The organism is Candidatus Saccharibacteria bacterium (assembly GCA_016789455.1).
Classification (GTDB): domain Bacteria; phylum Patescibacteriota; class Saccharimonadia; order Saccharimonadales; family Saccharimonadaceae; genus CAIJKY01.
Genome location: JAEUQU010000002.1, coordinates 1119798 through 1177468, shown reverse-complemented (window position 1 = coordinate 1177468; position 57671 = coordinate 1119798). Strand labels below are relative to the sequence as shown.

The 57671-nt window shown below is 54.0% G+C and carries 52 protein-coding genes and 1 tRNA gene (2 of these 53 cut by a window edge); 15 read left to right on the top strand and 38 right to left on the bottom strand.

Features of this window, described 5'->3' with window-relative positions; genetic code table 11:
• The 5 genes in view from JNJ66_07270 to JNJ66_07250 are tightly spaced (at most 29 nt apart) and all read right to left on the bottom strand, a layout consistent with a single transcriptional unit that may run on beyond the window.
• Positions 1-868, bottom strand: the 5' portion of a protein-coding gene (locus JNJ66_07270; GenBank protein MBL8160224.1) for a DNA cytosine methyltransferase. Its footprint begins 812 nt before the window's first position; the window shows 868 of its 1680 coding nt (coding positions 1-868); it begins with the start codon at positions 866-868; the stop codon falls past the left edge of the window.
• Positions 855-2921 (bottom strand): AIPR family protein, encoded by a 2067-nt coding sequence (locus tag JNJ66_07265; protein MBL8160223.1) that lies wholly within the window; start codon positions 2919-2921, stop codon positions 855-857. Before JNJ66_07265 ends, JNJ66_07270 begins: the two co-directional genes overlap by 14 nt.
• Complete coding sequence (locus tag JNJ66_07260) at positions 2914-3927, bottom strand: PD-(D/E)XK motif protein (protein ID MBL8160222.1); 1014 nt, start codon at positions 3925-3927, stop codon at positions 2914-2916. The genes JNJ66_07265 and JNJ66_07260 overlap by 8 nt, the downstream gene beginning before the upstream one ends.
• Entirely contained in the window at positions 3920-6655 is a 2736-nt protein-coding gene (locus tag JNJ66_07255) for a Z1 domain-containing protein (protein ID MBL8160221.1), read from the bottom strand. The genes JNJ66_07260 and JNJ66_07255 overlap by 8 nt, the downstream gene beginning before the upstream one ends.
• Positions 6656-6684: 29 nt before the next feature.
• Entirely contained in the window at positions 6685-8190 is a 1506-nt protein-coding gene (locus JNJ66_07250) for an ATP-binding protein (GenBank protein ID MBL8160220.1), read from the bottom strand.
• 370 nt (positions 8191-8560) lie between these two features.
• On the opposite strand from JNJ66_07250, the gene JNJ66_07245 reads away from it, so the two are divergent.
• The 5 genes from JNJ66_07245 to JNJ66_07225 all read left to right on the top strand — a co-directional run bounded on the left by JNJ66_07245 (position 8561) and on the right by JNJ66_07225 (position 14483).
• Complete coding sequence (locus JNJ66_07245; GenBank protein ID MBL8160219.1) at positions 8561-9895, top strand: DNA modification methylase; 1335 nt, start codon at positions 8561-8563, stop codon at positions 9893-9895.
• Entirely contained in the window at positions 9892-10305 is a 414-nt protein-coding gene (locus JNJ66_07240; GenBank protein MBL8160218.1) for a hypothetical protein, read from the top strand. The genes JNJ66_07245 and JNJ66_07240 overlap by 4 nt, the downstream gene beginning before the upstream one ends.
• Positions 10295-11833 (top strand): phage terminase large subunit, encoded by a 1539-nt coding sequence (gene terL / locus JNJ66_07235; GenBank protein ID MBL8160217.1) that lies wholly within the window; start codon positions 10295-10297, stop codon positions 11831-11833. The genes JNJ66_07240 and terL overlap by 11 nt, the downstream gene beginning before the upstream one ends.
• Positions 11834-12053: 220 nt before the next feature.
• The gene (locus JNJ66_07230; protein MBL8160216.1) at positions 12054-13136 is read left to right on the top strand and encodes a hypothetical protein; all 1083 of its coding nucleotides are present in this window, start codon (positions 12054-12056) and stop codon (positions 13134-13136) included.
• 27 nt (positions 13137-13163) lie between these two features.
• Complete coding sequence (locus JNJ66_07225) at positions 13164-14483, top strand: recombinase family protein (GenBank protein ID MBL8160215.1); 1320 nt, start codon at positions 13164-13166, stop codon at positions 14481-14483.
• Here JNJ66_07225 and JNJ66_07220 read toward each other — a convergent pair.
• The 12 genes from JNJ66_07220 to JNJ66_07165 form a co-directional block, all read right to left on the bottom strand.
• On the bottom strand, positions 14433-16466 hold the full coding sequence (locus JNJ66_07220; protein ID MBL8160214.1) for a heavy metal translocating P-type ATPase: 2034 nt from the start codon (positions 16464-16466) through the stop codon (positions 14433-14435). The genes JNJ66_07225 and JNJ66_07220 overlap by 51 nt on opposite strands.
• A gap of 3 nt (positions 16467-16469) precedes the next feature.
• Positions 16470-17339, bottom strand: a complete 870-nt coding sequence (locus tag JNJ66_07215; GenBank protein ID MBL8160213.1) for a hypothetical protein — start codon at positions 17337-17339, stop codon at positions 16470-16472.
• Positions 17323-17526: a hypothetical protein gene (locus JNJ66_07210; GenBank protein ID MBL8160212.1), complete on the bottom strand. Its 204-nt coding sequence runs from the start codon at positions 17524-17526 to the stop codon at positions 17323-17325. The genes JNJ66_07215 and JNJ66_07210 overlap by 17 nt, the downstream gene beginning before the upstream one ends.
• Positions 17527-17635: 109 nt before the next feature.
• Positions 17636-18058 carry a DUF305 domain-containing protein gene (locus tag JNJ66_07205; GenBank protein ID MBL8160211.1) on the bottom strand — a complete coding sequence of 141 codons (423 nt, stop codon included), beginning with the start codon at positions 18056-18058 and terminating at the stop codon, positions 17636-17638.
• A gap of 27 nt (positions 18059-18085) precedes the next feature.
• Positions 18086-19231 (bottom strand): YncE family protein, encoded by a 1146-nt coding sequence (locus JNJ66_07200; GenBank protein ID MBL8160210.1) that lies wholly within the window; start codon positions 19229-19231, stop codon positions 18086-18088.
• A gap of 51 nt (positions 19232-19282) precedes the next feature.
• Positions 19283-19651 carry a hypothetical protein gene (locus tag JNJ66_07195; protein ID MBL8160209.1) on the bottom strand — a complete coding sequence of 123 codons (369 nt, stop codon included), beginning with the start codon at positions 19649-19651 and terminating at the stop codon, positions 19283-19285.
• 2 nt (positions 19652-19653) lie between these two features.
• Positions 19654-19938 (bottom strand): metal-sensitive transcriptional regulator, encoded by a 285-nt coding sequence (locus JNJ66_07190; GenBank protein ID MBL8160208.1) that lies wholly within the window; start codon positions 19936-19938, stop codon positions 19654-19656.
• Positions 19939-20194: 256 nt separating this feature from the next.
• Positions 20195-20269, bottom strand: a tRNA-Asn gene (locus JNJ66_07185).
• Positions 20270-20363: 94 nt separating this feature from the next.
• Positions 20364-20972 (bottom strand): hypothetical protein, encoded by a 609-nt coding sequence (locus JNJ66_07180; GenBank protein MBL8160207.1) that lies wholly within the window; start codon positions 20970-20972, stop codon positions 20364-20366.
• On the bottom strand, positions 20969-21157 hold the full coding sequence (locus JNJ66_07175; protein ID MBL8160206.1) for a hypothetical protein: 189 nt from the start codon (positions 21155-21157) through the stop codon (positions 20969-20971). Before JNJ66_07175 ends, JNJ66_07180 begins: the two co-directional genes overlap by 4 nt.
• 86 nt (positions 21158-21243) lie before the next feature.
• Positions 21244-21672 carry a hypothetical protein gene (locus JNJ66_07170; GenBank protein ID MBL8160205.1) on the bottom strand — a complete coding sequence of 143 codons (429 nt, stop codon included), beginning with the start codon at positions 21670-21672 and terminating at the stop codon, positions 21244-21246.
• Positions 21605-23014 (bottom strand): O-antigen ligase family protein, encoded by a 1410-nt coding sequence (locus tag JNJ66_07165; GenBank protein MBL8160204.1) that lies wholly within the window; start codon positions 23012-23014, stop codon positions 21605-21607. The genes JNJ66_07170 and JNJ66_07165 overlap by 68 nt, the downstream gene beginning before the upstream one ends.
• Positions 23015-23056: 42 nt before the next feature.
• Between JNJ66_07165 and JNJ66_07160 the strand changes: the two genes are divergently transcribed.
• Positions 23057-24493, top strand: coding sequence for a sugar transferase (locus JNJ66_07160; protein ID MBL8160203.1), 1437 nt, complete (start codon positions 23057-23059; stop codon positions 24491-24493).
• Positions 24490-25722: a glycosyltransferase gene (locus JNJ66_07155; protein ID MBL8160202.1), complete on the top strand. Its 1233-nt coding sequence runs from the start codon at positions 24490-24492 to the stop codon at positions 25720-25722. Before JNJ66_07160 ends, JNJ66_07155 begins: the two co-directional genes overlap by 4 nt.
• Here JNJ66_07155 and JNJ66_07150 read toward each other — a convergent pair.
• Both JNJ66_07150 and JNJ66_07145 read right to left on the bottom strand, forming a co-directional pair.
• Positions 25613-26104 (bottom strand): GtrA family protein, encoded by a 492-nt coding sequence (locus JNJ66_07150; protein ID MBL8160201.1) that lies wholly within the window; start codon positions 26102-26104, stop codon positions 25613-25615. The genes JNJ66_07155 and JNJ66_07150 overlap by 110 nt on opposite strands.
• A 26-nt stretch (positions 26105-26130) precedes the next feature.
• Positions 26131-27180, bottom strand: coding sequence for a mannose-1-phosphate guanylyltransferase (locus tag JNJ66_07145; GenBank protein MBL8160200.1), 1050 nt, complete (start codon positions 27178-27180; stop codon positions 26131-26133).
• Positions 27181-27243: 63 nt separating this feature from the next.
• On the opposite strand from JNJ66_07145, the gene JNJ66_07140 reads away from it, so the two are divergent.
• From JNJ66_07140 to JNJ66_07130, 3 genes are all read left to right on the top strand, one after another.
• A complete protein-coding gene (locus tag JNJ66_07140; protein ID MBL8160199.1) occupies positions 27244-28461 on the top strand; it encodes a hypothetical protein in 1218 nt (405 codons plus the stop codon).
• A 68-nt stretch (positions 28462-28529) separates the two neighbouring features.
• Complete coding sequence (locus tag JNJ66_07135) at positions 28530-29096, top strand: hypothetical protein (GenBank protein ID MBL8160198.1); 567 nt, start codon at positions 28530-28532, stop codon at positions 29094-29096.
• A 1321-nt stretch (positions 29097-30417) separates the two neighbouring features.
• Entirely contained in the window at positions 30418-30750 is a 333-nt protein-coding gene (locus JNJ66_07130) for a lectin (protein ID MBL8160197.1), read from the top strand.
• A gap of 69 nt (positions 30751-30819) precedes the next feature.
• Here JNJ66_07130 and JNJ66_07125 read toward each other — a convergent pair whose 3' ends face one another.
• The 7 genes from JNJ66_07125 to JNJ66_07095 are packed head-to-tail and all read right to left on the bottom strand — an operon-like array spanning position 30820 to position 39625.
• Complete coding sequence (locus tag JNJ66_07125) at positions 30820-32793, bottom strand: hypothetical protein (protein MBL8160196.1); 1974 nt, start codon at positions 32791-32793, stop codon at positions 30820-30822.
• A complete protein-coding gene (locus JNJ66_07120; GenBank protein ID MBL8160195.1) occupies positions 32794-33816 on the bottom strand; it encodes a glycosyltransferase family 2 protein in 1023 nt (340 codons plus the stop codon). It lies immediately after the preceding gene.
• On the bottom strand, positions 33803-35182 hold the full coding sequence (locus tag JNJ66_07115; protein ID MBL8160194.1) for a hypothetical protein: 1380 nt from the start codon (positions 35180-35182) through the stop codon (positions 33803-33805). Before JNJ66_07115 ends, JNJ66_07120 begins: the two co-directional genes overlap by 14 nt.
• A 3-nt stretch (positions 35183-35185) precedes the next feature.
• On the bottom strand, positions 35186-36412 hold the full coding sequence (locus JNJ66_07110) for a glycosyltransferase family 4 protein (protein ID MBL8160193.1): 1227 nt from the start codon (positions 36410-36412) through the stop codon (positions 35186-35188).
• The gene (locus tag JNJ66_07105) at positions 36413-37600 is read right to left on the bottom strand and encodes a glycosyltransferase family 4 protein (GenBank protein ID MBL8160192.1); all 1188 of its coding nucleotides are present in this window, start codon (positions 37598-37600) and stop codon (positions 36413-36415) included. It lies immediately after the preceding gene.
• A 5-nt stretch (positions 37601-37605) separates the two neighbouring features.
• The gene (locus tag JNJ66_07100; protein MBL8160191.1) at positions 37606-38808 is read right to left on the bottom strand and encodes an ABC transporter ATP-binding protein; all 1203 of its coding nucleotides are present in this window, start codon (positions 38806-38808) and stop codon (positions 37606-37608) included.
• Position 38809: 1 nt separating this feature from the next.
• Entirely contained in the window at positions 38810-39625 is an 816-nt protein-coding gene (locus JNJ66_07095; protein MBL8160190.1) for an ABC transporter permease, read from the bottom strand.
• A gap of 123 nt (positions 39626-39748) precedes the next feature.
• On the opposite strand from JNJ66_07095, the gene JNJ66_07090 reads away from it, so the two are divergent.
• A complete protein-coding gene (locus tag JNJ66_07090; GenBank protein MBL8160189.1) occupies positions 39749-40873 on the top strand; it encodes a glycosyltransferase family 4 protein in 1125 nt (374 codons plus the stop codon).
• Between the two features lie 85 nt (positions 40874-40958).
• Here the strand turns inward: JNJ66_07090 and JNJ66_07085 are convergent, their stop codons facing one another.
• Genes JNJ66_07085 through rnpA form a run of 3 tightly spaced genes read right to left on the bottom strand, consistent with a single transcriptional unit; the run spans position 40959 to position 42831 of the window.
• A complete protein-coding gene (locus JNJ66_07085; protein ID MBL8160188.1) occupies positions 40959-41423 on the bottom strand; it encodes a KH domain-containing protein in 465 nt (154 codons plus the stop codon).
• A gap of 33 nt (positions 41424-41456) precedes the next feature.
• Complete coding sequence (locus JNJ66_07080) at positions 41457-42425, bottom strand: YidC/Oxa1 family membrane protein insertase (GenBank protein MBL8160187.1); 969 nt, start codon at positions 42423-42425, stop codon at positions 41457-41459.
• A 43-nt stretch (positions 42426-42468) separates the two neighbouring features.
• Complete coding sequence (rnpA, locus tag JNJ66_07075) at positions 42469-42831, bottom strand: ribonuclease P protein component (protein ID MBL8160186.1); 363 nt, start codon at positions 42829-42831, stop codon at positions 42469-42471.
• A gap of 97 nt (positions 42832-42928) precedes the next feature.
• Here rnpA and JNJ66_07070 point away from each other — a divergent pair, with 97 nt between their 5' ends.
• A complete protein-coding gene (locus JNJ66_07070) occupies positions 42929-43564 on the top strand; it encodes a type II secretion system protein (protein MBL8160185.1) in 636 nt (211 codons plus the stop codon).
• 84 nt (positions 43565-43648) lie between these two features.
• Here the strand turns inward: JNJ66_07070 and rpmH are convergent, their stop codons facing one another.
• Positions 43649-43786 (bottom strand): 50S ribosomal protein L34, encoded by a 138-nt coding sequence (rpmH, locus tag JNJ66_07065; GenBank protein ID MBL8160184.1) that lies wholly within the window; start codon positions 43784-43786, stop codon positions 43649-43651.
• Between the two features lie 259 nt (positions 43787-44045).
• On the opposite strand from rpmH, the gene dnaA reads away from it, so the two are divergent.
• The 3 genes from dnaA (at position 44046) to JNJ66_07050 (ending at position 48023) form a co-directional block, all read left to right on the top strand.
• Positions 44046-45464 carry a chromosomal replication initiator protein DnaA gene (gene dnaA / locus JNJ66_07060; GenBank protein ID MBL8160183.1) on the top strand — a complete coding sequence of 473 codons (1419 nt, stop codon included), beginning with the start codon at positions 44046-44048 and terminating at the stop codon, positions 45462-45464.
• A gap of 378 nt (positions 45465-45842) precedes the next feature.
• On the top strand, positions 45843-46937 hold the full coding sequence (gene dnaN, locus JNJ66_07055; protein ID MBL8160182.1) for a DNA polymerase III subunit beta: 1095 nt from the start codon (positions 45843-45845) through the stop codon (positions 46935-46937).
• Between the two features lie 18 nt (positions 46938-46955).
• Positions 46956-48023, top strand: a complete 1068-nt coding sequence (locus tag JNJ66_07050) for a DNA replication/repair protein RecF (GenBank protein MBL8160181.1) — start codon at positions 46956-46958, stop codon at positions 48021-48023.
• 12 nt (positions 48024-48035) lie between these two features.
• Here JNJ66_07050 and JNJ66_07045 read toward each other — a convergent pair whose 3' ends face one another.
• The 8 genes from JNJ66_07045 to JNJ66_07010 form a co-directional block, all read right to left on the bottom strand.
• Positions 48036-48539 (bottom strand): hypothetical protein, encoded by a 504-nt coding sequence (locus JNJ66_07045; protein ID MBL8160180.1) that lies wholly within the window; start codon positions 48537-48539, stop codon positions 48036-48038.
• 15 nt (positions 48540-48554) lie between these two features.
• Entirely contained in the window at positions 48555-49178 is a 624-nt protein-coding gene (locus JNJ66_07040) for a PEGA domain-containing protein (GenBank protein MBL8160179.1), read from the bottom strand.
• Positions 49175-50536: a hypothetical protein gene (locus JNJ66_07035; protein MBL8160178.1), complete on the bottom strand. Its 1362-nt coding sequence runs from the start codon at positions 50534-50536 to the stop codon at positions 49175-49177. The genes JNJ66_07040 and JNJ66_07035 overlap by 4 nt, the downstream gene beginning before the upstream one ends.
• An 8-nt stretch (positions 50537-50544) precedes the next feature.
• Positions 50545-53256, bottom strand: coding sequence for a hypothetical protein (locus JNJ66_07030; protein MBL8160177.1), 2712 nt, complete (start codon positions 53254-53256; stop codon positions 50545-50547).
• A 68-nt stretch (positions 53257-53324) separates the two neighbouring features.
• Complete coding sequence (locus JNJ66_07025; protein ID MBL8160176.1) at positions 53325-55238, bottom strand: DUF87 domain-containing protein; 1914 nt, start codon at positions 55236-55238, stop codon at positions 53325-53327.
• Positions 55238-55672, bottom strand: a complete 435-nt coding sequence (locus JNJ66_07020) for a hypothetical protein (GenBank protein MBL8160175.1) — start codon at positions 55670-55672, stop codon at positions 55238-55240. Before JNJ66_07020 ends, JNJ66_07025 begins: the two co-directional genes overlap by 1 nt.
• Before the next feature lie 625 nt (positions 55673-56297).
• A complete protein-coding gene (locus JNJ66_07015; protein MBL8160174.1) occupies positions 56298-57383 on the bottom strand; it encodes a PrgI family protein in 1086 nt (361 codons plus the stop codon).
• A 15-nt stretch (positions 57384-57398) separates the two neighbouring features.
• A protein-coding gene (locus JNJ66_07010; GenBank protein ID MBL8160173.1) for a hypothetical protein crosses the window boundary here: on the bottom strand, positions 57399-57671 show its 3' portion. 2334 nt of this gene lie beyond the right edge of the window; 273 of the gene's 2607 nt are visible here — the last part of the coding sequence; the start codon falls outside the window, past its right edge — the gene reads right to left on this strand; its stop codon occupies positions 57399-57401.

The following is a 57671-nucleotide window of genomic DNA, read 5'->3' as shown; positions in this document are numbered from 1 at the left end:
CTACAGTAACTTTATCTTCTCGTGGCGTGAGGGTTCGTGGTTTAACATCAATATCACTGCGAATTCCGAGGAGTATTACACGGTGACGCATCTGGCCCACGCCATAGTTTTCAGATTGAATGATGTAATCGGTCGGTTTGAGCTCTGAGCCATCGTCTTTTGATACAACCAGAGAATAAATCTTATATTCCAGCCCGTTATGCTTATAGCCCGGAACATTGGAATCTTCCAGTGCATCTTTGGGGTGGCGAAGATCTTTCAGTATCTCATGAAAAATCTGTTTACCGTTAACTCTCGCAGACAGCATGCCTTTTACGTTTTCCATCACGAAAACAGCAGGTTTATAGTTGGCAATGATCTTCAGGTATTCCAGATACAGGAAGTTTCGATTATCCTCCTCCTGTTTCTGCAGGCCCGCACCGTTTGCTTGGCGGCGGGACCGGCCAATGACCGAATAAGCCTGGCAAGGTGGTCCACCGATCAGCACCCACGGTTTATCCGGATTATCTTCGAAGACCTGGTTCAGTCGCTGGGTAATAAGGACGTCGTGTTCTTTATTGCCGAGCTCTGCCAGTATTGCGCGCTTTTTAGCAGCCGCTGCCTGTATCGGGTAGAGATCGAATAGCTCATCTTTTGTGATCTCCTGTCGCAGATACTGATAGTACTCGTCCGGAGCGTTACCATGAAACTCGTGAAAGAAGCTCCGAAGTTCAAGGGTCTGATGCGCCCATGCATCCATTTCAACAGAGGCGGTTATATTGAAGGGATTGCCGGTCGTGCCTGAGGGGGTGAAGGAAGCGAAGCCTTCACTCAACCCACCGGGGCCGGCGAACAAATCTATAACAGGGATATCATCAGTAACTCTTATTTGCATCTTGTGTATTAAAGCCTAAGCGCTTTGCTTCCTCAAGTATTTTAACACTATGTTGGGTTTGTTTGCGTGATGGCTTCCGTCCTCGGGCGAGTAATTGGCCCACTGAGTAGGCAATACCGCGCTGCCAAGGCTGTAGGTTGTCTGTTTCCTTCGCCCATGACGATAACTGGAACCAGACATCAGCGCCTACGCCCGTAACTGCAGCGGTGTCAACGCCATCAGCCTCGGTTTCTTCCCATTCGCCCTTGCCTGACGCAACATCCTCAACTTTGTGGTTGGCAGTCAGAAGCTCAGCGCTCAGCGCCGACGGTAGCACAATCCCCTTATTTTTTAACTGCTTCCAGCACTCTTCTTTTTTACACCATTCTGTAACGTTAGCATTACCAGGAGCATTTACGATATGATCAAAAACAACTTCTGAAATACTGTCAATGGCATCACGAAGCGCCGGCGAAAGCATCTGGTTCTTCCAAATACTATCAAGGTCGAGACGCTGAGCAGAAAGATGTGAAATGAGCGCCAATGTGTACGTAACAATATTGGCACGATAGCCACCGTATTTACGCGCCTGAACTATCTTTTCAGCTGCCCTGAACATCAGTGCTTTCGCAGCAAGGCGCTGGAAATAAGTCTGATTAGGCGAACGACCATGCCGATCTTTGAGTCGTATAGTGAATTCCCGGAAGTTTTTCTGCGCACCTCGGCTTACGAGATATGGCAACTGATCCCAGGTGTTCTCAAACTTTGCAAGGTCAGTTTTGGTAAATTTCTGAGAATTGGGGTTGACCAGCTCGAATGCTTTTTTACGAGCAGGCGTACCTTCGCGGTTTTTATCGTCAGTGTACTGACCACGTGCGCGCTCATAATACCAGCGAGTCTGACGTTGTGTGCCCTGTTGCGCCGGAGCCCAGATGGTGCGTGAAAGCTCCTCAATCTCACGGTGAAACGGATCGTTAGCTGAAAAATCAGCTGTCTGAACTTTGTTCTGGCTGTTTGAATATTGAGAGATAAGTGGCACAAAGTCATCCATTTTGCCCAGATCGTCAATAACAGTCAGTTTTACCTGTACGAATACTTCAGAGACATCTGCTTTGTCCTTTTTGGTTGCATGGTAGAGCGAGGCTGTAGTCTGAGCACCGTTTACAATCTGGAAGTCACGCAAGCTCTTTATCGCCAGCCCGCCATCGGACTGCTCTAAAATCTGAATCATTTCAGATGTACCGGCTATTCCATTGTTATAAGCAAGAAACATGTACGGTTCTTCTAAAATAGTTCGTCGAATACCCGAATTGACCTGGCCTCTTGCCTGTAGAAACGAACGGACATTTCTTTCCAATAAGCGTGTGCCATATTCCCCGTACAGATCAACCAGAACACTTGCCGGAAATATTGCCAGGTAGGTGGTGTAATCAGGGTTGCCTTTAGGCATTTTCAAACACGGAATTGCGTGGCCGAAGCGCTGCTCAAAGTCAATCTCTATCGTCTCCCGCTTTTTACCCGAAGTCCAGACTTTATAGAGACGCTCAATATCCCATAGATGGTAAGAAACTATGACGCCATTCAACTCAGTGTCTTTGTGCTTAACATCTTTGACAAGTCCATCGGTCAGATACATCAGCCGCACTTTTGTGACGGACTTCCTGACATCGTAAATCCGTTGTGCCAAGTCAAAAACCGGTGAAGCTTCCTCAAGTGATTCGTAAAGTCCTGTCAGTGCTTTATCAACAAAGTTAAGGCCGCGCTTGAAGCCGGCAACCACATCTGCTGATGCGACTGTTTCGGGTGGTGTAACAGAGGTATACTTACTGATGAATATATCAAATACCTCTTCGTCCTCACTTAGGCTGTATCCGTTTACCTGTAGGCCCTTGGCCCGGTAAGAACAGACGATACCATCATCAACCTCGCCGGCATCAGTGAGATATTCTATCATCAGCTCAGTGAACTTATCTTCCCGGAATGCCTCCTCACCTTCGATATCTGCAGTGGCAATTACCTGCTGGTGAATATCCTGGCTGAAATCTTCCAGACTTTTAACACTATTCATCGCCCGGCTCCAGTGTTGCAAATTCGGATAATCCAACTACGTGATGCTTGCACTCGGCCACATTGATAGAGTAAGTTACATCCCCAACTCCAGACCGGAGCTCTTTCTCAAGTATTCGTGGAAATTTATCAGTAACTAGAAAAAGGTTTTCTTCACGGATTTCATAACCAGCCATTTCATAAAGCCCGCTTTGTGCATCTAGGTAACCTGCCTGGAAAAGAGCGTCTTCGAAATAATTCAAAGCCCTGCCGTCCTCTCGGGCTTTTTTACGTATAAATTCCACAACCTTCGGCAGCGTATTCTCATTGCCTGGCAGTTCGGCAACCGACAGATGATAAAGAAACAGGCGGTTAAAGGTGCCTTCATCCAGTTGTCGCTCGCTGGCAATAGTTAATTTCTGATGCTGCTTGGCTTTAGTTGTTTTTACTTCTATAGCATCGCGACCAAAGTAGTAATCCTGCTGCTCGGCGCTAAATCCTTTCCAGCCGAATACTGCCCTTGTTCCCTGTGTCGGCAGTAAATGGGTGGCTAAAATATAGAGTTCACCGTAGAGGCCGCGTGCAGCATCTTCTGACAGACCTTCGTGACCACCAGATTCTATCAGCTGCTGCCATTTAATAAGCCGAGTAATCATTATTTCCAATGCATCGTTTTCGTCCTTGATAGGATGAAGTTCAGCTGCCAGATCCTCAATGAGAATAGCGAAGACATCAGCGAATCTGGTAGCCTTTAGGGTGATCAGTAAGGCGGCTTTATCTTTTTGGTTTGCGACTGATTCACGCTTACTGATCTCTAGTCCTTTGAATGCAGGCAGATCTTCCAGTTTATCCATAGCCTGCAGACTGACCTCCAGCGCAAATACTCTGCGACCTCCCGGAAACTCAGTTCCAATAAACGCGTCCAAGCTGCTTTCCGGGATTACTCGCCTTACCAGAAAATGCGGCTTACGGCTGTTCGCAGCTTCCTGCTCTATCTCTGTCCATATATCCGCGAAGCTCCTATTCATCCTCGTCTTTACCCATCGCTACTTCGTTTAACATGTAGTTCGTTTTTACGGCCGTCGGGCTTTGCGGGAAACTGATCGCGTAACCTACAACAGGTGTTCTGAGCTCTTCGCCGATCAGCTTTGGGTTCAGAGTGTACAGGATCAGCATTCCATTACGCGGGTTGCGCACTCGTCTTGCAAACCTGCCGGTTGGTTTTTCCGGTGGCGCCGCGCTGCGCCGACGACGGTTCGGATCAGCCCAATCTTCACGAGTCAGACTTAAGGCACGACCACGCTCCTCTGAGTCCAGATCCTCATACTCATCGCCAGGACTGATAATATGACTTCTATTTATTATGTATACATTTGGATTTGAATTCTTGTCATCATTCCGACGATCTGTCAGGCCGATATCAAGACCACCCAGAACTGTCCGGTTTTCTGGCTTGGCATTTGAGACAAGCAGTACCGTCCAGTCTGTGAGCTCGCCTTTTCTGGTCATGTCACTGATGTATTTCGAGGCGCCGGCTGCTTTCACGGCGAGAGGATGTGTTACCAGACCGTTCAGAAAACCGATGACTTTCTTGCCGGTTACGTCCCGCCACATGAAGCTGCTTTTGCCACGTTTTTCATATTCGCCAAGTCCTTTTATAAACTCATCCGTGAAAGTGAAGTTTGCTTGGTGCACTCTTTCTTCTCTGGCATAGTAAACAAGCTCTACCAGCTCCTCGCTGTAGGAGATAGGTACTTCTACACCGGAGCGCATCTTGTTCAATGCTGTCACGATCAGTTTCTTTCCCGGATCGGTGCGGACCTTGAGACCATAGTCACTTGGTGTTCCACCGGTCTCTGCCATACGATCAAAGTCAGCCAGAAGTTCATCGCTCGCCAGAGTTATGTGTTCATACCATGACAGCAGTTCACTCGTTGTATAAAGCCGGCACAAATGCAAGTAGCCGGGGCGGTATCCGAACCATCTACCCATCTGCATAAGGGTGTCATACATTTTTGTAGAGCGCAGATAATAACTTACCGACAACCCTTCCAGGGTCAGTCCACGCGAAAGCTTGTCGCCACCAATGGCTATCACGCTGAGTCCCTGATCGCGGTGATCAGCATAATCTAAGGCGTCTTTTGCCTGGCCGTTCATGATTTTAATAGTGATCTTTGAGCTCGCTTCAAACAACGCATCTCTGACTTCAGGCCACCCAATATCCGCATGTTCGTAATCGTTCATTTTTGCAGTTGTGTGCTCGAAATCGTCATTCCACAACTCTTCAAGCTCATCAAGTACTGAAGTAGAAGCACCGCCATCTCCCATTTCCAGCCGCCGGCGGATGTACCGCAGCTCATCTTCGACCAGCTCGGCTACCTTGGCCTGCACATTATTGAATCTTGTGACGTGAACAAGCATTGAGTTATGGTCGGTTGCCTGGCCACCTGCCCGACGGGCAGCGCAGACAAGTATGAATGCACGGATCGCGTGCTTGAGTGTTTCTGGCAACTCTTCAGGATCATGATCCTTCTTATGACCCAGTGGGAATGCAGCCTCCCAATCATCCACTTCTCTGTAAAGCGGAAGACGGGGTGATGCGCTGATCCCCAGGTCCGGGTTACCATCAGTTCCAAATATCTGAGAAGGGCCTATATAGCTGGATGGCGGTGCCAGATTAACGATGAAATTTTCAGGAAAGAGATCCTTCCCGTGTGTGTCAGTTTTGTTGTCACCGGATATAAAAATGTTGGCGAAAGGAGTTGCGGTGTAGGCAACGTACGCACTTTTAGTGAATGTGCTCAGAATTTCCCTAATCTTGCCGTTGATAGCAGTAACATCATAATCTTCCATAGGCTTGCCGTCTTCATCAACAGGGATTTTCTTAGTATTTACAGATGCATTATCTGCTTCATCGTCAATCAGCAGTAACGGAATGTTAGGAATGATTTTTCTGCCATTGGATGGGTCTTCAATGCCACGAACACTGACTGCCCACTGCAGTAGATTGCTGAGTACGCTTTTGTTCTTCTTCACAACAAGTATTACCGGTTCACCGCCAAACATGGCTGAGGCCTGCATCGCGAAGCTTTTTTTGAAGTCGCCTTTATTCTCGCTACTTGTCAGTGAATGTACGGTCAGAAGTGGCTCATCCGGCAGTTTACCAACTCCAATACGCTCATTATTGTTTTGGAAACTCCGGCTTTTCTGAGTGTCAAAACCGAGTATTCCCTCGTCAACGCGGAGTTGAGTTTGGGCGCGAAGGCTATCGTGCATACCTGTAAGGATAACGATAACTTTGTATCCGGAGTCAATGGCTTTCGAGATGAGACCTATGTAATTACCAGTTTTCCCTGACTGGACACGTCCAACCACCATACCGCGAGTATCCCATGATCCGTCTCTTTCAGGAACCTCCAGTCTCTCTAAAACCCTGTCAGTCATTTTGTCCAGCCCGTTAGTTACTGCCGGGGGCAGACCTACCGATCTTTCAAGGTACTTTCGATAACGGTTCCAGAACCTCCAGTTTATTTTGGCACGCTGTTCCGGTAACCATTCCTGATGTCCTTCATTTTTGACCAGGGAAGTTGCGTCATCGACATAGATTGAGATTTTTGACTCAATTTCCCTAGCCAGCTGGCTAACATCAATTTGGGTAGCTTCAGTTTCAGGAAAAATCTTTATTACATCCTCAATCTTACGACGTATTAATTCGACGGTAGGATTTTTCTCGGCTTCAAGAAGCGTAAAAACCATGCCTGAAACTTTATTCTTGTAATCGGTATTCACACTGCGCTCCTTTCAAGTCCCTTCAAATATGGCACCAGGTCATCCGTGTACTGGTTAAACGGCTCCATTGTCTGAATCGCTTCAATGGCTTCGCTTTCGGTACGTTCAATCAGGAGAATCCGGTATATGTCCGTGGCCAGCCGTTTTACTTCACCTTCGGCTGCCTGCTCAAAGGGCTGGGCCTGCTTGCCCGGGCTCTCGGCGTTATCAACCATAATGGTTGGTACGGGCACAGTTTCCTCAATCAACTTGAGGAGGTTGCTAACTTCTTTACTGACATCCTGCCGATCGAGTAACGATTTGATAAAGGGATGTTCACGATTGATTTTATAGGATATCTTGCCGTGCGTGATTTTCCTATCCCAGGTATAAGAAAATTTACCAGCATGCTGACGGGCAATGATTTTTCCTCTATGTCTATATACGTCAGCAGCTCTTTGTCTGGTAACCTCAGCCAGACGTTTCAGTTCGCGACGTAACGCAACGGGCGGGTATGCTCTTGATTTCTTGACATCAATTTCCCAGTGCTCATCCATTGAATTCGGTATATCTAGTAATATCCTTGCCAACTTATAGTGTTCTTCTTTTTGAAAACCGAGACCCAGCCATTCTCCTGCCACCAGCAGGCGGGAATTCCGATAAACGTAAAATCCCTGCTGCGCATTCCAGCCTTTTGGGCCAGCGGCCCGGGAGTGTACCTCTTGGCTGATTTTTGATACATGGGGCAGAACATACGGTTTAACTACAAGCTTACCGCCTAAGATATGGTGTGCTTCTTCTGTCAGGTTTTGTGTAGCGGGTTCGGATGTCAAAAAAGGATCCCATGGTTTCACCGGACGTGAGTTGACTGTAAATTTAGGTCCATTGATGCGCTCTAGATAACGGTGAAATACCATAGCCAGATGATTTTTCACTTTCTCTGCATCCTCCAAGAATTTATCATGATCGTGCCGGCTATCCACCTTTGTATCTTTAGTAAGCCTGTCCAGATTTTCCAGTAAAACAATTGTGCCGGATGGAGTGTCTGGAGCTTTATCTATAAGATGCTGCATAGTAGTAGAAGCACTCCTCAGCAACCTCCATTCGCCATGTTCGGTAACATAGTCCAGATCCCAGCAGCGTACTGCAAAATTGCCATCATTAGTTTTTGAGGCTACGGTCAGTTTTTTGCATTGCGAGAATGACGCGGTCTTTAAGCCCAGCCCGAATCTACCTAGGTCTTTCGGGCTGCGTTCTTCAAGCGGGCTTCGGCTGCCGGGACGCATGGCATTAATGAGCTCTTCCTCAGACATTCCGCAGCCGTCATCCTGTATGGAAATATATGAATCTTCACCATTCCAGAAAAAATCAATCGCAATATTCTTCGCTGATGCAGAGATACTGTTATCAACTATGTCAGCAATGGCAGTTGAGAGATCATAGCCAAAAGCGCGCAGCGACTGTATAAGCGCCTCTGGTCGGGGCGCTGCAATATCAAAGCCGGAGTCAATAGTATTTGTCATGTGGGACAGAGAATTTTAACAATGTTGCCAGAGGCTGCATCTGCCTGTATTTTACTCTGTTTTATCTCTGTTGACAAGGAAAGCTGACGGTGGTCTTACCTATCAAATATATGTCGAGGTCTCCATGCCTTTGCAATATTATTTATCCGGTTATACAATAATAATTGTTAACAATTTAACGTCCACACAATTCCACAGCGGGGTCAGAAAAAGGCTGTTCGCGAAAGCGTAGAAAGAAAGCCGATCGTGAGGAATTGATCATACAGTACCAACGGTGCCGTCTATGATTAATTCTTTGTGATCGGCTTTTTGATTGCCGAAAACACGAAGGGTTTGTGGTTATTACCAAATAACTACAAAGGAGGAAGTCATGAGTACTTCAACCCCAGATAATAAACTTAATGTAGAGCTGGTCAAAGTATCCAGTCTCAAAGCCGCTGCCTATAATCCGCGCAAGTGGGGTGAGGAGGCCATTGCCGGACTTACAGCAAGCATCAAACAGTTCGGCCTGGTCGACCCGATACTTGTCAACGGCGCGAACGAGCGTCGTAACATAGTCATAGGTGGTCACTTTCGGTTGAAGGTAGCCAGGGATCTCGGCTATAAGGAAGTGCCGGTCGTTTATATCAGTATTCCGGATGAAGCCAAAGAGAAAGAACTGAACCTGCGCCTTAACAGAAATCTCGGCGACTGGGACTACGAGTTGCTGGCCGAGTTTGACGAAGCACTCCTTGCAGACGTGGGCTTCGACAGTGAGGAGCTCGATGAAATCTTTGATATGGCAACTGATGAGCCGGAGAACTTCGACCTGGAAAAAGAGCTGCAGAAGCTGGGTATCAAGAAGAAAACCGTTCAGAAAGGTGACGTCTACCAGCTGGGCGACTCACGACTGATGTGCGGCGACAGCACTGTTGCCGAGGACTTCGATAAGCTGATGAACGGCGAACAGGCTGACATGTGCCTGACTGACCCGCCCTATATTCTTGATTATCTGCATGCCAAGCGTGGCGGTAAGCCGACCACCGGCTTCGGTGCCAAGAAAAACCGTCGATACCTGGAGACTGACGTACTGCCGCCGGACTTTACCGAGAAGTGGATGGCCAATGTCGCCCGCTATGCCGAGCCGGACTACTCGATAATCGTATACGAAAACTGGAAGAACCTCAGAGTCATATGGGGCGAAATGGAAAAGTACTGGAAGGTCAAAAACATGATTGTCTGGCACCTTCCGAATCGTCATCAGGGCTTCAGTGCTAAGTATAAGTTCTTCAGCAAACATGACATCGCTGTAGTCGGCGGTACCGGTACCGTGCCCTATAATCATGACCCTGAATCGGACGGGCTACAGGAGGAGTATGAAACAGCACTTTACGCCATCAGTGGCAAACCGCAGTGGGAGGGCTACAAAGGGGGCAAGAAATACCAGCCGACGGACTTCATAGAATTTCAGGCCAGTGATGAAAAGCATTCCGGCCAAGGTGTCGTCTTCGGCACTAAACCGATTGAGATACTAATCCCTTACATCAAAGTGCTTACAAAACGCGGTGACCTTATCGTTGAGCCGTTCTGCGGATCAGGATCAACTCTAATTGCCGCCACTAAGCTCAAGCGTCGCTGCTACATCATGGAAAAATCTCCTATATATGCGGAGGTGGCACTAAAGCGCTGGGAGAACCTGACCGGTCAGAAGCGGGTGAAGCTATGAGTCGCAACCAGGATAAAGACAAGCAGCTCCTACTGACGCAGCTGGCGAAAACACCCATTGTGGAGGCGGCCTGTAAACATGTCGGGCTGCCGCGGTCCACGTACTATCGCTGGCGCAAGGAGGATGAATCATTTGCCGATGCCTGTGATGAAACAATAGAGCTGAGTATCGGCAGAATTAATGACCTTGCCGAGTCGCAGCTCATAAACGCCATCAAAGACCAGAATATGTCTGCAATAACTTTCTGGCTGAAGCATCACCATCACCGCTACCGCAACCGGCTGGAAGTTGACGCACGCATTCAGGCTGTACAGCAGGAGCTGACACCCGACCAGGTAGAACTGGTCGGCAAAGCCCTGCAGCTGGCAGGTATCAGTCAGCTGCCCGAGGAAAAGGATGATGCTGAATAAAGATCTGCTGGAACGGCTATATACAGACCGTCAGGTAAGGACGGAGGTGACGGCAAACAGTCACCTCTACTTCTTTGCCACATACTTCTCGAACTACATGGAATATGAGATATCCGACCTGCACCGGGAGCTGTTCTCCATTACCGAACAGGATGAGACGCCGCTGGCGGTGGTGATGGCGTTCCGCGGTTCCGCCAAGTCGACCATCATTACCATGTCCTATCCCATCTGGGCGATTGTCGGCCGACAGCAGAAAAAGTTTGTAGTCATTGCCAGCCAGACGCAGTATCAGGCCCGAGTCCACCTGACTAATATCAAGCGTGAGCTGGAAAGTAATGAATTGCTGGCTAATGACCTCGGGCCGTTCACAGAACAGCGCGAGGAATGGGGTTCGACGTCTTTATATATACCGAAATATAATGCCCGTATAACAGCCATATCCACCGAGCAGAGCGTCCGCGGAATCCGTCACGGTGCCAAACGACCGGATCTCATCATTTCGGATGACGTCGAAGACGTACAGTCAGTTAAAACCAGGGAGGGACGTCAGAAAACCTTTGACTGGTACACGGGTGAGATAATTCCCGCCGGTGATACCTACACAAAGCGAATCGTGGTCGGCAATCTGCTCCATGAGGATTCACTGCTGATGCGCCTGATGTCGCTGATTCAGCGTAATGAAATTGATGGTACCTTCACAGAATGGCCGATAGTCAGGAACGGCGTGAGTACGTGGCCGGGTAAGTTTCCGGACATGGCGGCGGTTAAGAAAATGGAACGTAGTGTGGCCAGTCGAATCGCCTGGGAGCGTGAGTACATGCTAAATCTGGTGACAGATGATGATCAGATCATTTCGCATGACATGATTCACTACTATGATGAGCTGCCGGAACTGCTGCGCGGTCAGTACAGCCGGATCATTATAGGTGTCGACCTGGCAATATCCGAGAATGATAAAGCCGATTTTACAGCCATACTGGTGATATATATCCGTGGTAGCGGTGAGAATCAGCGTATGTATATTCAGCCTAATATCGTCAATAAACGCATGTCGTTCCCTGCTACAGTGGAGCAGCTCAAAGCAATGAGCGATTTTTACCGATACCCCAGGCTGTATATTGAGCAGACAGCCTATCAGGCTGCGGTTGTCCAGCAGCTGACAGCCGACGGTCTGGATGTCGCGGGCGTGACGCCGCATTCCGACAAGCGTTCACGTCTTAATATGATCGCCGACAGAATCCAGCGCGGTACGATTCTGTTCCCCAGAAAAGGTGCCGAACAGCTGATTACACAGCTGGTACACTTTGGCGTCGAAAAACACGATGACCTAGTGGACGCGCTGACGACAGCTGTTCTGGAGTTTATTCGTGATGACCGACGTGGCGGTACGGTACGAATCGGCACATGGGAGGAGCTATTCAGCGGACCGAACCCGTTCCGGCGCGGGCGGTCGTCCCGCAGCGGCCGCGACTACTGGTCGCGCCGTCTGGATGACTGGGAGGAAGCCACTTCCGGGGCGTGGGATTAACTTCTTGTTACTACTGGCTTTAATCTGATGGCAGCGGTACAATGGACATGTCTAGGATTCAAACAATTAGTTACGTGACCAGTCACGTAGTTGTGCCGATAAATGGGCAGCTACGTAAAAAAGAATAGGCATAACTGCTTGTTTGGGTCCTAGACAGTCCAGCGTGGCTGTCCTTTTATATACAGGCATCGGCGCATGGACCTAACAAGGAGGAACGCCGATGTCACTCATCATCTCGGAAAACGGAAAAGGCGCCCAGCGCCTGAACCCCAGCGGTTTTGATAAAGAAGATTACCTTCAGCAGTACATTTACAACAACCCTGACGCTGTGCCGGTTTATGAGATTGACGAAGATATACGCTTACTTATACTTGCCCGCGAATTCGGCACTGCAAGCGGTCCAATTGATGCGCTAGGTGTGGATCAGAACGGCAATATCTATCTTGTTGAAACCAAGCTGTACAAGAATCCTGATAAACGCACCGTGGTGGCACAGGTTCTGGATTACGGTGCGTCGTTATGGAGCAGTTCCATCGATTTTGCCGACTTTACCATGCAGCTTGATAAGCATGTACAGAAGCAGTTCGGCAGCTCGATCACGGAGAAGCTACAGGATTTCTTCGGAGTTGATGAAGACGGTGCTGAAATACTGATGAATAATATCCAAGCCAACCTGAATAACGGCACTTTCAAATTCGTGGTACTGATGGACAGTCTGCACAGGCAGCTGAAGGACCTGATACTGTTCATGAACCGCAACAGCCAGTTCGATGTCTACGCTGTCGAACTTGAATATTACAGACACCAGACGTTTGAAATCATAATTCCCAAGATGTTCGGCACGGAAGTAAAAAAGGATGTTGTGTCGGCTAAATCATCTCCGGGTGCAAGGCGAAAATGGGACGAAACAAGCTACTGGCAGGAGGTAAACTCCAGACTTGATGCACCCAAAATCGAGGCACTTCGCAAACTATACGACTGGGTCAGGGCGGAAGCCGACACAATTCGATGGGGTACTGGTGCTGCCCGGGGTTCATTTAATCCGCAATTCACACGTATATCCCCTATATCGTTCGTATCAGTATTCACGGACGGAGTTGTACAGGTAAGCTTCGGCTATCTGCCGGAAGATGTCGAGCTTCGTAAACGGCTGCGCGATACACTTGCCCGCCACATTAATGTGTCCGGCGTAACAGATCTCGGCGACACGGAGCTGAATAAGTGGCCTTCGATCCCCGCCGACTACGTTCAGGAGCATGCCGATGATATTGTCAGAGCTTTAACGGAATTCATTAAGTCCTAGACTTCCCAGGACCGTGGCGGTACTGTTGTGCTTGCCATGCTGGACAAAGCAATAACAGATCTAAAATACTGCCTGTACGCCCGTAAATCGAGCGAGTCGGACGAGCGACAGGCGATGTCAATTGACTCGCAGCTCGCCGAAATGCGGGCCTTGGCCGAGAACGATGGGCTGAATGTGGTTTGCGAACTTCAGGAGAGCTATTCGGCCAAAGATTCAGGCAAACGGCCGGTTTACAACAGAATGCTCGCCGGTTTAGCAAATGGTGAATATAATGCGATCCTGACTTGGGCGCCGGACCGCCTTTCCCGCAACGCCGGTGATCTTGGTGCGGTTGTCGATCTCATGGATCAGGGTAAGCTCCTGCATATTCGAACATACTCGCAGACGTTCACGAATAATCCGAATGAGAAATTCCTGCTGATGATTCTGTGCTCTCAGGCGAAACTTGAGAATGACAACAAGAGTATTAATGTCAAACGCGGTATAAAAACCAAATGTGAGATGGGCTGGCGGCCCGGCGTAGCGCCGCTTGGCTATATGAACCGGGCTTTCGGCGGTATAAACGATATTATTCTCGATCCGGAGCGTTCAGAGCTTATCAAGGAAGCGTTTCACAAAGCCGGTTACGAACGCTGGAGCGGCCGAAGGCTCAAAGCCTGGCTGGATGAACAGGGTTTCACCAACCGATCCGGTAAACCTATCAGTGTCAGTCAGATACTTGTTATTCTCAGCACACCCTTCTACTACGGTAGATTCCAGTATCCGCAGGCGCCGGATGCACCGTGGTACACGGGTGCTCATAAGCCGCTGATTTCCAAAGAGTTATTTGACCTAGTGCAAGAAACGAGAGGTGTTAATAAGGGTGTATGGGGATCAAAGACATTTGCCTTCAGGGGAATGTTGAAATGTGGCCAATGTAATGCCGATATCACAGCGCAGGACAAGTTCAAGATTCTGAAAAGCGGGGATACCAAGAGATTCGTTTATTACAACTGCACGCGTCGAAAAGACCCTGATTGCAAGGAAAAATATGTCAGCGAAACGAAACTGTGTGAGTTACTTCAAGCTTTTATTGAAGAACATTATCATAAGATAGAGATATCTGAGAAATTACGGGCCAAAGTAGACAAGCACTACTATGTAACGAAGACTTTGCTAGGACACTACAAAATTGATCAAAAACTAGACAACCCATTGATTGAATACTCACGATATATACTTACGAGCGGAACAGAAAGTGAAAGGATCATATTCGCTGGCGGTATTAATACAAAGTTGAAGATTTTTAACGGAGAATTAGGATTTTATCAGAGCCAAGTCAGTTCTTCTCAAAAGCTGAGCGTTTAACGCCACTACTACTGTTGATATTGACATTAGAACCGCACCCAAGGCAGGGGCCAGTACTATGCCCGATCCAAACAGGACACCTGCTGCTAAAGGAATGGCAAACACATTGTAACCAGTAGCCCAAACCAGGTTCTGGGTCATTTTGCTGTACGTACGCTTTGAAAGGTTTATGACTTTTACTACATCTTGAGGATCGCTTTTCACCAATATAATATCTGCTGATTTGATTGCTACATCCGTGCCAGCACCGATAGCTATGCCTATATCCGCTTGCGTAAGTGCAGGAGCGTCATTTATGCCGTCACCTACCATTGCAACTTTTTGTCCATTTTGCTGTAGTTCTTTTACCTTGGCAGCTTTGTCTTCAGGTCTGACTTCTGCAAAATACTGGTCTAAGCCAAGCTGTTTTGAAACATATGCCGCAACCTCGTTGGAATCGCCCGTTATCATAGCGATTTTTATACCAAGACCATGAAGTGCCTGGATAGCGTCCTTTGATTCTGGTCGTACCTCGTCAGCCAATGCTAATGCACCTATGACTACACTGTCTTTTATAAGATAAACCTCTGCCTTGCCGACTTTGGCAGCCTGTTTGATGCTCTCGCGTATATCTTTTGGTATCGACAGGTTGTGGTCTGTAATATAGCGGTATCCTGCTGCAACAAAGCTGTCTCTGCCGTGCAGTGTGCCCTGCACGCCAATTCCAGGCAGCGCTTTAAAATTGGTAACTTCATCGAGATGGACGTCCTCCTCCTCGGCTTTGCGTGCGATGCCTTTACCCACGATGTGTTCGCTGTTCTGCTCTAAGCTAGCGGTTAGATGTAATATGGCTTTCTTGCTATAGCCTTTAGTTGCCCATATATCAGTTACCCCGTGCTTACCTTTGGTAAGCGTACCCGTTTTATCAAACAGTACCCAGTCTAATTTTCTTGCAGACTCAAGCGCAAGACGCTTTCTGACAAGTAGCCCATTTTTTGCAGATAGTGCGGTCGAAATTGATACTACTAATGGAATTGCTAGGCCTAGTGCGTGCGGACAAGCGATTATCAGAACCGTAACCGACCTCTCTAATGCAAAACCCGCATCTTTGGCAATCAGCCAGAATACAAAAGTAACGATTGAAGTAGCGATTGCAACGACAGTCAGATAAAAGGCGGCTTTATCGGCAAGCACCTGCACGTTAGACTTTGAGCTTTGTGCCTCAGCTACAAGTCGCATAATACCCGCCAGCGCAGTATCCTGACCGAGTTTTGTGATTTTTACTGTCAGTGAGCCATCCTGATTGTTTGTACCAGCGACAACTTCATCATCTACACCTTTAGTTACGGGTTTGCTTTCGCCAGTGATAGCAGCTTCATCAACTGACGAGCTGCCGTCCACAATCACACCATCAACGGGTATGCTTGCACCTGGACGGATTAACACCAAGTCGCCGACCTTTAGCTCACTGACAAGCACCTGTTTTGGCTTACCATTAACTAACTTTTCGGCTTTATCAGGTAGCAGCTTAGAGATGGCATCAAGTGCATTTTCAGCCTTAGCAACCGATGCCATCTCCAGCCAATGACCAAGCAGCATAATCGTTACTAAGGTCGCCAGCTCCCAAAAGAACGTTTCGCCCTTAATAAAAAACTGTGTTGCAACGCTATATACATAAGCAGTGATAATTGCCAGGCTGATCAAAGTCATCATACCTGGCAGTTTGGCTTTTAGCTCACCCAACGCACTACGAATGAACACCATACCGCCATAAAAGAATATGACAGAACTTAGTACAAACGGTACATACTGCGAACCAGGAAATGCTGGCGGCGTAAAGTTCAGCCAATGCTGTATCATTTCGGAATAGACAAGCACAGGAATAGTCAGCAGCAACGATAGCCAGAACTTATTCTTAAACATTGCTACCGAATGACCGGCGTGCTTGTCGTGCTCCTGGTGCTCATTGTTATCGTGATGATGTTCGTGGTGAGAGTGATCCATAGTTTAATCCCCGCACGTACTTTCGTGTAAAGGCACAAGGTTATTAAAACGTGACTGTATTTGTTCTTTGGTAGGCTCATTTTCTTGTACAAATATAGCTACATTACCAACCAGGTTGTTTATACGGGTCAGTTCTTCCTCTGTTTTTTCGGACGGATGCTCATCTATCACGCCGCCGTGAGCATAGGCTTTTGGAAATAGCCAGTTGAGGACATTAGCAGATGACACTTCTTCGCTGTGTCCTATGTTACTTTTTTTGCCGAAGAACGTCTCAATATCCTGTTTCAGAAAGTCATTCCAATCTTTTTTCTGATAGTCACTCTTGTCGCCTACATATACGTAGAAGTTAGCTTTATCGGGTACGGCTGGCAGAACCTTGCCGTATATCTTCACTGAGCTAGGCATCATACCTGCATCGTACCGTCGTCCGAGCACTTCATCATCACCGCCAATGAAGTTCCAACCAAAGTATTTCAGAAACTCGCCGCCCGTCATACCATTCCAGTGAACGTGTGTCAGCTGATCCATCTTATCGTGAAAGTCTATCGGTATGCTGCCCACTTCCGCGCTACACGTAGTGGAATTTCCGCTTACTACTTGAAATTCATCCTTTGAAAAGTCAACCGCCTTACCGTTAACCAGTATTTGTGTGCGGTAATGGTAATGCTGGTAGGTCGGTTTCCTAAGATGTTCAGGAGTAGATGCGTATACATAGCCGTACACTCCGCCGACTAACAATACAATCGCAGCGGCTATGCCAGCTGTATACACAATGGCTTTTTTATTGAGTTTCAAAAAACGATTATGGGTATTTTCTTTCGGTTCGTTATCCGAATTATTATTTTGATCCACGACTTTATTTATTCCTTTCATATGTCTTTTTCATTCCCCAGCTATGCAAGAGTACTCCGAGGATTATTATCAGCCAAGCCCCTACGCCAAAAAAACGATGCAGTAAGACGCCCAGCCCGAATGCAATGAGGCAGGCACCAAACAATGATGCCTGCCATTCGCTGTATTTGGCACTAACTAACTTTTGATTGTCTTTTCCGTGTTTCATAGTTTAGCCTCTCAACAGTTTTATGATTGCAAAGACTACGATAGCAGCCAGTATAGCCCAGCAAGCCCGGTACAGTATTTTTTGATAGTTGGGATGATTATCGTTCATTTTAGTGTCCACTGTGCATCATTTCGTTCATTTCGCCAGTAGAATAACCCCAGTCTTGCTGCCATTGCTTCATCTCAGCAATTTCCTTATCTTGTGCCGTGATGATAGCTTGACTGAGTTGTTTTATCTCATCGTGTTTCGCTCGTGAGGCTGACAGCTTAGCCATATCTACAGCTCCCTCGTGATGAGTGATCATCATCTCAATGAATGCTTTGTCGTAGTCATCGCCAGATAAACCCTCTAGCTGCTTGTTCATATCCATCATAGACATTGAGTTATGATCCGTTGCCTTTGATTGTTGCTGAGTTGTAACGGATGTATTTGTATTCTTAGTTTCATTTTGATTGCCTAACGTGTAACCGCCAAATCCAGCCGCTACGATGATTGCAATCAGTGCTATTGTCATTATGCTTTTACTTTTCATAGTTATCTCCAATCCTTAGTTATCCGATTATTGTTTAGTCCAATAACTTATTCCATTCGGTTTTTTGCCAACTTTAATGCGAGCAACTTCTTTTCCATCGTTATTATCAACTACTGAAACGTCATTGCTTTCCATATTTGTAACGTATGTGTACCAATCATCTGGCGAAACAACCACGCCGTGCGGTGCTGTGCCAACTGGTATAGTTTGAACTGTTTTTGCTTGCTGGACGTCAACTTTATACAAGCTGTTTCCTGCCGACTGCCCAAAGTCATTACCCTGGTCTGCGACATACGCATACCGAGCATCAGACGTTGGGTACAGCTGTAATGGTCCTTTTGCATCGCCTGGTAACTTCGCATACCGTACATTGCCATTGGAAGTGTCTACAATAGCCACGCTTTTATCCGTAAAGACAGATACTAAAGCATATTTCCCATCTGCGGTAATACCAGTTTGTACAGGCGTACCATTCAACGGTATATACTCAAATGCAAGTGTTGCTAAACTCAATTTGCCCATACTTTTGTCTCCCATCAGTGCAACGTACGCATATTTCCCATCAGGCGATACGCGTAGTCCGTGGGGTTGAGCATTGGTTTTAGCTTTTGCTGTTCCAACAACTTTAAAGGTTTCAGCATCAATTTTGTACACCTCACCCTTATTCTGGGATGTAGCCAGAGCAAATTTACTGTCAGGCGTTAGAACCACGTGTGCTAAGTGCTGGTCGCTTCCTATATCAATCCGTCTAGTTATCTTGTCTGTTAAGGGATCAATGACAACAACTTGATCGGAACTGGTAGATACTTCATCGTGTCCTTCATCGGCATACGCCGTAGGGAATAGTTTGTCCAGTATACGTGTCTTCAAGCTCGTTGTATGGTTTGCCATAGCATTTGCAGTAACCCATACAGATTTGCCATCAGGGGCAACCTGGACGTTGTGTGCCATATACATTGTGCCATCGGCATCTTCTTTATTGGCTAGGTCAATTTCTGTAATGACAGAGCGTGATTTGGGACTAATTACGTCTATTCTTCCAGCATCTTCGGCTGCGACATACACCTTGTCATTCGCATTTTTCGCTCCCATAACAGGGAAAAGTAGAAATGCAGCTACCACTACAAGCAGGACAGATATTCCACCCGTTAGCCATAGATATTTTCTTTTCATTTGTACTCCAAAGGTATCTTAGATTGTGTTTGCGTATTAACAAACATAATCTCAGGCTCTGAATACCCCATAGAGAATATATATTGGTATCTTTGGCGGCGGTTTTATCACATCAGCATAAAGTTCCTGCTTTAGAGTTTTACTATCGGATAGCCAGTTCATATCTTGTACGTAAAAGGGCAACACCGGCTCATCATCGTCTTCGTTTTCGTCATTCCTAATAGCATTTTCTTCTCGGCTAACAACCGCCGTGCGGCATAGCGTTGAACAGGACCTTGTATCGCTGGAATTGTGGCTCATCCCGCCCATCTCGTGCGACATTGTACTCATTGCAGACGTATGCCCAGCAACAGTAACAGAATTAAGGAGCAGAACAGCTAATAAAATCAGAGCAGACTTTATTGCTGTTATGTACTTCATCTCTATTTGCCCCTGATGTTTGTTAGCTCGTACAAGCTCAACATTTCAGTAACTGCCTGCTCCTGGTCTGTCTCCGAGCCGGAACTGAGGTTTTCTTTAATGTGTGTTCGTACGTGGTTTTCAAGTATCAGCTTATTTAAAGAGCCGAGAGACTTTTGAATGGCTAGGTTTTGCGTAAGTATGTCCATACAATAGTCTTCGTTTTCAATCATCTTTTGAATACCACGCATCTGACCTTCAAGGATTTTGGCACGATGTAGTGCACGCTGCTTTATATCGCTAATCATAACTCTATTGTAGTACCCCCAGGGGGTACTATGCAAGTCTAGGTCTAGGGAACAGGTCTGCTTTTCGCCTGCTTGTTCGCTCAGGAGGAGAGCGGCTGGGTTCGAACTAAATAACAGAGGTGGCTACGAAAGAACCGCCCTTTCGGACGGTTCCAACATTTGTGCTTTGTAATCAGCACGTATCTTTCTTGGCTGAGCAAGGAGAGAAGTTGCAGCCAGGTCTAGGAACTGGGTCTGCGCTTTTCTCTGCTTGCTCTGGCTCCGGCGACTGGGCTCGAACCAGTGACCTAGGCGTTAACAGCGCCCCGCTCTACCACTGAGCTACGCCGGAATAGCGTATAACAGTACGGCGAGCCGTACTGAGGTACAGGCGATATTATAGACTGATTTTGCAACGTAAGTCAAATGCTCGCCGAAAGTTTAGCCTACTTTAAAAGTACGTACTGCACTCTATCGATAATTTTTCCAGCTCCATTGAGAGCATCATCGACATCAGACTTAATAAAATAATCGTCCGACGATTTCTCCAAGGACGAGAGGTGGATATAGTTGCGCTTTTTTCTTAAACCAGTAGCCACTGCATATAACTGATTGTCCAAGATTTTCAAACGTTTTGCCGCACTATTAATGTCATCAAAACCAAGATCATGTGAAGTACTTTTTGGTCTCTTTTCTTTCTTTACTACAGTAAACTTTGCTCCTTCAAAGTCTGAACAGTCGTGGTTTATCTGTGATAGCTCAGTGTAGTGCCAAGTGAAGCCCAGTGCTTCTTCCTTAGCTTTGCCCATGACAATATACTCTCGGATACTATACTCAAAAATAGACTCTACTATGGACGCTGTGTACACAATAATGTCTTTATATAATGTGTAAGACAGGTTATCTTCTTTTAGCTGATCAGAACTGGCAATTAATAAAGTGATGTATCGAAGATAAATGGCCGCGTTGCTTTTAAGCGTACCGTTTCTTACAAAATCAAAACGCGCCTCAAACTTCTCCAGTGGAGGAATGGCTGTAATAAATTCATCGGTCATTTTGCAGGAGTCAAGAGATTAGCTAGCGACTCGTAGCCAATACTTTTGAAGTATTTACTCGCGTCCTCGAGACTTGCAGTGCTTTTGCCCTTCCCATACAACTGCTCAACTTTTTGTATTTTGGTCTTCGGTTGTTCGGTTTTTGAGCGCTGCTGATTTGATTCTTGGGATTGCTTCTTTGTCATACATCCCTCCTTGTGCTTACGCTTGTTCTACTTCAATTGTATCTGCTCTCAAATATTATTGCCAGCGGTGCTTAATTAAGCGTTCATTAACTCAAAGTATCTATATGCCGCTCGACCGCCGCCTTCGCCAGCGGCAACTCCAACGCCGTAAACGTCTCCAACATACTCTGCAGCGTCGCGTCACTGGCTTTGATGTCTGCCAGGTATTCCTCCAGGCGCTTTACCAGCCAGGCCTCATCCTCGGTCAGCACCAAGGCAACGGTCGGTTCGCCCTTCCCTACCACCTCCAGAGAACGGGCCGAGCGGCCCTTCTTGCGTAACCTGCCTGCGGCAACCAGGCCGTCCACATGCACCGCCACGGTCGAGACGGAACTATATTCCAGCGCCCGCATAATCTCGCGATAGCTGGGGCCGTAGCCATGCTGTTTGATGAAGGCTTGAATGTAATCAAGCAGTGCGTGCTGGGCTTTTGTCGGTCTTTTTGCCGGATTGTGTGCGGCGGGTGCTTCGCTCATGCGTTCCATTATCCGCCAGCGGCAACAGACCGGCAAGTCCCCACCAGACTAGCGCCGTCGGGTCGTCGGCCCAACCATGCAGGAACAGGTTGATGACGGCAATGCCCCAGAAGCTGGCAAACAGCCCCAGGGCCAGCGGCGAGGCACCGCGCGATTGCACCAGGCGCCACAGCCGCCGCGCTACTATATATAAGATAGTCAGCAGCAGCCCCAGACCGATGATACCCACCTCCTGTGCCACCTGGACATAATAATTCTCGGCGATGCGCGGGCCGTTAGGACTGTAAAAGCTGGCCGGCCCTGCCTCGCCCGGGCCGCGGCCGAACGGATGCAAGGCGGCATCGACAATACCGCCGGCGGTCGCTTCAAAATGTTTGTCAGTCGAACCTTCGGTCAGGCTGGGGTCGCCAGGGCTGGAGTGGAAGATGGCCAGGCGGATGGCCGGTACGGATTCGGCCACCAACACCAGCACCCCCAGGATGATAACCACCAGGGCACCGTAGCGTTTTGCCAGCCGCAACAAGCGCTTGCGGCCGGCCAGTGCCAGCAGCAACGCGATCATTACCGCCACCGCCCCGAGCCAGGCGCTGCGCGATCCCGTAGCGAAGATACCAAGCGCTACGATTGCCACCGCCGGCACCGTCAGCGCCAGCCGCTGCCGCCGCGCCGCCAGTACGCTCAGCATGCCCAGCGGCAATAACAGGAACATGCCAAGCGTATTCGGCCCCCTGAGTGTCGCAAAAGCCCGCAGGGCATGCTCCTGCTCATCCACCAGTATGAAGGGCGCTATCGTCGTAAATTTGTCATAACCGAACTGCACCAGGAAATCGCGCGGTATCACCGTGACCTGCAGCAGCCCGATAAGCGCCACTAATACCCCGCAAACCAGGACGGTGCGCGTCAGCCATGTCCGCAGCCGCACTGTCCCGTGCGGGAACAGCTCTACCAGCAGCTGCGCCAGCAGGAAGATTGCCAGAAAGCGCAGATTGGTCATCAGGCCGGCCAGCGTGGAGCCGCCCGGGGTCTGCAGAATGGCCGCAAGCAGCAGGTGCAGCCCTAAAAAGGCAAAGATTACAAGGCTGATGGGCCGCCGGACGACGCGCAGGAACACATCACGGTACCAATAGGCGCTGGTCAGCAACCCGATAATCGCCACCCCCAGCACCAGCTCCTTCCAGGACTTCCACACCAGCTCATTACCAAGCGCCGCGCCCGCCCAGGTGCTAAGGAAGGCATGAAACGACATCAAAGCAATGACCAGCGCGACCGCACCGGCCGCAAACAGGCCCGCCAACCGCGCGAACCCCTGCCCTGCCGCCATGCCCTTCAGCTGTGATTTCACTCCCTTAATGATACAATACTGCCAGGTCAACCCTACAAACATATGCCTACTAAATCCGCCCGGTCGTACAGCTTATCGCTGATTATCGCCGATTTCATCATCCTGGTTGCCGCCTTCAGCGTGGCCTATTTTATACGTACCCAAATAGACACCCGGCCGCTGCTGGTGCCGGTCTATGCCTATGATTTCTTTGTGACCGCACTGATCATCGCGCCGCTCTGGCAGATCATCTTCGGATTCCTGGGACTCTATAGTTCGTCGGTCTATTCCAAGCGGCTGACCGAAGTTGGCCGGTTGTTCATCGGCAGCTTCATCGGCATCCTGTTGATGCTTGGTTTTTCGTACGCCATCAACCGGCCGATCTTCCCGGCCCGCCTGGTGGCCATTTATAGCTTTGGCGGCGCCTTCATCCTGCTGGTCCTGGGCCGCGAAATCATGCGCCAGTTACGTACTTATCTCTTCCGCATCGGTGTCGGCATCAATAAGATAATGATCATCGGCGAGAGTGACGCCACGCGTGACATCGTGGGCAGCCTCAGCGATACCCGCCGCTCCGGCTACCGCGTCGTGGCCCTGGTCTGTCCCAAGCACCTGGTGCCCCATGGTTTCCGCGGCGAGCACTTTACCTCCGTTGATAAAGCCCTGGCTGCACTGGAAAGCATGGGCGTCACCGGTATCATCCAGACTAACCTGTACGAATCGGCCACCCATAACCAGAATATTTTGAGCGTCGCCCAGGAGCGCCACATCCAGTACAGTTTCATCCCTGGCGAAGCCGAGTTTTACTCCGGCAAGAACACCATCGATATCTTTTTGGGCTATCCCATCATCAACGTCCACCAGACGCCGCTGATCGGCTGGGGTGAGCTGGTAAAGCGCTGGTTTGATGTGCTGGCTACCAGCCTGGCGCTCATCGTGCTGTCACCACTGTTCTTGTTGCTTATTTTACTACAATTGATACTCAATCCTGGACCGGTCTTTTACCTGAGCAAACGGCTCACCCGCTATTCAGAGCCTTTCCGCCTCATCAAATTCCGCAGCATGAGCAGCAAGTACGGCAAGAAGGACGCCGCCGAAGAATTCCGCGAGATGGGCAGGGAAGACCTGGCCCGCGAATACGAGATCAACCGCAAAGTGGTCAATGATCCACGCATCACCATGTTCGGCCGGTTCATCCGGGCTACCTCGTTGGATGAATTGCCACAGCTGTTCAACGTCCTGAAGGGCGACCTGAGCTTGGTGGGTCCGCGCCCCATCCTGCCGCAGGAACTGCCCCTCTACCGTGGCCGCGGCGCCCTGTTGCACAGCGTCAAATCAGGCATTACCGGCCTCTGGCAGGTTTCAGGCCGTAACCAATTGCGCTTTGAGCAGCGCGTCGAACTTGAGCTATACTATGCACAGAACTGGAGTTTTTGGCTGGACATGAAAATCCTGCTCAAGACTCTCCCGGTCGTCATATTTAAACGGGGGGCACGATGAGCGAGACAGAAGAGACCAGCAGCCCTGAGATTGCGATTGTCTGCGACTGGCTCACCAATATGGGCGGCGCCGAGCGCGTCGTCTTGGCGATGCACGAGGCGTTTCCGGATGCGCCAATCTTTACCTCGGTGTTCAACCCGGAGGGCTGCCCGGCCTTCTTAGGCCTGGATGTGCGCACCACCTGGCTGCAGAAATTGCCAAAATCCCTGCGCTATAAGCACCAGCTCTGGCCGGTGCTGCGGCCTGCCGCCTTTAAGAAGTTAGATCTTAAGGAATACGACATCATCCTGTCCAGCGCCAGCGCCGAAGCCAAGGCAGTCGTCACCCGAAAACAGATGGCCATGCACATCTGCTATTGCCACAGCCCCATCCGCTATTACTGGAGCCACTACGAGGAATACATGCAGAATCCGGGCTTTGGCATGCTCAATCCCCTCGTCCGGCTGGTCATGCCGGCTTTTGTGCGCTGGATGCGGAAGCGCGACCTGGAGAGTACTCACGGCGTCAACCGCTTCATTGCCAACTCCCATGAGGTACAACGCCGCATCAAAGAGTACTATAACCGCGATTCCGAAGTCATCTTCCCGCCGGTCGACACCAACCGCCTGCGCCCGCAGGCACCGGTGCAGAAGCAGGATTACTACCTGGTGGTCGGCCGCCAGATTCCCTACAAGCGGCTCGACCTGGCCGTCGTGGCCTGCTCGCAGCTGAACAAGCGGCTGGTCGTGATCGGCAAGGGAAGTGAACACGAGGAGCTGAAGCGGCGGGGCGGCGCCAACGTGCTCTTTTTGGAGAACATTGAGGACGCTGACATCACTGCTTATTTCCAGCAGGCCAAGGCGCTCATCTTCCCTGGCCGCGAAGATTTTGGCATCACACCGGTAGAGGCGCTTTCCGCCGGCACGCCCGTCATCGCCTACAAGAACGGCGGCGCGCTCGATTATATCCAGGATGGCATCAACGGCGTCTTCTTTGAATCACAGACGGTCGACTCACTGATGGCAGCCATCGGACGTTTTGAAATGATCAACTTTGACCCCCGCACCGTCAGCGACTCCGCCGAGCGTTTCAGCACTGCCCGTTTCATCAACGAGCTGCGCGAGTCAGTCCTGAACCACACTAATCCGAATGCCGGCCCGCCGCCCGCTCCCCAGCCTCCGGCCCTGCCGCCGACGCCGCCGAAGATCGGTCCGATCCGTCCTGATGACGACGGGGATGTTTTGGTTTGAAGATGACCCGGCGGTAGAAGAAGTAATTCCAGACCGTAATGCCCAGGGTGACGATAATCTTGCCGTATTCCGGCCCGATACCATAGTCATCAAGCCACTGCAGCGCCAGGTTGAGCACCAGCAGGTTCACCGCCAGGAGCACGGCATACTTCAGTGCCTGCTTGCCGGTGTGCTTGGCACCGCCCTTGGCCTTGAAAGCCCATTTCTTGTTGACGACGAAGTTAAAAAGCAGACCGGCGATATATCCGGCGGTCGCCGCCACGGGGAGGGGAGCGTGCAGGCCATGGAACAAGGCAACCAATACCACGTAGTCAAGTACTGACGAAGCCGTTCCCACCACCGAGTACCGGAAAAAGGGTTTCTTGGTCAGTGGTTTTGTCATGATGGGTGCGTGCGTTGCAGCAAGGCCTAGGTGGCCTTGGCCTTTTGGATCGCCTTGGCGATATCACCGACGCGCTGGCTCATATCCTTGCGGGCCACCAGGATACCGTGCTTGGTATTGACGACGACGATGTTATCCAGGCCGATGACGGCGACGGGCTTGTCCTCCTCGTTGCGGATGAAAGCGTTCTCGACTTCCAGTGGATAGATGTCCTTGCCCTTGCAGAAGTTACCGGCTTCATCTGACGGGTTGGCGTCATGCAGGTCCTTGAAGGAGCCGACGTCCATCCAGTCGAAGGTGGCGGGGACGGCCAGCAGGTTGTCGACCTTTTCGATCAGGGCGATGTCGATGGTTTCGTTCTCAAAGCTAAGATAGGTGTCGTTGTAGCGCTTGGCGTCCTCGTTGATGTCCTGCAGCTTCTGGAAGTTCTCATACAGGACCGGCGCGTGCTTTTGCATAGCGCCCAAGAAGATGGTCAGCGTACCGACGAAGTAGCCGCAGTTCCAGAGGTAGCGGCCGCTTTCAACGTAGTTGCGGGCGGTGTCGAAATCTGGTTTTTCCTTGAAGTCGCAGACGTAGTGGACGATGGAATCAAGCCGGATCGGCTCACCTTTCTCGATATAGCCAAAGCCTGTCGCCGGGTTGGTCGGCTCAACACCCACCAGGGCGATGGAGCGCTTCTCTTTGGCGGCGGCGGCGGCGATGATGAAGGAACGGGCAAAGCCCTCGGCGTCACGGACATGGTGGTCGGCATGGATGAAGGCGATCGGCTCCTCGGCATCATGGCGGCGGGCCAGACAATCCAGGGCGGCCACGATACAGCTGGCGGTGCCGCGGCGGCCCGGCTCGACAATGAAGGCTTCCGGTGCCAGCTCGGGCAACTGGGCGCGTAGTTCGTCGGCGTGGCCGGACTCGGTGACGATGTAGACGCTGTCGGCCACCTTGGCGGCGCGGTCATAGGTGGTCTGCAGCATGGAGCGCTCGCCGGTCAACGACAGCAAGTGCTTGGGGAACGAAGGGGTTGAGAGGGGCCAGAGACGGGTGCCTGAGCCACCGGCGATAATAACGATAATCATAGAGAAGATTATAGCAAGTCTTTGCGACGATTGCATAAAACGGGTATATTAACCACATATCCTATGGCTCACCGTAAAATAAACACCGCCCGGCAGCTCGCATCCCGCTTTTTTGCCTCTGACGGCGGCAAGGCCGTCATGCTTGCCGTCGGCTGGCAGCTGATGATGACCGTCATGGGTATCATCTTTGATTCGACCTTGAACAACATCTTCCAGCGGCCCGCCAGCCCCGAGCCGCACGGCATGCTGGGCCATACGCTCCGCTGGGACGCCGGGTGGTATCAGGCAATCGTGCATGGTGCCTATGCCGATCCTGCCAGCGCCTCACCTGTCTTTTACCCCCTCTTCCCGCTGATGGTCTGGTTGCTCGACGGCCTCTCGTTCGGACTGCTGGGCGAGCCGCTGTCTGCCCTGATCATCAACACCGCAGCCACCGCCTGTATCATCCTGGCCCTGGCGAGGATCGCTGAGCACTTCGTCGGCCGCAAGCACCGCTGGTGGCTGCCAGCCATCTTCCTGACCTCGCCCGCCGCTATTTTCCTGCATTTCTTCTACACAGAGGCCATCTTCTGTGCCGTCGGCTTCTGGGCCTACCTGTTCGCACTGCAGCGCCGCTGGTGGGCGATGGGGCTGGCGCTGGCCGTCCTGACCGCAGTGCGCCTGCCCGCCATCCTGTTTGTGGCCTTGTGCGGCCTGGAGTTCATACGTGCCTACGGCTGGAACATCCGCCAGACACTCAACCGCAACCTCCTGTGGTTCTTGCTGGCGCCACTCGGCTTCGTGCTGTATGGCCTGTACCTGCAGCTGGTTCGCGGCGATTTCCTGTTGATGCTGCACGCCTACAAGTTGACCGATGACTGGCCCTACCAGGTCTTCAACCCCAACATTTTTGAGCTTTACCGCGAGACGGCCCGCCGGGTGCGTGACGCGCTGCTGACGCCGGTGCCGTTTGACGAGGGCATCTTCGTCAACCTGCTGCTACCGATGATCGGGCTGATGGTACTGTTCGCCGCCGCGGTCTATTCGCTGTGGTACAAGCGGAAAGCCGGCATTCCGCTGGCCGTCTTCGGCATCCTGGCCATGGTAATGTTCAGCCTCAACAGCAATCTCATTTCCGTTAACCGCTACCTACTGCCGTGCATCGTCATCTATATCGCCATCCTGCACCTCTCGTTACGACGCGGCTGGCTGCGGCCGGTGACCTACGGTTGTATTTATGTCGGCATATTATTACAGGCCTACCTCTATATCCTCTTCGTCAACAACTACTTTGCCGGCTAATCCGTTGACCACTGTCGGTCTGTATGGTTAGCTATAGATGATATCAGCTATAATTAAAAAGCAAACACATGAAAAACACCCCTATCAAGACTACTAGTAGAAAGACTCTTTTGATCGCCGGACTGGTTGCGACGGTGCTTGTTGTGGGCAGCAGTCTGGCCTACTTCCTGGTGAACGACAGCCTGCGCAGTATCGTCGGCACCGACGCCGACTACAGCCAGGGGCAGGACGCCGACGACAGCCAGAACCCGGCTCCGGTCGACAATCCGGAGGCCACCCCCACGCCGCTGCCATACCCCGACACCAAGACCCCCCAGGCGAATGATGCCGGCGATAACGGCAATACTTCCGGTGGCGTCAATCTGACCATCACGGCCGCCAACCAGAATGAAGGTACCCTGCAGATCCGCACCCAGATCGATGCCGTCTGGAACGGCACCTGTTACCTCAACCTCACCATGGGCGACAAGCGCGTCAGCCGTGAGGCCGGCATCCAGGCCATGGCCAGCACCTCAACCTGCCAGGGCTTCGACGTGCCTGTCAGCGAATTGGCGCCTGGCGAATGGAACCTGGAAGTCTCTGCCAGCCACGATGACAAGAAAACTGCTACCTCTCAAAAGATAACCATCAAGTAGCCCCGCCGCAGCCATGCTCTCCCTCCCCTCCACAAAATTTAAACGGCCCTCCCGCCTCACCACCTTTATCGTGGCCACCTTCGTCACGACGGCCGGCTTTATGATGTACGGTCTGGGCAACGATCGGGCCGATGCGGCCGTTCCAGGCTGGAACGCCGGCAACATCATCAGCGACGGCGTCATGACCAACAAGACATCCATGTCCGCCGCCGCCATCCAGTCATTCCTAAACGACCGCATGCCAAACTGCGACACTTGGGGCGTCCAACCCTCAGAGTACGGCGGTGGTACGCGCCGCCAGTGGGCCGAAGCCCGCGGCTACAGCGCCCCGTTTACCTGCCTGCGTGATTATAGCGAGAACGGCAAGACTGCCGCCCAGATCATCTACGATGCCTCCCACGAGTTCAACATCAACCCTCAGGTGCTGATTGTCCTGTTACAGAAAGAGCAGGGCCTGGTCACCGATGCCTGGCCGGTCAGCATCCAGTACAAGACCGCCACCGGCTATGGCTGTCCGGACACCGCCCCATGCGACTCACAGTACTACGGCCTTACCAACCAGCTGCGCTGGGCCGCCCGCATGTTCCGCGCCATCATGAACGCCAGCCCCAGCTGGTATACGCCGTACGTCGTTGGCAACAACTACATCCAGTACAACCCCAACAAGTCGTGCGGTGGCACTAACGTCACTATTCAGAACCGCGCCACCCAGGCCCTCTACAACTACACCCCGTACCAGCCCAACCAGGGTGCACTTGATGCCACCTGGGGCACCGCCAACTGTGGCGCCTATGGCAATCGCAACTTCTACCTGTACTTCACCAACTGGTTCGGCTCTACCCAGGGCTGGCCATACCACTATGGCCGCGTCTGGCAGGGCATCTACTCCGACGCCGCCCGCACCACCCAGATCAACGACGCTAACAACCACGCCAACCTGGCAGCCGGACAAACGGTGTATCTGCGGCTGGTCGTCGTCAACCGCGGCGCCAACACCTGGACCGCCAATACCGTCAAACTGGCCCCGCACAACCCGCGTGACCGCGGCTCGGCCATGTGGGACAGCTCCTGGCTTGCCGGCAACCGCATCGCTTACATGAAAGAAAGTACCGTCCGCCCGGGCGAAAACGCCACTTTCGAGTTTGCGATGAAAGCACCGAACAACGCCGCCTACTTCCAAGAAGACCTGACGCTCGTCATGGACGGCGCCGCCTGGTTCAACAATACCAACACGAACTTCAAGTTCACCATCACTGCGCCGCCCGCCCCGCCACAGACCGGCGGTAACGGCGGCACCACCACCCCTCCGCCGCCTGCCAACATGCTTGATACTAACAAGGGCCTTAAGCCCGGCCAATGGCTTAAGTCGAGCAATGGCAAATACTCGCTACACATGCAGAACGACGGCAACCTGGTTCTTTACTCGCAGCGTGGCGCCATCTGGGGCTCGGGCACCAATGCCCGTTCAATCGCAGCCGTCTATATGCAGGCTGACGGCAACCTGGTCATGTACGACACCAACAACCGCCCCACCTGGGCCAGCAACAGCGGCGGCGGCACCTCGCCTAAGCTCTTTGTGCAGGATGATGGCAACGTCGTCATCTACAGTGGCAGCAAAGCGCTGTGGGCGACTGGTACTAGCGGCCGCTGGTAATCCCCGCACGTACCGCTCAATAAAAAATAGCTCCTACGCCTGGGAGCTATTTTTTAAGCAGAGAGGCTCTTACGATAACTCGAACGGAATCCCTTTCATCGCCGCATTCTTAATGAAGCCAGGCTTCCAGTAGGCGATGTCGTATTCCTTCTGCAGCGCGTCGCGATGCTTCAGGTAGTACCCGCGGTCATGGATCGGCGAACCGATGAAACGCGCTGGCACCCCGATGCTGTGCGAATGCGCCACCAGCCCGATGACTGTCGCCGCCCCATCGTTCGGATGGTAGTACATATGAACGGCGTTGCGGATGGACACATCGAGACTGATCTTACGGGCCGCCTCCGGCAGCTGCGCCGTGCACTTCCTGAAATCACTGATGAAATCGACGGCAGACGCCTGTATCTCGCGCAGATTCTGCAGCATGGTCTCGTCGCGGTCTTCCTCGGCGGTCACCGCCACGTATTCCTTGCCATGTTTCTTGAGGCCGACGACGCTCTGCTGGGCAGGGTTGGTAAAGAAATACTCCATGACCTCGACGGCGCCGCGGGTCAGGATCGCCTGTTCTTTGGTCAGGTCATTACGCCGGTCAAGGAACGCACCCATAGCATTGCCCATCGGAATCGTCACCTCGTTATCGTGGATGCCAAAGTAGTATCCGGTAAACTCCGATTTCAGCAGCGTGTTCAGAGAACGCTGCATCGAGCCGTTCCAACCGACATCAACGATAGCCTTATTGCGCCCCATGCCCTGCTTCAGCCCTTCCTCCCTGAAGTAATCAAGCAGCAGCGTCCGCTCTTTGTGCGCCAGCTCGCGCACCACGTCCGCCAGCAGCATGAAGGCCGCCTTCATGCGCTGCTGCAGCAGCGACGTATCGATGCGCGTCTCAGGCTCCAGGCCAAGCTGCTGCAGCACAGTACGCACGCGCGGTTCGTTGGTCTCCAGCCCCAGACGGCCGATGTAGTCACTCACCAGCAGCGGATAATCAGTCGAGGTCAGGAAGGTGATATCCTCGGGCGCGAACGCACCAGTCAGTTTAGGCAGGTTATAGAGCCGGCGCGAAGCCAGCAGGTAGTGCGATGGCAAGGCACGTTCCCGCCAGTACTCGTCATAGGCCCGCTGCATGATAGCGCCATCGCGCGCCAAAAAGTACAACTCATCCACGCCGTCAGTATTGGCCTGTGTATGCAGCCATTGCACATACCCCAGCAGCAATGGACCGAATATTGAGTAGCCGATGCTCTCGGCGTGCGTCGCCAGTCCACCCGCCGCGATCTTGCCGGCGATGATCCCAGTAATCATGCTGTGCTGGGTATCCTCAATCGAGTAGGACGACTGCAGGCTGCTGCGGTACAGCATACCACCCTGCGCCGTCTGGCTGACCGGCTGCGTCTCGTATGACATCTTCTTCAGGTTCTGTTCCAGGTGGATGGTATCGATGCCGTAGGCCTGCGCCCAGTGGATATCGCTGTGCTCATTGTCGCCGACGTGCAGGTAATTACTGTCTGGAAACAGCGTGAACAGCCGGGCGTACGCCGTACCGTCGTGCTTGGCGACGCCATCCTCGGCCGAGACGATCAGCTCATCCCACTCATCAAAACCGTTCTTCTTCAGCAGTTGCTTCACGAAGCTTTTCTTCAGGTACATATCGCTGATGAAGACCACTTGCTTGCCCGCCTCCCGCGCCTGCTTATACAGCTTCACGCCGGCGGCGTTCGGCTCCAGCAGGATGGATTCGACGTCCAGCTCCGCCCGCTTCAGCGCCTCGATGAACGCCTCGTTATAATTGCCGCGCCTGGCGATGATGCCATAAATCGCATCGATATCCGCGTTGGGATTAATGGTCTTGTACGCCTCTATTTCGGCGTCTACCCGTAGCTTGGCAAAATCGGCCGTGATGAAGTGGGGACTGACCGCATTGAAATACTCCTGGACAATCCGGAACACGTCGGTCGGCCGGGCCACCTTGCGTATCAGGACGGTATCGAAGATATCAAATGATACGACGTCTGCCTGCTCTATCTTGTCCTTGTACGTCGTGTCCATCTATATCCGTCCTGCCTTCTTAATCGTGTTCTTTACTTTGTGGAGTGTCAGCCGCGGCACCTTTTTGGCGATGCGGTACAGGCTCTTGATATGCGCCCCGGTCGTCCGCTCACCCAAGGTGCGCCGCACTTCTTCAACCTGTTGGTTGAGTTGCTGTGTCTGACATTCGATCTTCTCGAGTTGCCGCTCCATATCGCGCCGGTTATCGCGCTGGGCGCGCAAGTGGCTGAACATGTAGCCAAAGCCCAGGCTGCCACGCTGCAGATCCTCACGCAGGAACTTATTAGCAACCTGGTTAAGGTAATACTCGTGCTTGTCGATGCCGGCAAAGACGCTGTTGCCGTTGATGCCCTTCACGTTCGGACGGTGATGGTAGTAGGCAAGGGCAGTGTCGCTGTTGATGAAATCGATGTCATGCAGCCGGATAAACCGCAGTGCAAAGTCCCAGTCGCCCAGCACCGGCAGGTTCTCGTCGTAATAACCGATCTTGTCGTAGACGGCGCGGCGGTACAAAAAAGTGATCGGCGTGGCGTAATTATCGATGCACATGCTATAGAAATTAATAGCCTTGGCCCACGGCAGCCAGCGCTCTACCAGCTTGATATGCACCACGTCGTCGATGATGTCCTCGACTACCCGGTCGGTCGTCACCACCACGCCCTGCATGCCGTTATCTTCCAGCCGCTCGGTGGTTGCTTTCAAAAAATCCGGATGCCAGGTGTCGTCATCATCGTGGATGGCGATGAAGGTCGAGTCGACACTCTTGATCGCCTTGTTGGAAGCCGCTTCCATGCCGCGCGACTCAGTATTGTGGATGATCTTGACGCGTCCGCGGATCAGCTGCTCATGTTTTTTGACCAGGTCTTCCACGATGGCAGGATCACCCGCATCATTGATGATCACATGAACAAAATCCTCCATCGTCTGCTGATGCACGCTCTTGATGGCGCGCTCCAACAACAATCCCCGATCCTTCGTCCTGGTAATGACAGCTACTTTCGGAATATGCTTACCGTTTGACATAAAACTCCTTATGGTTGTTCATGAACCCATCTATCAGGGCTACGTCCCGTTTATCCTTTTCTTCACCCCGGTTGGCCTTCATAGCCCGCACCACTGCCGGTGCTGCGAACTTGATGCCATTATAGTAGAAATGCAGCCGGGGATTGGTGACGATCTCATCGATTGAGTCGGCATACCAGTGAGCATGCTCATTGTGGCTGGAGATGTCGGGATTGTCGGTGCGCACCAATGCTTCGCCGCGGTGCAGATAATCAATGTCGTTGACATCACGCAGCCCCAGGATGCCCAGGGTGCTGCTGGAATCGATGCAGATATCATCACGCTGCCGGATATCACTGGGCGCCGCCGCCATGAACTCCCGGAACAACCGGCCGAACTTGGCAGGGAACTCACGCTCCAGCTCCACGCCCAATACCGCCCGTGACCCGGCATGGAAGAACATGCGCGTCAGACGGTGCGCTTCTTCCGGCGTGTCGCTGATGTGGATGCTGTGGTTTTCTTTGCCCCACATCGCCCGCAGTTTCACCTTTTCTTCGCGGCGCCCTGCCTCATCCAGATCCGAGCGGACGATATAGACCCGCAGCGGCGCCGTGCCCGCAAAGCAGCCCTCCGCCTTGTTCACGACGTGCTCCAGATGGTCGTCATCATTCCACCATTCACCGGCGTAGAGCTGGCGGATGACCGCCTTGGCATTCAATCGGGCTGCCGGGATTTCTTTGACATTCAGCACGTCGCCGAACGACCTGATGATGCCGTCCGCTTCGTCGCGGTGATCCTCGGCGGTGGGGAAGACGATGACCACGTACATCTGCCTGGGTGCCAGTGCGATGTACTCCACCGTCATAGCATCCACATACTCTTCCGCCAGCCCGGTGTTGAGGTGCTCACGCGCCCAGAACGCCCAGTAGGAAAAGAAGTCATGGTTCCACTGGCCGGCCGTCATCTCCTCGTTGATGAAGGTGTTGACGAACCTGTCCAGCACCAGCGCCGTGCTCACCCGGTGCGCCCCGTTCTCCAATTTCCCTTCGCGGTCCAGGCTGACCGGCGCTTCGTGGTGGCGGAACTTCCCGTTCTGCGCCGACTCGATGACCTCGACGAACGACCGCCGGAAATCCTCATAGCTGTTCTTAAGCGGTGCCTTCTCGTAAAACCCGTTCCAGGCGCGGATGTGTTCGCGGTAGAGCTCTTCTGGCCAGGTCGAGGTGTTGCCCTCGATGTACGCCCGCGCAAAGACCGTCTTGGCAGCGATATCCAAGCGGTGCGGCCCGATCAGGTCGTGCGGACTATACAGCCGCTGCCCGGCCAGCTTGGCCCGTATACGGCGATACAGGCTCACCTGGTTGTTGCTGGCCGATTCACGCGCCATATGCTAAGCCCCTACCAGCTCTTCATAAATAGCCGCCGCCGTCTTATCCCAGGTAAACTGTTCGGCGTGCCTACGGGCCGCCTGGACGCGCTGGCGGCGTGTTTCGGGAGCCTCATCAAGCAAAGCTTCTACCTGGCGTACCAGTCCTTCCCAGTTCTCGGCGTACAGAGCATGCTCGCCGCCCACTTCCGGCACCGATGAGTTCTTGTACACGACAATCGGACACTCCAGCAGCATGGCCTCCAGAATGGGAATGCCAAAGCCCTCATACCGCGTAGGGTAGACGTAGGCCAAGGCGTTCTTGTACAGCCATTGCTTGGTCTCGTCATCGACGTAGCCCAGCGTCAGCAGGTCTTTCTTGTATGATGAGGCCAGCACGGCGTTGCGCACCGTCACGTTCGGGATATCGGTGGGCGATTTGAAATTCTCACCTACCAGCACCAGCTGGATATCACGGCCGGCGGCTTTGAGATTGTTATAGGCAGCTACCAGGTCGTCGACGCGGCGGCGGGCGTCTCCCGCCCCCACGAACAGCAGATAGGGCTTGGTGGGCAGGCGCGCTTTGTCGACGGCAGTGATGTCGTTGGTCTTGGCCGGCTTCACATCTACGCCCAGCAGAGCTACTTTCGACTTGGCAGGGTCCACGCCGAAATACTTCTCAATATCGCGCTTGGTGTTGTGCGACACCGACATGACGACATGCGCATCCCGCAGCGACCGCCGCAGCTGCCGCATGAACTTGTGGTTATTGAACAGGGTACGCAGCGTGGTACGCGCCGCCTTGTTGCGGAAGGGCACCCAGGCCGATTCAAAGTACTTATCCCAGAAGATCAGCGGAATCAGGTCGTGTTTGACCAGCACCGTCTTGGTATCGGTTGGGACGCCGAGGGCGTAATCGAACTGCAGAAAAACATCGCTGTACTCCGAACCCTCCACCGGCTTGCCATACAGCAGCGCATAGTGACGGCGTAGTTTTTCCTTCTTGCTGGCGGTCGTGTCGGTTTCTGGCATGGTACCAAGCTTCACTACGTCATAACTGATACCTTCGGGGATATCCAACAGCTGCTTGGGGTCATCGTCGTCGTATTCGTAAAACAGGATGTCGATATCACGCGCCTCGTCAGCGGCAGCAAGCTGCAGGACGCGGTTCGTCACCTGCTTGGTCACCTCACCGATGCCGCGATACTTATGCCCCGTCTGTAATGGTCGTAGATCGATCCCCAGCTTCATTTAAACCGTTGTCTCCTTCCTGAAGTACTCCAGCGGCTTGCCGGTCAGGGCGGCGGCGGTTATCTCGGCGCTGGTCCGCCAGTTCAATGATTGCAGATGTTTCTCCATAGCCGCGTCAAAATGGTGCGGATCCTTCTCTACCACCTTTACCATATGCTCGATCTTCTGGCGGATATCATCAACGTCGTATGGATCCACGTAGACGGCGGCATCACCAGCCGCCTCGGGCAGGGAAGCGACATTGCTGGTGATGACCGGCGTGCCGCAGGCGTACGCCTCCAGCGGCGGCATGCCAAAGCCTTCGTAGACCGGTGCCGACACAAAGAAGCTGGCCCCGCTATAGAGCGCCGGAATATCGGCGTCCAGCACGAACTGCTTGGGATTGATAATCTTGTAGCCGTCCTCTTTCGCCTTCTGGATGGCCGTCTTGATGTCGTCGTTATTCCAGCCGCCCGCCCCGACGATGACCAGCGGGTACTCATTTGTGATGTGCCGCGGCAGCTTCACGTACGCTTCAACCAGCCGCTTGTAGTTCTTACGCGGCTCAATGTTGCCGACGGCGAACATATACTTCTCACTGAAGATATCGTACCTGGCTTTGACCGAGTGGATCTCTTCGGCGCTGCGCCGGTAAAAATGCTTGCGGTCGATTGACGGGTGCGCCACCGATATCAGCTTCGGATCCAGCTTGTAATACTTCACTATCTCGTCCTTACTGAACTGCGAGACGGCGATGATGTTTTTAGCATTCTTGAGCGAGAACGGCACCACCTCGGCCAGATAGTCCCGGTTCCCTTTGTCGACGCACTCCGGCACCGCCAGGTACGTCACGTCGTGGACCACCACCGTCGAGTCGGCCTTCCAGGTCGGCCAGGCCAGGAATGAAGGGAAGTAGTAGTTCCCTTGTCCCAGGATGAAATCAAGCGGCACATCCCACTGGAATTTCATAAAACCGCGGATGATACGGTTGGGAACCGGGTTGGCAATGATGCGCTTGTAATGCTCGAGGCCATATTTGTTGAGCCGGTCGGTCCAGTGCCGGGGTGCGATCAATGAATACGTCAACTTGCCCTCTCCTGCCAGTTCATCCAGACCGGAGACGATGCCCAGCGTATAGTGGCCGACGCCGCTGAAGTGGTCGTCGACGAGCGGGAAGGCGTCAACCATGATGTGGGGAAGTTTTGCCATGGCCGTTATTCGACCTCCAGCTTGGCTGGTGCGATGATCGGGTAATACGATTCCTGGGCCACCACCGAGAAGCTGGCGGCGCCTTCCCAGTCGTCACAGACCGTCACCTTGTCGCGCAGCTTGATACTGGAGCCGATCGAGAACGTACCCGCCCCGAACAGCGACTTATCAATCGTATAGCGCAGCGTCTTGCGCTCGCCCGGCGCCAGGTCGAGCCGGCCCTGCTCCGGCTTCATATACATCAGCGTATTGCCACCGGTCACCAGCCGCCCCTCAGCATCCTTGATGCGCAGGCCGACGACGATATCGCTTTCACGCTTGTTGTTGTGGAGCTCAATCGTGATCTTCACGTCGTCGTCGGTCGTCGTGGCGGTGATGCTGTCAAACTTTACCTGGCCGGTCCCATAGCGGTTCGTCACCTCTTCTTCGCCGTCTTCAGACTCTTCCGGCTCTTCCTCGCGCTGGTTGAACATCTTCAGGTATTCGTCGGCGACCTTGTCGGCCGAGGCGTCATGCGTGATGACACCTTCCTGGATCAGGATGGCCCGGTCGCAGTATTCGCGGACGGCGCCCATGTCGTGCGTCACAAAAATGACCGTCTTCTTGCTCTTCTTGAGCGATTTGAAAAAGTTGTAGCACTTGCGCTGGAAATCAGCGTCGCCCACGGCCAGCACCTCGTCGATCAGCAGGATGTCCGCCTCGGCGTGCGTCGCGACAGAGAAGGCCAGCCGCACCTGCATGCCGCTCGAGTAGTTCTTGAGCTTCTGGTCCATGAAATCCTCCAGCTCGGCAAAGCGGACGATATCGTCGTAGCGGTCTTCGACCTCTTCCTTGGAAAAACCAAGCAGGGCACCGTTGAGGAAGACATTCTCGCGGCCGGTCAGCTCCGGGTTGAACCCGACACCAAGCTCGATGAACGGCACCAGTTTCCCTTCAAATGCAATCGTTCCTTCTGTCGGCTGGTAAATGCCCGCCAGCATCTTCAGCATGGTGCTCTTACCGCTGCCGTTGCGGCCCAGGATACCGAAGAACTCACCCTTCTTCACTTCGAACGAAACGTCTTTGAGCGCGTGTTGTACCTCGTACCCGGTGTTGCGCGATTGAAACAGGCCGGTGATGGCCCGCTTTAAGGAATCGCTGCTTTGCTCATGCGGCAGTATAAACTGCTTGCTGACATGTTCGACTGAAAGTACCGTCTGCTTGCCCATATTACACCTTCTCCGCAAAGTATCGGGATTGCCGCTTGAAATACGTGGCGCCCAGCCAGAAGATCAGCCCGGACAGCACCACCGGCAACCACGTCAACAGCGGGTTATCAAACAATGTATGGATAGTGATCGCATCGGTCGTTACCATGTAGTAGCGGATATCCTGGACGATCTGCGCCATCGGGTTCAGCATCTGTAGCTGTGCTGCCCAATACGCCTTTTCCATGACATACGTCACCGGGTAGAGAATCGGCGTGGCATAAAAGGCGCCCTGCATAAAGACTTCCCAGATATAGCCGATGTCGCGGAACTTCACATAGAGCGCGCTGAGCAGAAAGGCCACACCAAGGGCCAGCACAAACAGCTGGATGATGAGCAGCGGCACAAAAATCAATGCCGCCGGCTGCAGCTCGGTACCGAACACCACCATGAACAGGGCCACCACCACCAGGTTGATACCCAGGTTGATCAGCGCCGACAGCGACCCCGAGAGCACGATGACATACTTGGGGAAATTGATCTTGCGGATCAGATCGCCGCGGCCCAGGATGGCACTGACCCCGTTATTCGTCACCTCGGCGAAGTAGTTCCAGAGCACGATACCCAGCAACAGGTAGATAGGGTAGTGCGGCACCCCTTCGCCGACCCGCAGGAACCAGACAAAGACCACATACAGGATGGCAAACAGGGCTAACGGCCGCAGCAGCGACCAGATATACCCCAACACCGACCCATGATACCGCAGTTTGAAATCGGTAATTACCAGCTCTCTCAGCAAAATCGCTGAGTAGCGGTACCGCTGTTTCACATTTTGCATATAGCCGATATTATACCTTTTTTCATCTTGTGCGGCAACGATACGGCCGGGTGTTGTATCTTATAAAACCATGCTGTGCCCGTTCGTGCTGCCGTCTGGCCAGTGGTATATACTAGTGCCTATATGGCCCATATCGCAATCGATGCCCGCATCATCAACTCCAGCACCGGCCGCTACGTCGAGCGCCTGCTGACCTATCTGGAGCAACTTGAGTCCCCTCACGACTTCACTGTCCTGGTACCGACCGCCGACCGCGACTACTGGCAGCCCAGCCGCTCCAACTTCAAGGTGAAGACCGTCGATTTTGCCAACTACAGCTTTGCCGAGCAGATCGGCTTTAAGCGGTATCTCGATGCATTGGCACCCGACCTCGTTCATTTCTGCATGCCCCAGCAACCTGCCTTTTATAACGGCGCTACCGTCACTACCGTCCACGACCTCAGCCAGCTGCGCCTGACGGAAGTCGATGATATGTCGGTGCCGGTACTGCGTTTTAAGCAGGCGGTACTGAAATGGCTCCTCAGACGCGTCGCCGGCCGCACCGTCCAGGTCATCACGCCGAGCGAGTATACCAAGCGCGACTTCATCACACTGACCCGAATAAGCCCGGAGCGGGTGAGCGTGACCTACGAGGCAGCCGACCTGCTCAGCACCCGTCCCCGCACCGTCACCCGGCTGGAGCATGTGCCATTCATCCTGTACGTCGGCCGGGCCGAGCCATACAAGAACAACCGCAACCTGATCCAGGCCCATCAGTTACTGCTCTCCAAGTTCCCCGATCTTCAGCTGGTCATCGTCGGCAAGAAAGACACCTTCCGTGAGCGCGATATGCAGTGGGTAACAGAGCAGGGGTATAAGAATGTTGTCTTTTATGGCTTTGCCGATAATGCCGAGCTTGCCTGGCTGTACGCCAAATGCCGGGCCTACGTCTTTCCGTCATTCATGGAAGGCTTCGGATTGCCTGGCCTGGAGGCTATGCGGCATGGCGCGCCGGTCGTCAGCAGCGACGCCACCTGTCTGCCGGAAATCTACGGCGACGCCGCCCTGTACTTCGATGCCCACAGCCACGGCGACATGGCGGGGAAGATTGAACAGGTACTCTCCGATGACAAAATTGCCACAAAACTCCGTAACAGGGGCGACCTCTGTTACAAGCAATACTCATGGGAACGCATGGCCCAGCAGACCCTGGATATCTATGAGGATGCCCTGGCACGCACCGCCACAGCTGATACAGTTGACGCCTAAATAAAAACTGCGGATATTTGGTTATCCACAGTTTATCAACAATTTGACTTTCACATATTTTTCACGTGAAATATATTTTTGCCCCCTACTTTGCGTGTGGCAGGATTACCACATGCCGGGTCCTACCCTCCCCTTCTGATTCGGAGGATAGGGAAGGGTACTCCCCTATCACTTGGTGCACCACCCGCCGGTCGGCCGGGTTCATCGGTGCCAGGTGCATCGCTTCCCCGCTCTCCACTACTTGGCGGCACCATTCCCTCGCCTGCTCTTCCAGCTTTTCGGCGTGATGCCGGCGGTAATTGGCGATATCGACAGTCACCCGCTGCAGCTCGGCGTCCTTGCTGCGCAGGGCTGCCCCGATAATCATCTGGAGTGATTTCAGCGTGGCGCCGTGCTGTCCGATCAGGAAGCCGTTCAGATGCGTCGACGGCACCGACAGCTCAATCACATCTTCCTCGCACGTCACGCTGACGGCGACATTCAGCCCAAAGAAGGCCAGGATGTCACTTAGGTATTTTTCTGCGAATGCGATTGATGCTTCCCTGTCCATACGAATAAAACCTCTGCTTACGTTAATGCGCTCCTAACGCTTCTTGCCGACAATTTTAGCAGCTTTGGCCTTCCTGGCCCGGGCCGATTTGCTGGTTTTATCTTTTTTGGCAGCTTTTTCGGTGCCATCCACCTCTGCTGGCTTGATGGTTACTTTTACATCAGCCCTGTCGGCCTGGGTTTCCATTTCCTCGGTATCGCGGTTCAGGACACGGCGCTGCTGGATGAAGCCGACCAGCGTGGTAGTCAGCAGGTACAGGCTCAGGGCACCGGCGATGTAGATCGAGGTGATGAAGATGATGACCGGCAGGAACAGGATGGTCTTCTGGCCGACGGCCGCCATCATCTCGGACTGGTCGACATCCTTACCGTTTGACTGGTCACGGAACATATCGCGCAGGCGTTTCTTCTCGGCTGGCGCCGGCATCAGCTGCTTGGACTGGAAGTACTGCAGGATAGCCGTGACGATGGCGATAAGCAGCAGGACGCCGGCAATCAGTGCCGTCTTGGCATTGACGACCGATTGGGTCAGGTCGAGGAAGCCGAAGGCAATCTCATTGAACTTATCAGGATTCGCCGCTACTTCTTTCAGGTGTGGGATGGCCTGCAGCGCGGGGTAGATGTACTTGTCGATGTCATCCTTATGATTGGCCAGGATATTGATGGAGCTATAGAGCGCAATGAAGAACGGCAGCTGAATAAGCAAGAGTCCGAAACTGCTGAACGGGTTGACACCCTTCTCCTTATAAAGCTCCAGCATCAGCTGGCCTTCAAGCTGCCGGTTGCCCTTGGCCTTCTTCTTGATGGCGGCCAGCTGCGGCTGCAGCTCGCGCATCAGCTTGCTTTGGTGCAGCTGCTTCTTTACCAGCGGCCAGAGCGCCAGGCGCACCAGGATGGTGAAGATGATGACAGCGATACCCAGGTCGTGGCCCGGAACGATGCCGTACAGGAACAGCAGGATATTGAAAATCGGCTGGGTGAAAAGAATCTCAAAAATACTCATACTCGGATAAGTATAGCACGGCCGTATCTGTTACTGAAAACGGCTACTCCTGTGGAGGCGGAGCCACTACCCGCGCCACCTTCAGCAGGCGCTGCACTTCCTTTTCGATGCGCATAAAAGGCTCACTCTCTATCTCCCGGCTGGTGACCATGACGGCGATGTCATACGCACCGGTGATGTGCGGCAGCTCCAGGCGCAGCGCCTCATACAGCCGGCGGCGGATACGGTTACGGTCATGCGCCCGCTTGGCCACCTTCTTGCTGATGATGACGGCGATACGCGGCAGCTGCCGGCGGTCATTGCGGACCGTGCGGATCATCAGATGATGGCCACGGACAGTGTGGCCTTTGCGGAAGACATATGACAGGCTGCTGTGGCCATGGAAACGGTAAGGCTGGGAAAGCATGGTCTTAGGATAGCGGCTTTGACCTCTGTCGTCGAGAGGAGGCCATCGCCCGCCGCTTCACACAGCCTGTTCGTACCGCTTATGCTACACTGCATATATGAAAATGGGTGGGCGCAGTACAGGGTTTACCATCGTCGAGCTGCTGATTGTCATCGTGGTCATCGGCATCCTGGCGGTCATTGCCCTGAGCACTTTTTCCAATGCACAGCGCGACGCCCGCAATGCCGAGCGGCTCACCAGCGCTCAGGCCTGGTATAAATTATTGAAGACCTACACTGCCGACGACGGGGCGTATCCTCCCGGCATAAGCATGACCGGATCCGGCGGGCATATCTGCCTAGGTGAAGGTCTGCCGGCCGACATGGACGCCAATGTGGATGAAGACTGTGGCGAGAGCACTAATGTCAAGCACCCCGCCGCCGCCATGAATACCGCGCTTAAGACCCCTAGCCCCACCCTGCCGTCATTCCCCACCACACCACTCTATAACTCTGCCGGCACTGCTTTCATCAGCGGCATCACCCTGCGCACGATGACAACCGTCGACAGCGTTGCCAATACGCCGCTGTTGCAGTACCTGCTGGAGGGCACCAATCAGGACTGCAAGCTCAGGCCGCTCGCGAACGGTGCCTACTCCTCGACGACTGCCGCGAGGGTGACCCAGTCCTACTCGGGCAGCTGGGGCTCCTCCACCGTCTGCCGAGTCATACTACCGCTGCCATCCGAACTATAGCGCACGGGGAGCCGGCGCGACTGACGCGGCCAGTCCCCAGAAGAGTGTATCCAGTTAATAAAAACAGCCCCGGAGGGCTGCTTTTTAGACCGTCAGCTTCTTGCGGCCCTTCAGGCGGCGCAGCTTTAGCACCATGCGGCCGGTGCGGCTCGACATGCGGGCGCGGAAGCCGTGGGTGCGGGCACGGTGACGTGTCTTTGGCTGGTGAGTACGTTTTGGCATAATGGTAGGTACTATAACAGCTTTTCCACTAGCGGACAATACTTTTCCACATATTTACAGATGTCAGAAAAGACTGTGTAAAAGTTGCAATTTGAAAGTAGTGTTTATTACATGGTCGAAAATGGCCTAAACCAGTTGTGGAAAACTGGCTAAAAGCGCTACTATAGACACACGAACAAGCCGGGTGTCCGGCAGCAAAAGAGGGTCCCTTCAATGGGTGTATTAAGCCTGTCGAAGGAGTCGAAGGGGTATATGAGGTATGAATGAAGCGTCTGTGTGGCAAAGTGTCCTGGGAGAGATAGAACTCTCCGTCACTCGCGCCAGCTACATCACCTGGTTCAAGAACTCAGAGCTTATTGAGATCAATGGCGACAAAGCCGTCGTCGGCGTCTCGAACATCTTTGCCCGCGAGCAGATGCAGGCCAAGTTCAACCGGCAGATTCTCGACATCCTCCAAAAAGTCCGCCCCGAAGTAACCGGCATCGAATACGTCATCTCTTCGGCTGTACCCAAGCGGCAGCCACAGCCGGCCGGTGCAGCCACCACCCAGGCAACAACCAGTACCTCCCAGCGCGACACGAACGTCCGCGAAACATCCGGCCCGTCACGGGTCGCGCCGCAGATTACACGGCCGGAATCCCGCCCCCGCCCCACCAGCAGCAATGGCGGCCTGAATGAACGCTACACCTTTGAGACCTTCATCGTCGGTGGCAGCAACGAGCTGGCTTTTGCCGCCAGCCAGGCGGCCGCTAAGAATCCTGGTACAAAATGTAATCCTCTCTTTATTTATGGCGGGGTCGGCCTGGGCAAGACGCACCTCATCCAGGCGGTCGGCAACGAAATCCGCCGCAACGACCCCGATGCCCGTATTCTATACACCAGTTGTGAAACTTTTGTTAACGAATTCCTCGATTCCATCCGGTTTAAGAAACAGGGCTTCGCCGAGCGCTACCGTAACGTCGACGTCCTGATTATCGACGACATCCAGTTCATCGCCGGCAAGCAGGCCACCCAGGAAGGCTTCTTCCACACCTTCAACGCCCTGCACCAGGCCAATAAGCAGATCATCATCAGTTCCGACCAGCCGCCCAAGAGCATCCCCACCCTCGAAGAACGCCTCCGCAGCCGTTTTGAATGGGGCATGGCCATTGATATGCAGCTGCCCGATTTCGAAACCCGTTGCGCCATCCTGCAGACCAAAGCCTCCCAGCACGACATCACCCTCGACCGCGAGACCGTCGAATACATCGCCGGTAACGTCCAGACCAACATCCGCGAGCTGGAGGGCGCCCTCAACAAACTGCTGACCTACTGCGAGATGAGCGGCACTACCCCGGATGCGCAGACGGCGGCCGGACTTATTTCTGATGTCCGGGCCAGCCGCCCCCGCCATCTCACGGCCAAACAGATAGTCGAGAAGACGGCCAAGCACTTCCAGCTGGAGCCGGCCGAGATCATGAGCCCCAAACGCGACAAACATATCGTCGGACCGCGGCAGATTGCCATGTACCTCCTGCGCAGTGAGCTTCACTTAAGCTTCCCGCGCATTGCCAGCGAACTTGGCCGCAAGGACCATACCACGGCCATCCATTCGGTCGAAAAGATCGAAAAAAGCATCAAGCTGGATCAAGTTACCCGCCAGCAAGTTGCAAATATCCGCGAAGTACTCTATGGATAGAGTCAGGCCCTGAATACTTTTCATATTCAAACGAGAGGGTCAAGTGTGCATATGCTGTGGACAAGCTGTGGCTTGTTGGTGGTTAATCAGTGGGTGGTAATTGGAAAGTCTGTGCATGTTCATACACGAGCTGTGTAACAAACAGTGGACAAAGCGGTAAAAAAGACACGGTACAAAAACATATGTTCATAACCCGTGCCTTATCCCCGATTTATACACCAGTCTTTACCCCGCTCTTTCCACCATGAACAGCACGCGTCTAACAGGGGGAAAACCGGGAGTTATACCCAGTTTCCACACTCCCTACTGTTATTACTACTATTTATTTATATAAAAGAATAAGAATACTAATAATTAGTCCTGAAGGAGGCCTGACATATGAAACTAACTGTCACACAAGAAAAGCTTGCGCGGGCACTCGGCACAGTCGGCCGGGTGGCAAGCGCCAAGACTTCCCTGCCCATTCTGGGAAATATCCTTTTAAGAGCAGAAAATAACCGTTTACTGCTGGCGGCGACCAATTTAGAGATAGCAATCACTGAATATGTCGGTGGAAAAGTCGATCAGGAGGGTGGATTCACCGTTCCGGCCCGGCTGATGAGCGAATTCATCACCAGTCTGCCGGCCGGCAACGTCGACATGATGCTGGAAGGCACCACCCTGCACATCAAAAGCGGCGGCTACAGCTCAAAGATAAACGGCATGCACGCCGATGAATTTCCCGATCTGCCCGGCATAGAAGCGATGACTGAACTGGAAGTTGATGCAAAGCTCCTTAAACGAGCCATTCAGCAGGTTGTGTTAGTTGCATCGCACGATGACACGCGACCGACCCTTACCGGTGTCTACTGGCACAGCCATGAAGGTGCGCTCTATATGGCTGCCACTGACGGGTACCGGCTGGCGGAGCGCCGGCTGTTGGACACGTTCGAGGGCGAAGTGGCGGCTATCATACCGGCGAGCGCCTTGGCTGAAGTCGTACGGGCGCTGAGTGATGACGTGGCCATGGTCGCTATCCTGCTCGACGAGACCCAGGTACGCCTGCGCCTGGGCGACGTAGAGATTACCAGCAAGCTGATCGATGGCAAGTATGTGGATTACCGGCAGCTTGTCCCCACTTCAAGCGATACAGTTGTGGAAATCGACAAACAGGACTTCATCCGTATTACCAAGGTGGCTTCGCTGTTCGCGCGGGAAAGCGGCGGCGGTGTGACTATCGATGCGGTGCACGATGACGCCGCCGTACGGATCCACTCCATCGCCTCCCAGCTCGGCGAAAACACCTCCGAGGCCAATGCCCAGGTGACGAGCGACGGCAAGGTGACCCTGAACTCGCGCTACCTCATAGAGGGGCTTGGTTGTATCGATGATTCCCCCGTCACCTTCTCATTCAGTGGTAAGCTGGCTGCATGCATCCTGCGCGCCAAGAACGACCAGGGCTATATGCACATCATCATGCCGCTCAAATCATAAGGATCACTCCCCTCTCCGATGTCTATCCGCTCGCTCCGTATCCAGAACTTCAGGTCGTATGCCGACAGTTTCTTTGAGTTCTCGGATAGCGTCAATCTGATCATCGGCCCTAACGGTATCGGCAAGACCAACCTGCTGGAGGCGGTCTATGTGCTGGCAGCCGGCACATCGTTCCGGGTGGCAGATAAAGACTTGGTGCGCACCGGCGCCGAATGGTTCCGCCTGGACGGCGTTTACGAGGACCATGAGCGGGTTTTGCGCTACGAGACGTCTGTGAGGCCGCCCAAGAGCCTGGCGGTCAATAGCGGGCCTAAGAAACGCTTCAAACGCGATAATAGCCTGCCGGTGGTGCTGTTCGAGCCGGATATGCTGCGCATCCTTACCGGCTCCCCTTTCCGGCGGCGCCAATTTCTCAATACGCTGATATCCCAGTGGTTCATGGATGGTGCGACGGTACTGCGGCGGTACGACCGGGTGTTGCTGCAGCGTAACAACCTCTTAAAACGCTCCTATGAGCTGTCTGAATCCCAGCTTGACGACCAGTTATTCGCCTGGGATGTCTCTATGGCCGAGCTGGCGGCGAAGATCGAGGAGTACCGGCACGAGGTTGTCGCCATCCTCAACCGCTCCATCGCTGAGGAATATAGCCGTATCGCCCATCGTCAGCACCATATAGAGGTTTTATACGAGACCGGGCGTCATATTGCCAAATCGGACATATTGACCGCCCTGCGGCGCCTCAGGCCGTTTGATATGCAGCGTGGTTATACTACCATCGGCCCACATCGTAGTGATTTCAACATCGTAATTAACGGTGCTGCTGCGGAAAATACCGCTTCACGCGGCGAGCAGCGCAGCCTGATGTTGGCCATGAAGCATATCGAAGTGACGCAACTGGCCGAACTGAGCGGGCGCTCGCCTTTATTGCTGCTTGATGATGTCATGAGCGAACTTGATTCGACACGGCAAAAAGCCCTCGCCAGCCTGCTGGGAGGGTACCAGATGATACTGACCACCACGGAGGCGGTCAGTATTCCTGAGGATCTTGGCGGCGGCCGGATGATTCCGATCGGCCTGCCATTGTAGCGGACACTTCCCTTACGGGATGGTGTTGGCGTCGATCATATCTGATTCGAACAGCTTGCCGCCGCCGTTGGCGTCACGGACGGTCAGTCTGGTGCTGCTGATGAGGCTGAAATCGGCGCGGCCCTTGTACTGTTTGTCGCCGTAGCTGAAATTAAATTCGAACGGCAGGATGCCTTCTTCTTGTGAGGCGGCGGTTTCAACCGACTTGACGCTGGCTTTGTCGATGACCAGCTCGCGCAGCGGCAGCTTTTCCTTGACGGCGAACTGGTAGAAGGCATATTGCAGCGCGTCGATGTGGTCGACGGTGACGCCCTCGTATTTCAAGAGATCGATATTACTGCTTTGTGCCTGGACTGAATCCTGCTTGACCTCGGCGCTGGTAGCGGCGTTGCTGTTAGGGTCGGGCTCTGGTGCGGCGCTGATGCCGCTGAGGCCAAAGCCCAGGATGGCGACCAGTGCGAGGATCAGGCCGATGACGGCCAGTTTCTGCAGGTCGAGTGCTGGTTGTGTTTCCATGATGATCCCCCTTGCCTAGTTGCGCGGATTCTTAACGATGATTTCGGTGTTGGTGGCGTCGTAGCCCTGATACTTCAGCCAGTTGCGGGCGCGGGCCTCGCCGCCAGGGGCAAGCTCGGTGATGTAGAGGGCGGTCGCGCTTTCGTCGTCGGTGTCGCGCTGCGTGGAGCCGTAATCGATGCGGTAGGTATCGACGACGCGAGGCAGGCGCTGCATGACTGGCAACGCGTTGATCTTGGCATCGGCGATGGCTTCCGAGTTGGTGCCGGTGATTTGCTCTGCCTTCTCGGCATCGGCCTTGTTTGCGGTGTACCACTCGCGAGTGGCGGCGGTGCTGGGATCGAGCACGACGGCGACCTCGGCCGTATCCTTGTCCTTGACGTTGACGGTACGGGATTCGGTGGCGAAGCCGTCGCGGCTGAAGGTGACCTTGTAGACGCCCGGCTTGACGGCGACATCGCCCTCACTCACCTTGACGCCGTTGATGGTGATGGTGGTGCCGCGGGCCGGTGCGACCAACGTGGTGATGGTGGCAGTGCGTCCGCTCTGCTGCATGTGGTTGATCATGCCCAGGCCGATCAGTGAGACCAGGATGGCCGCGATCAAGCCGATGACGAGGTTCCGGTACAAGTTGCTCATGGTGTTGGGGCTCCTGTTGTGGTTTGTGTTTGGGCGGCGCCGCCCATGACTGGACGGAAGATGGTGTAGCGGCCGCGGCTGTCGTTGATGTTGTCGTTGGTCAGGCTGGCGGTACGGCTATCAAGCGAGGCGCTGGCAGTCGAGTAATTACCCGGCTGTGGCCCGACGTAGAGGAAGATGTGACCGGCGCGGCCACCCGTGCTGGGGATGACCGGAATGTCGCCGGGTACCAATTGGTCGGTACTGGTAAGCGGGCCCATGTTCTTGTACAGCTCTGGGTGAGATTCCATGTATGCCTTGATGTTGGCGGTACCGACTGGGAATTTAGGGTCAGCTCCACTCGAGCGCATGACGGTGGATACGAAGACGCCACAGTCGGCGCCGTCACCGCGGTAACCGTACTTTGCCAACTCTGTTTTGTAAGCAGGTGTCGGAACCATTGCACTTCGCCGGAACGGGTCTGGCTGTGCGTGTTTGAATGGCTGCGGCCAAGCCAAGCCAAGTGCTGTCTTGACGATATTGCCTGCGACTACACCGCCACCGGTCGAGGGCGAACAGCCCGTGCCATTGGTTGGGTTTGCGACGCCGGGGTCATTCGGGTTGACATTCGTGCCGGGGTCTTCGCCCGGATCTGCAGGGTTGGGTGTCGTAGGTTGGCCGGCTGGTGCCTTATTCCCATACTTAGCAAAGATCTGATTGGCGTAATCCAAACGCCGGCCAAGCATCGGCTTCCCCGCCCGCTCAAAGTTCTTCTCCCAGTAAATCATGGCAGCTTCGACGGTGGTCTCCTGCTTTATACCTTCCCACTCATTGGCGGCTCCGGGGCGTGTGATCGATTTGCGGCTGATTGATTCATTCTTCAGGTAATCCAGCTGGAGTGCCAGCAGCGGTGTGATCTGGTTGGCGGGCGTCTGGGCGTTGGTGTATGGCAGGCCGGCGGCCTGAACGGCAGCAGCTAGTGGCGGACGGCGTGCGCCGGTCCACTGGGCAATACCCCAACCGCCGCGCGGCCAGGGCTGTCCTACCTCCTGCTTGTCTGGTACGAGATGTGATTCAACCATCAGGTTGCCCATGATGCCGGCGGCTTGCTGAGGGCTCAATCCATTCTGGATGAAGAAGTTCCAGGCCATTTCGACGTTATCCCCACCCACCAGTACGGTCGTGCCCACCTGCGCACTACACGGCGCATTCAGATCCAACTCATCGTAGTAGTTACTCTGGATCTCACGCTTATACTCCTCAAGCGAGAGCGGCTGTGGCGTCACCACCTGGGCGTGCACTTCCGAGAGCGGCACCATCGTGACTGCCGATACGGCGGCCACTACGTACAATGTCAGTTTTTTGAAGAATTGTTTCATTGGTATTCTCATGTGTTGTTTGCTTCTTCCTTGCTTTTGCCTGATCGTACCGGCAGGCCGGTTTCTTTGAACGGAGCGGTGCTGCGGACGGTGATGTCGGTGGTGACGGGGCGTGCAGCGACGGTTTGAGGGCGGGCTTCGTCGGTACGCTGGCCGGTCGGGGCTGCCGGTGCTGCTGGAGCGCCTGGTGCTGCCGGCGCGCCACCTGCGGGGGTCGGAGTGGCAGGTGCGCCGCCCGTACCATTCGATTCCTGGATGAACGGCTTCACAGCACCCTCGTCCTCATTGATATTGTCGTCCATGCGGAAGAGCATGAAGTCGCTATAGGGTTGCTCGGTCTGGGCACAGTACTCGCCGGTGCGGACATTGCCCCACTCTTCAAATTCGACGGTCGTGGAGACGAGCGGCGTGGTGCCGTCCATGCAGATTTCACGGAACTTCTTAAATTCCTGGCCGTTGGCAGTGGTGGTCGGCTCGCCGGTCTGCTCATCGACGAACTGGCCGGCGATCATGCGCTCAATGACCAGGTCGGGATCGTTGTTGGGGTCGTTGAGGACGGCGGTCGATTGGCCATAGATCGGCGTGCAGAAATCACTGACAGCGATGTCCAGGATGGCGGCATCCTCGTCCTTGCACTGAGTGCCCTGCTTGACGCCGTCCACGGCCATGGCGTTCGGCGTGGCATCCTCGGTAGCCATGCCGATTACCTTGGCAGGCTGGAAGAGTAACGCCGGATTGGTCAGCCGGGCGGCAAAGGCGGCGGTACTGGTGGCGACCTTCTTGAGGACATCCGGCTTCTCCTCCTCGTGATAGATGGCGTACAGGCGGTCGGTCTCGGCACTGATGACTGGCTGTTCAGCCTTCTTGAGCGGCCGCATGCCCTGTGAGCGTGCCATATGACTGGCAAGCACCAGCATGCCGGCTGCGAAGATAGTTCCCAGCTGGTAGCCATTCTCGTCACCAGTCACCGTGGTGCCGGCGGCATACTGCACCAATATCGGAATGATAATGGCCTCCAGGGCTGATTCAACGACGCCCATAGCCGCCCCGCCGGCGACCGAAATGATGGTCGAAGTGCCCAGCGTCAGCACGGCCGCGACGATACTGCCCGCCAAAGTTATAATCTGGAACGGCGTGCTGTTGACAACGCCGCACGAAGCATCGGTGACGCCGTACGGGTTAAGGATGGTACGGATCTTATCGGTCAGCAATGCAAAGCCGGTGCCGTAGACGTACGGCGCAATCGTATCCATGTTCGGCGGCGTGCCGTACATCATCAGCTGGTAACCGGGCGAGTCAAAGAAGTTTCTTCCTTGCTCGTCGGGCTTCAGGACGGACTCTGCCAGTACACCGGCCTCCTGGTAGGTGATGTCGCCCGTCTTGACGGCATCAAACAGTGGAATATAGGCACTTAATGCGCGCACCAGTGACAACGCCACGAAAATCTTTGCCCCGTAGCTGATCGCCTTGATGGAGGTGTTGATGGAGCAGGCGGTTTCCAGCAGGCTGCCATAGTTAAGGCCTTTGATACCACCGATGATGGCTCCGCCCGTGGTGCCGAGGGCCAGTCGTGGTACTTTGCTGAGGTCCGGGAAGATTGATGGCTTGGCGTCAGGGTCGTTTAACAAGCGTTCACGCTCCGAGGTGGCGGCTGCGACCACTTCGTCCTGCAGGTCGCCCAGTGCACCAAGTGCTTCCTGGGTGCCGGGCGGCAATTGCGTGCCTTCATCCGGCTGGGGGATGCCAGGCCGTTGGGCGCGCAACTCGGGTGCGACGGCGCCCATGATGCGTTGCCTGAACGACTTCTTCACCTCTTTGGGGTCATTAAGATTCTTCCCCTTCAGGTGGTTGCTGCGCAAGAACCCGAGCTTGGAGAACTTCTTGACGATATTGATGGTCCGGGTGAAAGCACCTGGCGTATTAAAACCGGAGTTGGCCGTAAAACGCGCCAGCTCCCGCGAAGTGTCAAACTTAGTGAGGAAATCGCCTGCCGTCACCCGGTCGCCGCTCGGCAGGGTGAAGGCGGTCAGGTGCCGCACTTCCTTGGTGACGCCGTTGACCCTGACGGTTGTCGTCTTGATATCCAGGTCCTTGGCACCGCCGCGCAGCAGCCGCTGTTCGTCCTTGGCGCTGAAGCCTTGCTTCGTCTTGCAGCGGATACCGATACAATCCTTTGGCGGCTGCATCTTCTTGTGGAAGTTCTGCTTGGCGCGCTGCGATGTGCGGGTCAGGTTGGTCTTGTTGGCCCACTCATGATAATTTTCTTTGATTTCGGTAAACAGCGAGGTCAGGCCGAAGAAGACGAAGCTGACAACACTGGTGGCCAGGCCGGCCAGGATGCCGACGGTAGCAGCTTTCTTCTTGTTGCCCATCCGGCCTTTCGCCTTGCCCTCCGGTTTGGCATCGCCCTCCTTGGGCTGGACATTGGTCTTCCAGCCGCTTGGCGATGACTCCTGTTCGGCGATATCGCGGTCGTCAGGGCCGTCCCCCAGGCTGTCGTCGCTCGATTCGGCCTGGCGCAGGCGGCTGGCGGTGCTTTCGCCATTCTCTCCAGCCGCCTTGTCGTCAGCAGCGCCCCGCTCGGCCCGCTCCTGCATCTGCTGGCGCGTCTTGCCGTCGAACTCGCGGTTGACGATCTCATCAAAACGATCCTGGGCAGTGTTGTGTGAATGCTCAAGCTGTTCGTTTTCCCGTTTGTCGTTCTTCAGGCCGGTCGCCATGACTGTCTGCTGCCCCTTCTCCCTTACGCTCTCTTACTGATCCCGCTGCTTTTCTGCTCTCTTTTGTCTTAGAACCCGTTGCTGGAGTACGGCGACCCCGGATTGAGCTGGTTCGCCGCTCCGTCGCCGCCCGCTCCCTGTTGTATCTCGGCGATCTGCTGTAACTGTCTCGGATCGGTCGTAATCAGTGAATGTTCCGTCGGACTGGCGATGATCTGGACATGGACATGGCTTTGTCCGGCAAAGAACAGGCCCTGTCCTACCGGGAACTGCGCCAGGCGCTTCTTTTCCTCGTCAGTCAGTTTGAAGACTTCGGCCAGGACATCGACGGCACTGGTCGACTGCTTCAGCAGCAGCTGCATCGAGGCGTTGGCTACGATGGCCCGTCCCATCTTGCTCCCCATGAAGTCCTCGACGTCCTGCGTGATGGTGGTCAGGCCCAGGAAGTACTTACGGGCGCGCTTGGCAAGGCTGAACAGGAAGTTGGCGGAGTCGTCATACTTCATCAGCTGCCAGGCCTCATCCACCAACAGGAGCCGGCGGCGCTGGTCGCTGCGGGTCTTGTTCCAGATGTAGCTTAGGATGATGTACATGGCTACTGGCCGTAGTTCGTCTTCCAGGTCGCGGATGTTAAAGACGACCATCGGGTTGTCGATGATGACATTACTCTGCTGGCTGAAGATGCCGGCGAACGTACCACTGGTGTACTTGCGGAGGCGCTGGGCCAGCTGCGGGCCGCTGCCGCCCATGTGCAGTAAGGTCTCGTACAGATCAGCAATGGTTGGAGGAACTGAATTATGGGTCAGCGGATCGCTGGTGATGCCGGCGCGGGCGTAGGTATCAATCAGTGCCTGGTCGAGGTCAGCTTCTTCCAAAGGCGTCAGGGCGGGCATGTTGCCGCCACTTGCCAGAATCTGGGCGCCACCCATCATCAGGCGCAGCAGGCCATGCAGGGTGATCAGGTTGGCGCGCAGGGCGTCTTCGGCGTCGTCGGTGTCGATGACGCGCGGCAGGTCGAAGGGATTGATGCGTGTATCCGAGTTCAAACTGAGGCGGATGTAAGCCCCGCCGACCGCGTCACATAGCTTCTGGTACTCATTTTCAGGGTCGATGATAATGACTTCCGCGCCCATCATCATGGAGCGCAGCGCCTCAAGCTTCACAGTGTAAGACTTACCTGCACCGGACTTGGCGAAGACCACCATATTGGCGTTTTCCAAGGTGAAGCGGTCAAAGATAACCAGACCGTTGTTGTGCATGTTGATGCCATAGAGGATGCCGGTGTCCTGTGTCAGGTCGGCGCTGGTGAACGGGAAACTGGTGCTGATGGCACCGGTGTTCATATTGCGACGAATTTGCAATTGGTCAGCCAGCTGCGGCACGGTCGAGTTCAATCCCTGCTCCTGCTGGCTTGAGGCGACCTTGCTAAAGACCAGCTGCTGGCCCAGGACCGTCTCAATCTTGTGCTGGATGAACTGCAGTTCGTCCAGGCTGTCGGCATAGACGGTGACGTAGAGGCCGTAGCGGAAGAAACGCTCCGCACCGACCTGCAGCTGGTCACGCAGTTCCTCGGCGTCCTGGACGGCTGCTTCCAGGGCCGGGTCGCGCACCTTGCCGTGCTCGGCATTCATCTGGATGCTTGCCTCGAGCTGGCTCACCTTCTTGCGCAGGTTATTCAGGACGATGGCGCTTTCGACCGGGTAGATGAACATGCTGACATCCACCACTTCGTCAATGTTGATAAGCGGGCTCAGCCAGCCGGTGTACACCTGGCGCGGGTAGCCATAGACGTAGATGGTCCGGCCATACTTGGTGCCAAGACGGAAGTGGCTGGACTGGAACTCAACCGAACTCGGCGCAATCAGGTCGCGCAGTGTGGTGATGCCCCTTTGGAATTCCTGTTCAATCTCCTGTTGTTCGCGCAGGCGCTGGGCCTGGGCGATATCAGTCGGATCTTTCTTCTTGCCGCCGAATAAGCCCATTATTGTTTCTCCCTTTCAAGGTGAGGTTGTGGTGCCTGGCCGGTGCCTTTGCGGATGGCGATCGTCGGCGCCGTGTCAAAGTTGCCGAGCGGCTCGCGGACGGCCGTGTCAGGGTTGTAAACGTTGTAGTACAGTTCGCCCAGCTGCTTGGTGTCGAGCCGGGTGGAGTGGATACCCATTTGGATCAGGCCGTTGATGACGGTCATGACGCGGTTCTGCATCTCTTCCTTGGCCTTCTGGTAGGTTGGCTCAGCGATATGGATGACCGCCTGCTGCTTCTGGTTGGCGCTGAGGCCGGCCATCAGGTTTTTACTGCTGGTGACGGCGCTGCTCAGATCGCCCGACGGGTAGTACGGAATGACCACATAAAACTGCTTGTCCATGATGTTGGTCTCTTCCGAAATCGTCGCGATAAACTCGATATAGTCATCCATCAGTACGCCCAGCAGCATATTGTCCTGGTCGCGGCGGAGGCGGGCCAGTTTCTGCAGGTACGGGCCGATGTCGACGCGCTGCGAGCGGATAAGGATCTGGACGGCAAAGTATAGCGAGTTCAAAAAACTCTGGTAGCCGTATTCGATGCCTTCCCTTTCGCGGGCGCTCATCAGGTCGAAGTTGATGGAGCGGCAGGCCACGACGGCGCGCATGCTGCCATCATTCATGATGACCATGCTGTCACGCATCTCAGAGATCAGCAGCGTGTTCTGGGTGCTGTTGAGGTTGCGGGCTGGTACGGGCGGTGGCGTCTTGGCGTTAGGGTTGGGCTGGCCTGGGGCTGGTTGGCCGGGCTGTGGCTGCGGTTGCGGCTGCTGAGGGTGCGGCATGGGACCCTGTACGGGCATATGAGGGGCCGGCGCAGGAGGCATCGGTGCCTGCGGCATCTGTTGCGGCGCATACTGCGGCTGGGGCGGCATCGGTGCGCCCGGAACTGGTTGCTGAGGGACAGCCGGGCCACCCGGATAGCCCGGGGGCATGCCGCTGGCATGAGGTGCCTGTTGCTGCCCTGGATATTGCTGAGGATCCACGATTATTTACTCCACCACCCTAAAAAGATTATGCCTAGCGTAAAGGAATCTCCACCACTTGGTCGTCGTTCTGTGCCAAACGCTCCGCCTCATGAGCGATTGCCTGTATGCTGAGGTCTTTATTATTTGCCAGGTTCATTATAGCAGGTGAAACCTGGGGTGTCATGTATTGCTGGAACGCCTGCGGTGCGGCTGCGCCCGGATGCGCCAGGTGACTCACCTTGTCCGCGGCGGCTATCTTCTCGGTCTTGATGCCGGCGTGATTGGTGTGCGTGTTATGAACCGGGTGCTTGGCTGGTGGTGGCGGCGTGGCTGCCGGCTTGGCGGCTACTGGAGCTGCCGGCTGCTGCGCGGTGACCGGCTTGGGCTCGACCGGCGTTGCCGTCACATGATGCGCATCTGCTGGTGCGCCTGCGACGACCTTAGGGGTCGGTGGCGGTGGCAATGGCGCCCTGCCTGCTGGTGCTGGCGTATAGGCCGGCGGCATGGCGGAGGGCGGCGTGTACGGCATGCCCTGGGCGATGCCGGCCATCTGTTCGCGGGCAGCATTGCGTGATACTTCTTTCTGTTTTGCCAGTAGCGCGTCGAATGACTTGGCGATGTCAGCATCTTCGTCCAGGACGTCGGTGGTGTCATCCGCCTCCTTAACTACCTGACTGCTCAGCGACGGCGCGTTGGGAATATCGACGCCCTTGGCTGCCCAGCCGCGCGTATCGACGATCTTTGCCAGGTAATCAAGGCGATGGGCCGCTTCCGTGCCGTCAAAGTCTTTGGTGAGGTGTTGCTCAACGACCTTTGGTGCGTCAATCATGACGGTTGCCGGCACGCCATCAGTACTCCAGATGCGGCGCTTCGGCTTGAGCATGAAGCGCAGGATGGCCAACAGGTAGATTTCCATTGGCTGATCTTTACGCAGCGGCAAGGCCAGCATCAAAAACGCCAGTCCAATCGGAATCGTGATGAAGCTGAAGAACGGCAGCGGAATCGGCGCCTGGATGAACATAAAGCTTAAGCCGCCAGCACCAGCCACAATCAGCATATAGATGAACTGCCGGAACGTGAACGGACCGACCAGTTTGTCTTCGGCTTCGACGTCTTGGGGGACTTTGTAGACTGCCATAAGTTATAGCCTCCGTTAAGCTTTGTATTTTTGGGCGGCAGCTGCACGGATGGCGCGCAAATCGGTGGCGTATCTGTCGGGCTCGGTCGCGTATTTCGCGGCAAAGTGGCTTTCGATCTGTGCATTGTCCGGGTTTGCGACGCCGGATGCCTGTAGGTCTTTCAAGGCAAGGTTGCGGCCGTAGGCCTGGCTCAGGTCGTTGATGACACGGTCGTTGACTTTCGTAAGTTCGCGCTCAAAGGCGTCCTTGTCCTGCGCGCGCAGGCGCTCAACCTGATTAATTGCGGC

What these genes read in the sequence shown, in the direction of transcription:
- JNJ66_07265 (MBL8160223.1), bottom strand. Translation starts at nt 2,921, where the DNA reads ATGAATAGTGTTAAAAGTCTGGAAGATTTCAGCCAGGATATTCACCAG.
- JNJ66_07260 (MBL8160222.1), bottom strand. Translation starts at nt 3,927, where the DNA reads ATGAATAGGAGCTTCGCGGATATATGGACAGAGATAGAGCAGGAAGCT.
- JNJ66_07255 (MBL8160221.1), bottom strand. Translation starts at nt 6,655, where the DNA reads ATGGTTTTTACGCTTCTTGAAGCCGAGAAAAATCCTACCGTCGAATTA.
- JNJ66_07250 (MBL8160220.1), bottom strand. Translation starts at nt 8,190, where the DNA reads ATGACAAATACTATTGACTCCGGCTTTGATATTGCAGCGCCCCGACCA.
- JNJ66_07245 (MBL8160219.1), top strand. Translation starts at nt 8,561, where the DNA reads ATGAGTACTTCAACCCCAGATAATAAACTTAATGTAGAGCTGGTCAAA.
- JNJ66_07240 (MBL8160218.1), top strand. Translation starts at nt 9,892, where the DNA reads ATGAGTCGCAACCAGGATAAAGACAAGCAGCTCCTACTGACGCAGCTG.
- terL (MBL8160217.1), top strand. Translation starts at nt 10,295, where the DNA reads ATGCTGAATAAAGATCTGCTGGAACGGCTATATACAGACCGTCAGGTA.
- JNJ66_07230 (MBL8160216.1), top strand. Translation starts at nt 12,054, where the DNA reads ATGTCACTCATCATCTCGGAAAACGGAAAAGGCGCCCAGCGCCTGAAC.
- JNJ66_07220 (MBL8160214.1), bottom strand. Translation starts at nt 16,466, where the DNA reads ATGGATCACTCTCACCACGAACATCATCACGATAACAATGAGCACCAG.
- JNJ66_07215 (MBL8160213.1), bottom strand. Translation starts at nt 17,339, where the DNA reads ATGAAAGGAATAAATAAAGTCGTGGATCAAAATAATAATTCGGATAAC.
- JNJ66_07210 (MBL8160212.1), bottom strand. Translation starts at nt 17,526, where the DNA reads ATGAAACACGGAAAAGACAATCAAAAGTTAGTTAGTGCCAAATACAGC.
- JNJ66_07205 (MBL8160211.1), bottom strand. Translation starts at nt 18,058, where the DNA reads ATGAAAAGTAAAAGCATAATGACAATAGCACTGATTGCAATCATCGTA.
- JNJ66_07200 (MBL8160210.1), bottom strand. Translation starts at nt 19,231, where the DNA reads ATGAAAAGAAAATATCTATGGCTAACGGGTGGAATATCTGTCCTGCTT.
- JNJ66_07195 (MBL8160209.1), bottom strand. Translation starts at nt 19,651, where the DNA reads ATGAAGTACATAACAGCAATAAAGTCTGCTCTGATTTTATTAGCTGTT.
- JNJ66_07190 (MBL8160208.1), bottom strand. Translation starts at nt 19,938, where the DNA reads ATGATTAGCGATATAAAGCAGCGTGCACTACATCGTGCCAAAATCCTT.
- JNJ66_07180 (MBL8160207.1), bottom strand. Translation starts at nt 20,972, where the DNA reads ATGACCGATGAATTTATTACAGCCATTCCTCCACTGGAGAAGTTTGAG.
- JNJ66_07175 (MBL8160206.1), bottom strand. Translation starts at nt 21,157, where the DNA reads ATGACAAAGAAGCAATCCCAAGAATCAAATCAGCAGCGCTCAAAAACC.
- JNJ66_07170 (MBL8160205.1), bottom strand. Translation starts at nt 21,672, where the DNA reads ATGAGCGAAGCACCCGCCGCACACAATCCGGCAAAAAGACCGACAAAA.
- JNJ66_07160 (MBL8160203.1), top strand. Translation starts at nt 23,057, where the DNA reads ATGCCTACTAAATCCGCCCGGTCGTACAGCTTATCGCTGATTATCGCC.
- JNJ66_07155 (MBL8160202.1), top strand. Translation starts at nt 24,490, where the DNA reads ATGAGCGAGACAGAAGAGACCAGCAGCCCTGAGATTGCGATTGTCTGC.
- JNJ66_07150 (MBL8160201.1), bottom strand. Translation starts at nt 26,104, where the DNA reads ATGACAAAACCACTGACCAAGAAACCCTTTTTCCGGTACTCGGTGGTG.
- JNJ66_07145 (MBL8160200.1), bottom strand. Translation starts at nt 27,180, where the DNA reads ATGATTATCGTTATTATCGCCGGTGGCTCAGGCACCCGTCTCTGGCCC.
- JNJ66_07140 (MBL8160199.1), top strand. Translation starts at nt 27,244, where the DNA reads ATGGCTCACCGTAAAATAAACACCGCCCGGCAGCTCGCATCCCGCTTT.
- JNJ66_07135 (MBL8160198.1), top strand. Translation starts at nt 28,530, where the DNA reads ATGAAAAACACCCCTATCAAGACTACTAGTAGAAAGACTCTTTTGATC.
- JNJ66_07130 (MBL8160197.1), top strand. Translation starts at nt 30,418, where the DNA reads ATGCTTGATACTAACAAGGGCCTTAAGCCCGGCCAATGGCTTAAGTCG.
- JNJ66_07125 (MBL8160196.1), bottom strand. Translation starts at nt 32,793, where the DNA reads ATGGACACGACGTACAAGGACAAGATAGAGCAGGCAGACGTCGTATCA.
- JNJ66_07120 (MBL8160195.1), bottom strand. Translation starts at nt 33,816, where the DNA reads ATGTCAAACGGTAAGCATATTCCGAAAGTAGCTGTCATTACCAGGACG.
- JNJ66_07115 (MBL8160194.1), bottom strand. Translation starts at nt 35,182, where the DNA reads ATGGCGCGTGAATCGGCCAGCAACAACCAGGTGAGCCTGTATCGCCGT.
- JNJ66_07110 (MBL8160193.1), bottom strand. Translation starts at nt 36,412, where the DNA reads ATGAAGCTGGGGATCGATCTACGACCATTACAGACGGGGCATAAGTAT.
- JNJ66_07105 (MBL8160192.1), bottom strand. Translation starts at nt 37,600, where the DNA reads ATGGCAAAACTTCCCCACATCATGGTTGACGCCTTCCCGCTCGTCGAC.
- JNJ66_07100 (MBL8160191.1), bottom strand. Translation starts at nt 38,808, where the DNA reads ATGGGCAAGCAGACGGTACTTTCAGTCGAACATGTCAGCAAGCAGTTT.
- JNJ66_07095 (MBL8160190.1), bottom strand. Translation starts at nt 39,625, where the DNA reads ATGCAAAATGTGAAACAGCGGTACCGCTACTCAGCGATTTTGCTGAGA.
- JNJ66_07090 (MBL8160189.1), top strand. Translation starts at nt 39,749, where the DNA reads ATGGCCCATATCGCAATCGATGCCCGCATCATCAACTCCAGCACCGGC.
- JNJ66_07085 (MBL8160188.1), bottom strand. Translation starts at nt 41,423, where the DNA reads ATGGACAGGGAAGCATCAATCGCATTCGCAGAAAAATACCTAAGTGAC.
- JNJ66_07080 (MBL8160187.1), bottom strand. Translation starts at nt 42,425, where the DNA reads ATGAGTATTTTTGAGATTCTTTTCACCCAGCCGATTTTCAATATCCTG.
- rnpA (MBL8160186.1), bottom strand. Translation starts at nt 42,831, where the DNA reads ATGCTTTCCCAGCCTTACCGTTTCCATGGCCACAGCAGCCTGTCATAT.
- JNJ66_07070 (MBL8160185.1), top strand. Translation starts at nt 42,929, where the DNA reads ATGAAAATGGGTGGGCGCAGTACAGGGTTTACCATCGTCGAGCTGCTG.
- rpmH (MBL8160184.1), bottom strand. Translation starts at nt 43,786, where the DNA reads ATGCCAAAACGTACTCACCAGCCAAAGACACGTCACCGTGCCCGCACC.
- dnaA (MBL8160183.1), top strand. Translation starts at nt 44,046, where the DNA reads ATGAATGAAGCGTCTGTGTGGCAAAGTGTCCTGGGAGAGATAGAACTC.
- dnaN (MBL8160182.1), top strand. Translation starts at nt 45,843, where the DNA reads ATGAAACTAACTGTCACACAAGAAAAGCTTGCGCGGGCACTCGGCACA.
- JNJ66_07050 (MBL8160181.1), top strand. Translation starts at nt 46,956, where the DNA reads ATGTCTATCCGCTCGCTCCGTATCCAGAACTTCAGGTCGTATGCCGAC.
- JNJ66_07045 (MBL8160180.1), bottom strand. Translation starts at nt 48,539, where the DNA reads ATGGAAACACAACCAGCACTCGACCTGCAGAAACTGGCCGTCATCGGC.
- JNJ66_07040 (MBL8160179.1), bottom strand. Translation starts at nt 49,178, where the DNA reads ATGAGCAACTTGTACCGGAACCTCGTCATCGGCTTGATCGCGGCCATC.
- JNJ66_07035 (MBL8160178.1), bottom strand. Translation starts at nt 50,536, where the DNA reads ATGAAACAATTCTTCAAAAAACTGACATTGTACGTAGTGGCCGCCGTA.
- JNJ66_07030 (MBL8160177.1), bottom strand. Translation starts at nt 53,256, where the DNA reads ATGGCGACCGGCCTGAAGAACGACAAACGGGAAAACGAACAGCTTGAG.
- JNJ66_07025 (MBL8160176.1), bottom strand. Translation starts at nt 55,238, where the DNA reads ATGGGCTTATTCGGCGGCAAGAAGAAAGATCCGACTGATATCGCCCAG.
- JNJ66_07020 (MBL8160175.1), bottom strand. Translation starts at nt 55,672, where the DNA reads ATGGATGACTATATCGAGTTTATCGCGACGATTTCGGAAGAGACCAAC.
- JNJ66_07015 (MBL8160174.1), bottom strand. Translation starts at nt 57,383, where the DNA reads ATGGCAGTCTACAAAGTCCCCCAAGACGTCGAAGCCGAAGACAAACTG.